The sequence below is a fragment of the Deltaproteobacteria bacterium genome, from assembly GCA_026712905.1.
Classification (GTDB): Bacteria; Desulfobacterota; Binatia; order UBA9968; family JAJDTQ01; genus JAJDTQ01.
The window spans coordinates 1-55,987 of sequence record JAPOPM010000223.1 but is presented as its reverse complement, the minus strand read 5'-3'; the positions used below and the strand labels follow the sequence as shown (position 1 = coordinate 55,987).

Annotated in this window: 56 protein-coding genes, 2 tRNA genes and 1 pseudogene (1 of these 59 cut by a window edge); 32 read left to right on the top strand and 27 right to left on the bottom strand. The window is 64.6% G+C overall.

Features of this window, described 5'->3' with window-relative positions; genetic code table 11:
• A protein-coding gene (locus OXF11_18750) for a BMP family ABC transporter substrate-binding protein (protein MCY4489135.1) crosses the window boundary here: on the top strand, positions 1 to 1,043 show its 3' portion. The gene continues 25 nt to the left of window position 1, outside the view; the window shows 1,043 of its 1,068 coding nt (coding positions 26–1,068); the start codon falls outside the window, past its left edge; its stop codon occupies positions 1,041 to 1,043.
• A gap of 81 nt (positions 1,044 to 1,124) precedes the next feature.
• Here the strand turns inward: OXF11_18750 and OXF11_18745 are convergent.
• Positions 1,125 to 1,199: transfer RNA gene (locus OXF11_18745), tRNA-Arg, on the bottom strand.
• 120 nt (positions 1,200 to 1,319) lie between these two features.
• Positions 1,320 to 2,270: a P1 family peptidase gene (locus tag OXF11_18740; GenBank protein ID MCY4489134.1), complete on the bottom strand. Its 951-nt coding sequence runs from the start codon at positions 2,268 to 2,270 to the stop codon at positions 1,320 to 1,322.
• A 382-nt stretch (positions 2,271 to 2,652) separates the two neighbouring features.
• On the opposite strand from OXF11_18740, the gene OXF11_18735 reads away from it, so the two are divergent.
• Positions 2,653 to 3,069: a type II toxin-antitoxin system VapC family toxin gene (locus OXF11_18735; GenBank protein MCY4489133.1), complete on the top strand. Its 417-nt coding sequence runs from the start codon at positions 2,653 to 2,655 to the stop codon at positions 3,067 to 3,069.
• A gap of 125 nt (positions 3,070 to 3,194) precedes the next feature.
• On the top strand, positions 3,195 to 4,427 hold the full coding sequence (amrB, locus tag OXF11_18730; protein MCY4489132.1) for an AmmeMemoRadiSam system protein B: 1,233 nt from the start codon (positions 3,195 to 3,197) through the stop codon (positions 4,425 to 4,427).
• Between the two features lie 84 nt (positions 4,428 to 4,511).
• Here the strand turns inward: amrB and OXF11_18725 are convergent, their stop codons facing one another.
• On the bottom strand, positions 4,512 to 4,727 hold the full coding sequence (locus OXF11_18725; protein ID MCY4489131.1) for a ferredoxin: 216 nt from the start codon (positions 4,725 to 4,727) through the stop codon (positions 4,512 to 4,514).
• Positions 4,728 to 4,854: 127 nt separating this feature from the next.
• On the opposite strand from OXF11_18725, the gene OXF11_18720 reads away from it, so the two are divergent.
• Positions 4,855 to 6,678 carry a VWA domain-containing protein gene (locus OXF11_18720; GenBank protein ID MCY4489130.1) on the top strand — a complete coding sequence of 608 codons (1,824 nt, stop codon included), beginning with the start codon at positions 4,855 to 4,857 and terminating at the stop codon, positions 6,676 to 6,678.
• Between the two features lie 342 nt (positions 6,679 to 7,020).
• Here the strand turns inward: OXF11_18720 and OXF11_18715 are convergent, their stop codons facing one another.
• Complete coding sequence (locus OXF11_18715) at positions 7,021 to 8,193, bottom strand: FIST C-terminal domain-containing protein (GenBank protein ID MCY4489129.1); 1,173 nt, start codon at positions 8,191 to 8,193, stop codon at positions 7,021 to 7,023.
• A gap of 156 nt (positions 8,194 to 8,349) precedes the next feature.
• Here OXF11_18715 and gloB point away from each other — a divergent pair, with 156 nt between their 5' ends.
• The 3 genes from gloB to OXF11_18700 all read left to right on the top strand — a co-directional run bounded on the left by gloB (position 8,350) and on the right by OXF11_18700 (position 10,627).
• Positions 8,350 to 9,120, top strand: a complete 771-nt coding sequence (gene gloB / locus OXF11_18710; protein MCY4489128.1) for a hydroxyacylglutathione hydrolase — start codon at positions 8,350 to 8,352, stop codon at positions 9,118 to 9,120.
• Positions 9,121 to 9,234: 114 nt separating this feature from the next.
• Positions 9,235 to 10,101 (top strand): fumarylacetoacetate hydrolase family protein, encoded by an 867-nt coding sequence (locus tag OXF11_18705; protein MCY4489127.1) that lies wholly within the window; start codon positions 9,235 to 9,237, stop codon positions 10,099 to 10,101.
• A 46-nt stretch (positions 10,102 to 10,147) separates the two neighbouring features.
• Positions 10,148 to 10,627 carry a PaaI family thioesterase gene (locus OXF11_18700; protein MCY4489126.1) on the top strand — a complete coding sequence of 160 codons (480 nt, stop codon included), beginning with the start codon at positions 10,148 to 10,150 and terminating at the stop codon, positions 10,625 to 10,627.
• A gap of 273 nt (positions 10,628 to 10,900) precedes the next feature.
• Here the strand turns inward: OXF11_18700 and OXF11_18695 are convergent, their stop codons facing one another.
• The 3 genes from OXF11_18695 to OXF11_18685 form a co-directional block, all read right to left on the bottom strand.
• Entirely contained in the window at positions 10,901 to 11,602 is a 702-nt protein-coding gene (locus OXF11_18695; protein ID MCY4489125.1) for a CDP-diacylglycerol O-phosphatidyltransferase, read from the bottom strand.
• Positions 11,603 to 11,641: 39 nt separating this feature from the next.
• Positions 11,642 to 12,244: a glutathione S-transferase family protein gene (locus tag OXF11_18690; protein MCY4489124.1), complete on the bottom strand. Its 603-nt coding sequence runs from the start codon at positions 12,242 to 12,244 to the stop codon at positions 11,642 to 11,644.
• Positions 12,245 to 12,332: 88 nt separating this feature from the next.
• The gene (locus tag OXF11_18685; protein MCY4489123.1) at positions 12,333 to 13,301 is read right to left on the bottom strand and encodes an NAD(P)-dependent oxidoreductase; all 969 of its coding nucleotides are present in this window, start codon (positions 13,299 to 13,301) and stop codon (positions 12,333 to 12,335) included.
• Between the two features lie 52 nt (positions 13,302 to 13,353).
• On the opposite strand from OXF11_18685, the gene OXF11_18680 reads away from it, so the two are divergent.
• Positions 13,354 to 14,094: a rhomboid family intramembrane serine protease gene (locus OXF11_18680; protein ID MCY4489122.1), complete on the top strand. Its 741-nt coding sequence runs from the start codon at positions 13,354 to 13,356 to the stop codon at positions 14,092 to 14,094.
• Between the two features lie 46 nt (positions 14,095 to 14,140).
• Here OXF11_18680 and arfB read toward each other — a convergent pair whose 3' ends face one another.
• Entirely contained in the window at positions 14,141 to 14,560 is a 420-nt protein-coding gene (gene arfB / locus OXF11_18675) for an alternative ribosome rescue aminoacyl-tRNA hydrolase ArfB (protein MCY4489121.1), read from the bottom strand.
• 95 nt (positions 14,561 to 14,655) lie between these two features.
• Here arfB and sppA point away from each other — a divergent pair, with 95 nt between their 5' ends.
• The 9 genes from sppA to OXF11_18630 all read left to right on the top strand — a co-directional run bounded on the left by sppA (position 14,656) and on the right by OXF11_18630 (position 27,347).
• Positions 14,656 to 16,431 carry a signal peptide peptidase SppA gene (sppA, locus tag OXF11_18670; GenBank protein MCY4489120.1) on the top strand — a complete coding sequence of 592 codons (1,776 nt, stop codon included), beginning with the start codon at positions 14,656 to 14,658 and terminating at the stop codon, positions 16,429 to 16,431.
• Between the two features lie 289 nt (positions 16,432 to 16,720).
• Positions 16,721 to 17,704, top strand: coding sequence for a hypothetical protein (locus OXF11_18665; protein ID MCY4489119.1), 984 nt, complete (start codon positions 16,721 to 16,723; stop codon positions 17,702 to 17,704).
• Positions 17,705 to 17,782: 78 nt separating this feature from the next.
• Positions 17,783 to 18,955 (top strand): CaiB/BaiF CoA-transferase family protein, encoded by a 1,173-nt coding sequence (locus OXF11_18660; GenBank protein ID MCY4489118.1) that lies wholly within the window; start codon positions 17,783 to 17,785, stop codon positions 18,953 to 18,955.
• A 140-nt stretch (positions 18,956 to 19,095) separates the two neighbouring features.
• Positions 19,096 to 20,214 carry a MaoC family dehydratase N-terminal domain-containing protein gene (locus OXF11_18655; protein MCY4489117.1) on the top strand — a complete coding sequence of 373 codons (1,119 nt, stop codon included), beginning with the start codon at positions 19,096 to 19,098 and terminating at the stop codon, positions 20,212 to 20,214.
• Between the two features lie 80 nt (positions 20,215 to 20,294).
• The gene (locus tag OXF11_18650; GenBank protein ID MCY4489116.1) at positions 20,295 to 21,803 is read left to right on the top strand and encodes an FAD-dependent oxidoreductase; all 1,509 of its coding nucleotides are present in this window, start codon (positions 20,295 to 20,297) and stop codon (positions 21,801 to 21,803) included.
• A gap of 135 nt (positions 21,804 to 21,938) precedes the next feature.
• Entirely contained in the window at positions 21,939 to 24,014 is a 2,076-nt protein-coding gene (locus OXF11_18645) for a tripartite tricarboxylate transporter permease (GenBank protein ID MCY4489115.1), read from the top strand.
• Between the two features lie 25 nt (positions 24,015 to 24,039).
• On the top strand, positions 24,040 to 25,581 hold the full coding sequence (locus OXF11_18640) for an FAD-binding protein (GenBank protein ID MCY4489114.1): 1,542 nt from the start codon (positions 24,040 to 24,042) through the stop codon (positions 25,579 to 25,581).
• Between the two features lie 109 nt (positions 25,582 to 25,690).
• Complete coding sequence (locus OXF11_18635; protein ID MCY4489113.1) at positions 25,691 to 26,659, top strand: NAD(P)-dependent oxidoreductase; 969 nt, start codon at positions 25,691 to 25,693, stop codon at positions 26,657 to 26,659.
• Positions 26,660 to 26,675: 16 nt separating this feature from the next.
• On the top strand, positions 26,676 to 27,347 hold the full coding sequence (locus tag OXF11_18630; GenBank protein MCY4489112.1) for a cyclase family protein: 672 nt from the start codon (positions 26,676 to 26,678) through the stop codon (positions 27,345 to 27,347).
• An 81-nt stretch (positions 27,348 to 27,428) separates the two neighbouring features.
• On the opposite strand, the gene OXF11_18625 is transcribed toward OXF11_18630, so the two are convergent.
• Both OXF11_18625 and OXF11_18620 read right to left on the bottom strand, forming a co-directional pair.
• Positions 27,429 to 28,466, bottom strand: coding sequence for a tripartite tricarboxylate transporter substrate-binding protein (locus OXF11_18625; protein ID MCY4489111.1), 1,038 nt, complete (start codon positions 28,464 to 28,466; stop codon positions 27,429 to 27,431).
• A gap of 31 nt (positions 28,467 to 28,497) precedes the next feature.
• Complete coding sequence (locus tag OXF11_18620) at positions 28,498 to 29,526, bottom strand: tripartite tricarboxylate transporter substrate-binding protein (GenBank protein MCY4489110.1); 1,029 nt, start codon at positions 29,524 to 29,526, stop codon at positions 28,498 to 28,500.
• A gap of 174 nt (positions 29,527 to 29,700) precedes the next feature.
• Here OXF11_18620 and OXF11_18615 point away from each other — a divergent pair, with 174 nt between their 5' ends.
• A complete protein-coding gene (locus tag OXF11_18615; protein MCY4489109.1) occupies positions 29,701 to 30,624 on the top strand; it encodes a fumarate hydratase in 924 nt (307 codons plus the stop codon).
• 199 nt (positions 30,625 to 30,823) lie between these two features.
• Complete coding sequence (locus tag OXF11_18610; protein ID MCY4489108.1) at positions 30,824 to 31,435, top strand: fumarate hydratase C-terminal domain-containing protein; 612 nt, start codon at positions 30,824 to 30,826, stop codon at positions 31,433 to 31,435.
• A 36-nt stretch (positions 31,436 to 31,471) separates the two neighbouring features.
• On the opposite strand, the gene OXF11_18605 is transcribed toward OXF11_18610, so the two are convergent.
• The 5 genes from OXF11_18605 to OXF11_18585 all read right to left on the bottom strand — a co-directional run bounded on the left by OXF11_18605 (position 31,472) and on the right by OXF11_18585 (position 36,206).
• On the bottom strand, positions 31,472 to 32,125 hold the full coding sequence (locus tag OXF11_18605; GenBank protein MCY4489107.1) for a cysteine hydrolase: 654 nt from the start codon (positions 32,123 to 32,125) through the stop codon (positions 31,472 to 31,474).
• Between the two features lie 94 nt (positions 32,126 to 32,219).
• A complete protein-coding gene (gene nthA, locus OXF11_18600) occupies positions 32,220 to 33,032 on the bottom strand; it encodes a nitrile hydratase subunit alpha (GenBank protein MCY4489106.1) in 813 nt (270 codons plus the stop codon).
• Between the two features lie 31 nt (positions 33,033 to 33,063).
• The gene (locus OXF11_18595; GenBank protein ID MCY4489105.1) at positions 33,064 to 33,390 is read right to left on the bottom strand and encodes a nitrile hydratase subunit beta; all 327 of its coding nucleotides are present in this window, start codon (positions 33,388 to 33,390) and stop codon (positions 33,064 to 33,066) included.
• Positions 33,391 to 33,412: 22 nt separating this feature from the next.
• The gene (locus OXF11_18590) at positions 33,413 to 35,137 is read right to left on the bottom strand and encodes a TRAP transporter fused permease subunit (GenBank protein MCY4489104.1); all 1,725 of its coding nucleotides are present in this window, start codon (positions 35,135 to 35,137) and stop codon (positions 33,413 to 33,415) included.
• Between the two features lie 97 nt (positions 35,138 to 35,234).
• Positions 35,235 to 36,206, bottom strand: coding sequence for a TAXI family TRAP transporter solute-binding subunit (locus tag OXF11_18585; GenBank protein ID MCY4489103.1), 972 nt, complete (start codon positions 36,204 to 36,206; stop codon positions 35,235 to 35,237).
• 170 nt (positions 36,207 to 36,376) lie between these two features.
• Between OXF11_18585 and OXF11_18580 the strand changes: the two genes are divergently transcribed.
• From OXF11_18580 to OXF11_18540, 9 genes are all read left to right on the top strand, one after another.
• On the top strand, positions 36,377 to 37,552 hold the full coding sequence (locus OXF11_18580; GenBank protein ID MCY4489102.1) for a hypothetical protein: 1,176 nt from the start codon (positions 36,377 to 36,379) through the stop codon (positions 37,550 to 37,552).
• Between the two features lie 24 nt (positions 37,553 to 37,576).
• Positions 37,577 to 38,698, top strand: coding sequence for an amidohydrolase family protein (locus OXF11_18575; protein MCY4489101.1), 1,122 nt, complete (start codon positions 37,577 to 37,579; stop codon positions 38,696 to 38,698).
• Positions 38,699 to 38,719: 21 nt separating this feature from the next.
• Positions 38,720 to 39,130 carry a VOC family protein gene (locus OXF11_18570; GenBank protein MCY4489100.1) on the top strand — a complete coding sequence of 137 codons (411 nt, stop codon included), beginning with the start codon at positions 38,720 to 38,722 and terminating at the stop codon, positions 39,128 to 39,130.
• Positions 39,131 to 39,147: 17 nt separating this feature from the next.
• A complete protein-coding gene (locus OXF11_18565) occupies positions 39,148 to 39,924 on the top strand; it encodes an SDR family NAD(P)-dependent oxidoreductase (GenBank protein ID MCY4489099.1) in 777 nt (258 codons plus the stop codon).
• The gene (locus OXF11_18560; protein ID MCY4489098.1) at positions 39,921 to 41,537 is read left to right on the top strand and encodes an ABC transporter substrate-binding protein; all 1,617 of its coding nucleotides are present in this window, start codon (positions 39,921 to 39,923) and stop codon (positions 41,535 to 41,537) included. The genes OXF11_18565 and OXF11_18560 overlap by 4 nt, the downstream gene beginning before the upstream one ends.
• A 71-nt stretch (positions 41,538 to 41,608) precedes the next feature.
• On the top strand, positions 41,609 to 42,598 hold the full coding sequence (locus OXF11_18555) for an ABC transporter permease (GenBank protein ID MCY4489097.1): 990 nt from the start codon (positions 41,609 to 41,611) through the stop codon (positions 42,596 to 42,598).
• Between the two features lie 60 nt (positions 42,599 to 42,658).
• Positions 42,659 to 43,564, top strand: a complete 906-nt coding sequence (locus OXF11_18550; protein ID MCY4489096.1) for an ABC transporter permease — start codon at positions 42,659 to 42,661, stop codon at positions 43,562 to 43,564.
• A complete protein-coding gene (locus OXF11_18545) occupies positions 43,564 to 44,571 on the top strand; it encodes an ABC transporter ATP-binding protein (GenBank protein ID MCY4489095.1) in 1,008 nt (335 codons plus the stop codon). Before OXF11_18550 ends, OXF11_18545 begins: the two co-directional genes overlap by 1 nt.
• Positions 44,568 to 45,563, top strand: a complete 996-nt coding sequence (locus tag OXF11_18540) for an ABC transporter ATP-binding protein (GenBank protein MCY4489094.1) — start codon at positions 44,568 to 44,570, stop codon at positions 45,561 to 45,563. Before OXF11_18545 ends, OXF11_18540 begins: the two co-directional genes overlap by 4 nt.
• A 14-nt stretch (positions 45,564 to 45,577) precedes the next feature.
• Here OXF11_18540 and OXF11_18535 read toward each other — a convergent pair whose 3' ends face one another.
• Positions 45,578 to 45,823, bottom strand: a complete 246-nt coding sequence (locus tag OXF11_18535; GenBank protein MCY4489093.1) for a type II toxin-antitoxin system HicA family toxin — start codon at positions 45,821 to 45,823, stop codon at positions 45,578 to 45,580.
• A complete protein-coding gene (locus OXF11_18530) occupies positions 45,820 to 46,038 on the bottom strand; it encodes a type II toxin-antitoxin system HicB family antitoxin (protein MCY4489092.1) in 219 nt (72 codons plus the stop codon). Before OXF11_18530 ends, OXF11_18535 begins: the two co-directional genes overlap by 4 nt.
• A 296-nt stretch (positions 46,039 to 46,334) precedes the next feature.
• On the opposite strand from OXF11_18530, the gene OXF11_18525 reads away from it, so the two are divergent.
• Complete coding sequence (locus OXF11_18525) at positions 46,335 to 46,958, top strand: glutathione S-transferase N-terminal domain-containing protein (GenBank protein MCY4489091.1); 624 nt, start codon at positions 46,335 to 46,337, stop codon at positions 46,956 to 46,958.
• 131 nt (positions 46,959 to 47,089) lie between these two features.
• A tRNA-Arg gene (locus OXF11_18520) sits at positions 47,090 to 47,163 on the top strand.
• A 24-nt stretch (positions 47,164 to 47,187) separates the two neighbouring features.
• On the opposite strand, the gene OXF11_18515 is transcribed toward OXF11_18520, so the two are convergent.
• From OXF11_18515 to OXF11_18490, 6 genes and pseudogenes are all read right to left on the bottom strand, one after another.
• Entirely contained in the window at positions 47,188 to 47,556 is a 369-nt protein-coding gene (locus OXF11_18515; GenBank protein ID MCY4489090.1) for a VapC toxin family PIN domain ribonuclease, read from the bottom strand.
• A 179-nt stretch (positions 47,557 to 47,735) separates the two neighbouring features.
• Positions 47,736 to 47,846 (bottom strand): annotated as a pseudogene (locus OXF11_18510) (type II toxin-antitoxin system RelE/ParE family toxin).
• Between the two features lie 64 nt (positions 47,847 to 47,910).
• On the bottom strand, positions 47,911 to 48,654 hold the full coding sequence (locus tag OXF11_18505) for a hypothetical protein (GenBank protein ID MCY4489089.1): 744 nt from the start codon (positions 48,652 to 48,654) through the stop codon (positions 47,911 to 47,913).
• A gap of 43 nt (positions 48,655 to 48,697) precedes the next feature.
• Complete coding sequence (locus OXF11_18500) at positions 48,698 to 49,174, bottom strand: hypothetical protein (GenBank protein MCY4489088.1); 477 nt, start codon at positions 49,172 to 49,174, stop codon at positions 48,698 to 48,700.
• 218 nt (positions 49,175 to 49,392) lie between these two features.
• Positions 49,393 to 49,731: a helix-turn-helix transcriptional regulator gene (locus tag OXF11_18495; GenBank protein ID MCY4489087.1), complete on the bottom strand. Its 339-nt coding sequence runs from the start codon at positions 49,729 to 49,731 to the stop codon at positions 49,393 to 49,395.
• 32 nt (positions 49,732 to 49,763) lie between these two features.
• Positions 49,764 to 51,773: an alpha/beta hydrolase domain-containing protein gene (locus OXF11_18490; protein ID MCY4489086.1), complete on the bottom strand. Its 2,010-nt coding sequence runs from the start codon at positions 51,771 to 51,773 to the stop codon at positions 49,764 to 49,766.
• A gap of 309 nt (positions 51,774 to 52,082) precedes the next feature.
• On the opposite strand from OXF11_18490, the gene OXF11_18485 reads away from it, so the two are divergent.
• Complete coding sequence (locus OXF11_18485) at positions 52,083 to 52,919, top strand: VOC family protein (GenBank protein ID MCY4489085.1); 837 nt, start codon at positions 52,083 to 52,085, stop codon at positions 52,917 to 52,919.
• Between the two features lie 34 nt (positions 52,920 to 52,953).
• On the top strand, positions 52,954 to 53,265 hold the full coding sequence (locus tag OXF11_18480; GenBank protein ID MCY4489084.1) for a YciI family protein: 312 nt from the start codon (positions 52,954 to 52,956) through the stop codon (positions 53,263 to 53,265).
• A 26-nt stretch (positions 53,266 to 53,291) separates the two neighbouring features.
• On the opposite strand, the gene OXF11_18475 is transcribed toward OXF11_18480, so the two are convergent.
• From OXF11_18475 to OXF11_18460, 4 genes are all read right to left on the bottom strand, one after another.
• Positions 53,292 to 54,071: an ABC transporter permease subunit gene (locus OXF11_18475; protein ID MCY4489083.1), complete on the bottom strand. Its 780-nt coding sequence runs from the start codon at positions 54,069 to 54,071 to the stop codon at positions 53,292 to 53,294.
• A complete protein-coding gene (locus OXF11_18470; protein MCY4489082.1) occupies positions 54,068 to 54,817 on the bottom strand; it encodes an ABC transporter ATP-binding protein in 750 nt (249 codons plus the stop codon). Before OXF11_18470 ends, OXF11_18475 begins: the two co-directional genes overlap by 4 nt.
• 81 nt (positions 54,818 to 54,898) lie before the next feature.
• The gene (locus tag OXF11_18465; protein MCY4489081.1) at positions 54,899 to 55,663 is read right to left on the bottom strand and encodes an ABC transporter permease; all 765 of its coding nucleotides are present in this window, start codon (positions 55,661 to 55,663) and stop codon (positions 54,899 to 54,901) included.
• Positions 55,664 to 55,752: 89 nt separating this feature from the next.
• Positions 55,753 to 55,987, bottom strand: a 235-nt coding sequence (locus OXF11_18460; GenBank protein MCY4489080.1) for a hypothetical protein, incomplete at its 5' end; no start/stop codon positions are given.

The window sequence follows — 55,987 nt, the reverse complement described above, 5'->3', positions numbered from 1 at the left end:
CCGTTCTTGCCCTGTCCCTCGTTACCGCATCCGCGTTCGGGGCGGACCCCTTGAAGGTCGGCTTCATCTACGTCGGCCCCATCGGCCATCACGGCTGGAGCTACCAGCACGACCAGGGCCGCCTCGCGGTCGAGAAGGCCCTGGGCAAGCAGGTGAAGACCCTCTACATCGAGAAGGTCGCCGAGGGTCCGGACACCGAGCGCGCCATCACTCGATTGGCCCGCGAGGGCGCCGGCCTGATCTTCACCACCTCCTTCGGGTTCATGGACCCCACCATCAAGGTGGCCAAGCGCTTCCCGAAGGTCATGTTCGAGCACGCCACCGGTTTCAAGCGCGCCAAGAACGTCGCGACCTACTCGTCGCGCTTCTACGAGGGCCGCTACGTTATCGGGCAGATCGCCGCCAGGCTTTCAAAGAACGGCGTCGCCGGTTACATCGCGTCGTTCCCGATCCCGGAGGTGGTGCGCGGCATCAACGCCTTCATGCTCGGCGCCCAGTCCATCAACCCCGACTTCAAGGTCAAGACGGTGTGGGTGAACTCCTGGTTCGATCCCGGCAAGGAGGCCGACGCCGCCAAGGTGCTCATCGGCCAGGGCGCGGACATCCTTTCCCAGCACACCGACTCCACGGCCCCCATGCAGATCGCCGGCGAAAAGGGCATCAAGGCGTTCGGCCAGGCGTCCGACATGATCAAGTTCGGCCCCAAGACCCAGCTCACATCGATCATCGACGACTGGAACCCCTACTACGTCCGGCGTACCAAGGCCGTGCTCGAAGGGACCTGGAAGTCCACCGACACCTGGGGCGGCATGGACACCGGCATGGTCGGCATGGCTCCCTACACCAACATGCCCGCCGACGTCGCCGCCATGGCCAAGGCCACCGAGGAGAAGATCCGCTCCGGCAAGATGCACGTCTTCGCCGGCCCCATCCACAAGCAGGACGGCTCCCTGGCCGTCGCCAAGGGCAAGAACCTCGACGACGGCACGCTGCTGGGCATGAACTGGTACGTCAAGGGGATCGACGACAAGCTGCCGAAGTAGAGGAGATCGGATACGCACCGGCCGGTCGCGAGGTGGTTTTCGTGCCCGCCCAAGGACAACGTGGCGGCTGAAAGGGTGGGGTGGTGCGCCCGCCAGGAATCGAACCTGGACTTAGGGTTCCGGAGACCCTCGTGATGTCCTTTTCACTACGGGCGCGTGTCTTCTGTTTACCAGACAGGGCGGCTGCCTCTCAAGTCTCTGGGGTGCCGTATCCGGTTTCCGGGCCGTTTACCTTGTAAATCTTCCACTTATTGGATGATTTGCAAGGTATTTCCTTTATTTCCCTACAGAGTCGAGGATGGCCCGCGCCACGACTTCCGCGGCCAGGATGCCGACTTCATTGACGTCGGCTTTACGTTTGCCGGTGGATAGGGCGAAGAGGGTGTCGCCGTCGTGAAGGGTGTGGGCGGGGTGGATGGCGCGGGCGATGCCGTCGTGGGCCATGGATGCGACGATGTTGGCTTCGACCGACGAGAGGGCGGCGTCGGTGGCGACCACGCCGATGGTGGTGTTGGTGCCGGGCGTAGCGGGGCGGCGCGCGCGAGGCGCGTCCGGCGCTGCGTCGGCCGTGCGGCGGGTGTCCTCGTCCGCAGCGCCGGCGACCATCTCGCCGGTGGCGGGATCGACGATGCCGCCCACGGCGTTTACGACCACCAGGGCGCCTACCGTGACACCGTTGGGAAGTTTGGCGCGGGCCGAGCCGATGCCGCCGTCGGTGCGGCGCAGGCCGGGGGCTTTGCCGACGGTGGCACCGGTGCCGGCACCGACGCGGCCGGTGGGCACGGCCTTGTCGCTGGCGGCCTTGCAGGCGCGGTAGCCCATGGCCTTGTCCGGGCGTACGCGCGGGTCGCCGACGCGGAGGTCGTAGATCACGGCGGCGGGGACGATGGGGACGACACCGTGAGCCGTGGGGAAGCCGGCGCCGTGCTCTTCGAGAAAACGCATGATTCCCGCGGCGGCATCGAGCCCGAAGGCGCTGCCGCCGGTCAAGAGAATGGCGTGGGCCTGTCCCACCAACCGTCCCGGGCGGATGGCGTCGGTCTCGCGCGTGCCGGGGGCGAATCCGCGCACGTCGACGCCGCTGGCGGCGCCTGCCGGGCAGAGCACCACCGTGCAGCCGGTGCGTGCGCGCCGGTTGGTGGCATGACCCACCTGAATACCCCGCACCGCGGTAATGGTGTTGTTCTCCATGGTTGCTGCGTCGCGTCCGCCCAACGGCTTGTTCACCTCACGCTTGCGCGGCTCCGACTCTACCAGAGTTGACGGTGGGTCGCACCTGACTGGGGCGTGACCGAAATAGAGGTGGGACGCTCGTCGGTCTGAGGCGGAGCTTCGCTGGGAAATGATTTGACATGTGCAAAACATGCAAGCATGTTTGTTTCATGTCCAAGATGATCCAGCTACGAAATGTTCCCGATGAGCTACACCGGATTCTCAAGTCGAGGGCTGCGTTGGCCGGGACGTCGCTTTCGGACTATTTGATCGCGGAACTCGGACGTCATGCCGAGCATCCGACCCTGGAAGAGTTGTTCCGAAGGCTCCGGAGTCGAGCGCCTTTTCGTCCAACCCTCACCCCAGCGCAAATTATCCGAGAAGAACGGGACAAGCCTTGATCGTCGTTGACGCCTCGGCCCTCTTGGCCCTACTCCTGAACACGCCCGGGGCGTCGGACATCGAGAAACGGCTCGTGGAGGCTTCCGAGTCCCTGCATGCGCCGCACCTCATCGATCTTGAGGTAACCCACGTCCTTCGGCGGTACGTGTCCATCGGCGAGTTGACAGCGCAACAAGGAGATGAAGCGTTGACGGAGGTCAGTGATTTCCGGATTACCCGTTATCCGCACTACCCCTTTTTGCCACGCATTTGGGCACTTCGTCACAACGTCACTGCCTATGATGCTGTTTACCTGGCTCTCGCAGAGTCCCTCCCCGCACCCTTGATTACCTGTGATGCCCGGTTGGCCGCAGCTCCCGGTCACCAAGCCACTATCGAGACGTTCGACACCTACGGCACTGAAGTGACGTAGTGCCCTGACTCACTCTGAGCGAAGGCTGTCCTTAGCGTGACTTGTTCGCGCAACACTTCCGCTACGGTTTGTGGTAGGCTCTCGTCGGTCCGAGGCGGAGCCTCGCTAGCCTGTAACCTGTTCCCATGAGCGACGACAACCCCACTCTGCGTCCGTGTCTTCGTTATGTCGACGTTTTCCCTGTTCCCGCGGAGCAGGGAAGGCAGGACTTCGGCATCCGTGACCCTCAGCACTTCAGCGACATGATCCTGCGTCTGCGCCCCGAGGCGGCGTACGCGCTGCGGTTCTTCGACGGCGAGCATACGCTGCCGGAGATCCAGGCGGCGTACCGCGAGGCTTACAACGTGGAGTTTCCGCTGGAGCTGCTGGAGCAGCTTTGCGAGACCCTGGACGAAGGCTACTTCCTGGCCAGCGACAACTTCAGGCGCCACTACCAGCGATTGGTTGACGCATTCGACGGGTCCCCGGTCCGGGAGGCGTTTCACGCGGGCATCAGCTACGACGAGAGCCCGGTGTCGCTGAAAGAGGGACTGGACCGGTTGTTCGAGCCGCCGGAAGGGCCGGGGTTGCCGGGCGAGCGGAGCGCGGCGCGGAACGTGCCTGGAATCGTCGTGCCGCACATCGATCTGCGGCTGGGGGGCCACGCCTACGCCTGGGCGTACAAGGAACTGGCCGAGGCGGAGCCGCCGGAGCTGTTCGTCATCCTGGGAACGGGTCACAACGCGTTGCGGAACCCCTACGCGTTGACCTGCAAGAGGTTCGCCACGCCGCTGGGAGAGGCCCCGGTGGACGCCGACTTCGTCGCCCGCCTGAGTGAGCTTCACGACGGCGATCTCTTCGCGGACGAGTTGGCGCACCGGTCCGAGCACACCATCGAGTTCCAGGTGCTGTTCATTCAGCAACTCTTCGGCAACGCGGTCCCCATCGTGCCGGTGCTGTGCTCGTTTTCGTACGCCGAGCCGGGGAACGGGCCGGCGGGCGAGTCCATCGAGCGCTTCACCGAGGGGCTGCGGGAAATCATGGCGGACGACGGCCGCCGCATCTGCCTTGTCGCCAGCGCGGACCTGGCCCACGTAGGGCCGCGTTACGGCGACCCCGACGGTTTCAGGGCCGATGAGTTGGAGGAGGTCAAGCGCAGGGACGTGGAAATGCTGCGCCACGTGGAGAAGGTGGATCCGGAAGGGTTCCGCGACTATCTGGCGCAGGAAGACGACCGGCGCCGGATCTGCGGTTTCTCGCCCATCTACACGATGCTCATGGCGATGGAGGCCGAACGCGGCCGCCTCGTGGCCCACGACCACGGCGAGATGGACCCGGTAGGATCGATCTGCAGCTTTGCCAGCGTCGTGTTCGAGTGAGCGGGCGCGCGTGCTTCGCCGGGCAGACGGTTCCGGCGCGGCAGCCAGCGGATCCGGCTCCGGGCGGGACGCTGCACAGTGACGCTACGACTCGGGAAAGAGCGTGTTGCCGTCGTCGTCCTCCACCGTGATGGCCTTGGTGGGGCAGATCCGGGCCGCGAAGACGATCTTGTCCTGGGTGTCGCCGTCGGGGTCCGCCACCTCCGCGATAAAGCGCTCGTTCATCTTGAAGACCTTGGGCGCTGCCTGGACGCATTTCTCGTGACCGTCGCACTTCGTGTTGTCCACCGTAACCTTCATGTTCCCTCCGGGATGAGTCTGGATGTCCCTTCTATAACGAACTCGGCGGCGCCGTTCCACCGGCCCTGCCCCCGGTGCGTTTTCGTTGTTGCAGTGCCGGAAGCGCCTGCGATATAGTGAACGTGGCATGCGGATCCATCGCTACACGCCCTGGGACGGCTCCCAGGTGGTTCGTTTCCCCACCGCCAACGACCTGCTCAAGCAGCTCTCGGATACGTTTCTGGAAGAAGAGGGCGTGCGCCGTGCGCTCCGGAGCCTGATGCGCCGGGGCTTCGAGTCCGAGGACGGCGAGCGTTCGGTGCAGGGGCTGCGCGACCTGCTGCAGCAGGCGGAGGAACAGAAGCAGGAACTCCTCAACAAGTACTCTCCCGATTCCTTCAAACTCTCGCCCGAGGAAAGCGAGGCCCTGAGCCGAAAACTAAACGAGCTGGCGGAGAAGCTGGAAGCGTATCAAGAGCAGATGCGCAACTTCATGGAGCGGCTGTCCGGGCGCTACGCCGACAACATGGACGAGCTGGCCGAGAGGATGCGCCAGGCCCAGGAACGCTACCAGCAGCTCAAGGAGCGCCTGGGCGAACAGATCGAGCAGCGCTCCATGCAGCAGCCGCAGAATCTCACGGGGCCGGGCGCGCCGGACCTGTCACAGATGCTGGACCGGCTCAGCCGGCTGCTGGAGGACGAGAACTTCCTCAAGAACCTGCCCAACATGCTCGACGCCGCGGTGGAGGACCTCGACAACCTTCTGGAGAACCTCGATTCCCTGAGCCAGCAGGAGTTGCAGCAGCTAAGCGACGCCATGTCCCAGATGGAGCAGCTCGAGCAACTGATGAACCAGTACCCCTTCCAGGGAAGCCAGCGCATGGGTATGGGGGAGGCCGGGCAGGTCCTGGGGCAGCTCCGCGGCCTGGAGCAGTTTCTGCGCTGGGGCCGCCGCGGGCTCGGCGACGTCTCGGACCTCGACCTGGAAGCCATGCGCGAGCTGCTGGGCGAGGAAGCCTACGAACAACTCAAGTACCTCCAGGGCGTCGAGCAGATGATGGTGGAGGCGGGCTACCTCGTGCGCACGGGAAGCGGCGTGCGCCTGAGCCCGAAGGGCATGCGCCAGCTCGGCGACAAGGCCCTGAAAGAGATCTTCCAGCTCATGAACAAGAACCGCTGGGGGCAGCACGCCAGCGCCAAGATCGGCAACCAGGGCATGCGGCTGGAGGACACGCAGCGCTACGAGTACGGCAACCCGCTCAACATCGACATCCGCAAGACCCTCATGCAGTCGCTGGAGGAAGGCCGCACCGGAGTTCCGGTACGGATCGAGCCCAGGGACTTTCAGGTGTACCAGCACGAGTTCTCCACCGACACCGAGACCGTGCTGCTCATCGACGTCAGCTACTCCATGCTGATGAACGATGCGCTGCACGCGGGCAAGAAGGTGGCGCTGGCGCTGAACCGGCTCATCGAGACCAAGTTCCCGCAGGATGTGCTTCACCTGGTGGCGTTCCGTTCCAACGCCAAGATCATCCGCACCGAGGACCTGCCCTCCATCGTCGCCATCACGTACTTCATGGAGCACGGTACCGATATCAAGGAGGCCTTGAGGTTCTCGCGGCAACTGCTTGGAAACAATCGCGCCACCAACCGTCAGATCATCCTCATCACCGACGGGGAGCCGACCGCCTGCAACGTCGATCGGGGCGGCCGCCTGCACAGCGGCTGGGGCTCGGCACTGCTGCACGAGCGCATCGTGCGCGAGACTCTCAAGGAGGTGCGGCGCTGCACCCAGAGCGGCATCCGCATCAACACCTTCATGCTCGGCATGGACTACTACCGCATGGGCTTCGTGGACCGCCTCACCCGGATGAACACGGGCCGCGTCTTCTACACCTCGCCGGACGAGATCGGCAACTACATCGTCGTCGACTACCTCGCCAACAAGCGCAAGCGCCTGCGAAGCTGACCCCGCTCCACCCCTGGATTCCCGCTTCCCAGGCTGTGTCAAAACGTCGTCCGGACAAGAATTGGCGCCACTCCCCCAAGTCGTCATTCCCGCGAAGCAGGCTGTGTCAAAACTCCATCTGAGAGAGGCAACAACCCCCTGAATCGTCATTCCCGCGAAAGCGGGAATCCAGGGGTGGGGAGGCGGGGAAACGCCGCTGTGCGCCCCACCACCACCCCTGGATTCCCGCTTTCGCGGGAATGACGACTCGGGGGGGTGGCGCCAATTCTTGCCCGGACGACGTTTTGACACAGCCTGCTTCGCGGGAATGACCGTATCGGGGGGTGACGGGCAGACAGGAGGTCAGTCGGTCACCAGCGCGAGCACGCCGGTGTAGGTGAGCAGGTGGTTGCCGCCGGCCATGGGGCCGATCTCGTAGTTGCCGAAGAAGCCGATGACCGGCACATCGGCCAGCGCGTGCTTGATGTAGGCCGTGTCGATGCCGGGCACGCCGTACAGGCCGCTGCCGCGCGCGCAGCAGTTGAAGTAGAGCCCGAGCCGCGGCGTCCTTCCTTCCAGCCGCGCCGTCTGCCGTTCCAGCATCTGCCGGAGGTCCTCCCGCGCGCGCTGCCCGTCCCGCAGCGTAAAGATCAGCGCCTGCCCGGCTTCCACGGGTTGGGCTACCGCCAGGATGCCCCTCTGCGCGTCCAGGCCGATAATGTTGCGCACGAGATACTGTCCGGGTTCGATCTCGGTCTGCAGCGGGTCCGGCGAGAGTCCCACGAACACGAACGCCAGCGCGCGGCGGAGGTCCTGCTGAAAAGGTTTCCCGATGAGGTCCACGAACACCTCGAAGGCGGGGCGGTCGTTGATCTCGAAGATGAGGTTCTCGTGGGCCTTCGTGATGACCATGGGCTCGCCCACGGGTTGGCAGCCTTGGGTCAGCTCGACCGCGGTGGTACCGGCACCCGACAGCGCGAAGCCTACCACGCTGTTGCTGGTCACCCGGTCCTCGTAGAACTGGTAGGTGCGGCCGTGGCTGCCGTTCTCCGACGCGCCCGCGCCCACCACGGGACTCGCATGGCCGGCGCTGGCCATGCCCTCCAGCAGGGTGTCGGGGCGGCTTCGGTAACCGTCGGCCAGCAGCACGGTCAGGGAAGGGGAATCGGCTCCCACGGCGTTGGCGATGTCCTGGCCCGCCGCCGCGTCATTGCCCTTGAGGGCATCCCGGATGAAGGGGCGCGCCCGCAGGGTGTCGGAAGCCAGCGCCATCACGGCCACGCCGGAGTCCCCCTCGATCTCGCCGCTGTCCGTCAGGATGCCCAGGCCGCTGCAACCCACGACGTTGCGGGTGCCGGTGATGCGCTGGAGCGCGGCCAGCTCCTGCTCCAGCCCTCCGGCGTGGTCGACCGTGGCGTAGAGCACCGCCAGGTCGGCGTTACGGTCCGGAAGGCCGGCCATGGCGCCTCTGGCGGCCTCCTCGATGGCTGCATGGGTCTCGGATTGCGACGACTGTCCGACTCCGGCTTTGAGCATGAGTTCAGGGTAGGCAAACCCGTGCCGCAGGTCAATCGTGGCGCCACGGTCGACCCGCGGGCGGTTGGTCGGCGAAGTCTCGGCCGGGCTTTCGCCCGAAAGGCGGCAAGGTCCCGCCTATGGTCCGGGCCTCCCCGTTTTGCTATAAAGGCGCGCATGAGAATCGTTCAGATACCGCTGCTAAGGGACAACTACGGTTACCTCCTGGTGTGCGAGAAGACCAACAAGGCGAGCATCGTGGACCCCTCCGAGGGCGAGCCTGTCTGGCGTACGGTGCAGGAGGAAGGGGTCGATCTCGTGGCGATCCTCAACACCCACCACCACCGGGACCACACCGGCGGAAACGAGTATCTCCTCCGGCAGAAGCCCGATCTGAAGGTGTTCGGCGCCAAGGTGGACGAGCACCGCATCCCGGGCATCACGCATCGGCTCATGGAGGGGGACGATATCGAGGTTGGGGAAGAGGGCGGGAACGTTCTGTTCATTCCGGGCCATACCATCGGGCACCTGGGCTTCGTGTTCCCGGGAAGGCTCTTCAGCGGAGATGCCTTGTTCGCCGGCGGCTGCGGCCGGGTCTTCGAGGGAACCGCCGAGCAGATGACCTCCTCCCTGGGGAAGCTTCGCGACCTTTCCGGTGACACCTTCGTCTACTGCGGCCACGAGTACACCGAAAAGAACCTCCAGTTCGCGCTGACGGTGGAACCCGGCAACGAGGATGTCCGCCGGCGGCTGGAGGCGGTGCAGGCACTCCGGTCCAAGGATCAGTTCACGGTTCCCTCCCGCCTGGACGACGAACTCGCGACCAATCCCTTCCTCCGCTGCGAAAGCGACGAGATCAAGAAGGGGTTGGCCGACCGCTTCCCGGGAGTCGGGACGGACCCGGTTTCCGTGTTCGCCAAGGTACGGGAACTCAAGGACGCCTACTAGGATCCGAGTTCCCCCCTCGCCCCGCCTGGATTCCCGCTTCCGCGGGAATGACGAATCGGGGGGAGGGGGTAGATTTCGGGCTCAAGCGACGCCCCGAACCCAGGGAGGTATTGGATGCGGTTTGCGACTCTCAAGGACGGTACCGTGGCCGCGGTCAAATCAGACGATGGGTTGGTGTCATTGGACGGCGTCTGTGGCTCGATGCTCGAGCTGGCGGCCTCCTATGAAGAGAGCCGTGAGGCCATCGAGCGCGCCGTCGCGGAAGGGACTCCGGTCACCCTCGACGCCACGCAGCTCGCCGCCCCGGTGCCGGCGCCTTCCAAGATCTGGGCCGCGGCCGGCAACTACCACCGCGGCAGCGCGAACCTCGCAAACGCCGGCGGACGCGGTCAGGCGGGCCAGAGATCCCCGGACGAGTTGCTGGAACACATCTTCCTCAAGCCGCCGTCCGCGGTCGTCGGTCCGGGCGACGACATCGTCATCCCGGCCAACGCCGAAACCATCTTCCCGGAGCTGGAGTTGTGCGTCGTCATCGGCCGGGAGTGCCGGGATCTTTCCGAGGACGAGGCACTGGACGCCGTATTCGGTTACAGCGTCATCCTGGACGTTACCGCACGGGGATACGGGTCAGGCAAGAATCTCATGGGCACCCGCTGCGTGCGCAAGGGTTTCGACACCTTCGCGCCGGTGGGACCGTGGATCGTGACCCGCGACGAGATACCCGATCCGCAAGCCCTGGAGATGCGCCTGTGGGTCAACGACGACCTGCGGCAGTCCGCCGGCACCGGCGGCATGATCAACGGCGTGGCGCGGCTGGTGAGCTACCTGTCGCAAGTGGGAACCCTCAAGCCCGGCGACCTCATCGCCAGCGGCAACCCGGACTCCCCGGACTTCCAGCAGCAACTGGCGGCGGGCGACGAGCTGGTGGCGGAGATCGCAGGAGTCGGGCAGCTCCGGCTGGGAGTGGCGCGCGCCGGATAGTCGGTGCGGCGCCGGCGGCGACCCGGCCCACCAAGGGGGAGGATGGATGACCGAGGACTTGCCCTTCCAGGATCAGGGCGCGACGACCCTGTGTTACGGCTGCGGACCGGCCAACGAGCAGGGGCTCCAGGTCAAGAGCCACTGGGACGGCGATGACGCCGTGTGCACGTGGACCGCGCAGCCGCACCACTCCGGCGGCACGCGCGAGGTGGTGAACGGCGGTGTCATCGCGACCCTCCTTGACTGCCACAGCCTCAACCTCGCCATCGCCCGTGCCTACCGGGACGAGCAGCGTCCCATCGGCAGCGCGCCGCGGGTGTTCTTCGTCACCGCCAGCATGAATATCAACTACCGCCGCCCGACCCCTCTCGGGAAACCCCTGGAGTTGCGCGCCACCCTCGGCAAGGTCGAGGGGCGCAAGACCGTCGTGCGTTGTACGTTGAGCTGCGAACAGCAGTTGTGCGCCGAAGCGGATGTGCTTGCCATCCGCATCCACCGCGACGAGTCGGTGGAGCCCACGCGTTAGCGCAACCCCGATCCATCCGCTTCGCCCTGAGCCTGGTGTGATGTCTGGCTAGTGTCGTGTCCCGTAAATACCTGGCATAAGTTGCGCAGGATTTTTCGTCGTCGGCAAGGCGCGATGACGAGCAGTGGCGGGCACCACGCGAGGAAGACCCCGGGTCAAGGCCCGGGGTGACGTAACGCAGCCGACGGCGAAAAAGACCAGCAAATTATGCCAGGTATTTACGGGACACGACACTAGTTCGCATATTCAATATGCGAATCAACCAGCGCCGGGTCAGTGGCGCGAAATCGAAGGGCCGTGCCGCCAGTGCGACCAGAACGACAATCCGAGGTAATAGGCCGGGAAGAACAGCGAGGCCCAGGCCACGCCCGGCGGTGGGGTGGGCAGGTAGAATACGACCACGAAACAGAGCACTCCCCAAACAGCCCCCAACGTGATGGTCAGACCCTGGAGGAAGGCGTTCCGGCTCGGATAGATGTATCGGATGGGTACGAATACCATCACCGACAAGGAGATGACCAGGAACGCGTTGAACCAGGGGCTCAACTCCAGCACGAAGCAGTAGAACGCTACCACGTTCCAGTACGAGGGAAACCCCAGGAAGAAATGGTCCGGGGTCTTGGCGTCGGCCTGCGAGAAGCCGTACGCGCTCGCCAGGAGGGGCAGACACACGATCCACCACCCGTGGCCGGCGGGCAACAGCCCGGCCCAGAGGAATAGGAAGCAGGGGACGAAGACGTAGTTGAGGTAGTCGACGATGTCGTCCAGACGGGCGCCATCGACCCGTGGAACCAGTTCCTTGACCCGCGCCGCGCGAGCGAGAGTGCCGTCGGTCGCGTCGAGAACCAGCGCCAGCCCCATGAGCGCCAGTGCCTCGCGATAGCGGCCGCCGGCCACCAGCGCAACCGTGAACACCGCCACCGCCGCCCCGAGGGCCGTGTAGAGGTGCACCAGCCAGGCTAGCAACAATCGCAAGGGCAAGTGGGCAGGGAGAGCGCGGCTCCAGGGACGGCACTAGTTCTGTGTGGCGGAATAGCTTGCGCGGGTGCGCAACCGTCCGATCCAGCCGGTTACGTTCTTGAAGTCCGGATCCAAGGACACCTGGAAGCGTTCCAGCAGGGCGACATTGGGCATGTAGGCGATGTCGGCGAGGCTGAAGGAGCCCGCAAGATACTCCCGCCCCTGGAGTTGTGTGTCGAGCGCGGCGAACGCCCCCACGATATTCGCCTGCGTCTGGCGGATGAGCCCGCCGTCACGCTCCTCCTCGGGCTTTCGGTATTCGTGAATCAGGGTCACGAAGTGGGGATTGACGTGGTTGTCGCGGTAGTCTTCCAACAGGCGTGCGGCGGCGCGGTCTTCGGAGTCCGCGGGCAGGAGAGGCGGGTGCGGATACTCGTCCTCCAGGTATTCGTTGATGACGGTGGAGTCGTAAACCACGAAGCCGTCGTCATCGAGGGCGGGCACTTGCCCGAAGGGATGGATCTTGAGATACTCCGGGTCTTTCTGTTCCCGTTTCGTCAGGTCGATCACGACGCTTTCGAATTCCAACCCCTTCTCCAGCAAGGCGATCCGCACCTTCAAGGAGTTCGTCGAAGGTGGAAAATGGTAGAGTTTCATGCCGCAACCTCCTGATCGTCATCACCCCAGTCCCTTGTCGCGACGATAGCACAAACCGGGGGGCAGGACTACCGATGCCCGCCCGTCCTCAAACTTCCAACCCAAGCCTCCGGACGCTCTCGATATAGTCCGCGACGCCCCGCTCCAGGTCGTACCGCGGCGCGTACCCCAGTTGCTCTTTGGCCTTGGTAATATCGAACTTGCAGTAGCTCTGTTTGTAGCCCTCGCGGAAGTCGAGGCCGGGACCGATGTCGAGCCTGGCGTCCGGGAAGTGGCGTTTCAACTCGGCGGCGAAGTCCTTGAGGGTGACGCCCTGGGCGGTGCCGATGTTGAAGATCCATTGGGTCAGGTTCTCGGCGTTCAGCGCCAGCACGATGGAGTGCGCCACGTCGCCGACGTAAACGACATCGTTGCGCTGGTCGCCGCCGCGCGGGATCGTAAACCCGCGTCCGGCGATGGCGTCCTCGATGATCTTGCCGTAGAGAGCCAGGACACCGTGGCGCGCGAGCTTGCCCGGGCCGTAAATGGAGGGGTAGCGCAGGGCCACGAACTCGACGCCGTAGCGCTTGCGGTAGTAGTTGCCCAACGTCTCGGAGCAGACCTTGGTGACGCCGTAGATGTCGGCGGGGTTGGGCGGATGGGTTTCGTCCAGGGGGACGAAATCGGGGTCGCCGTGCTTGCCGCGGATCTCGCCGACGAAGGCGTTGGAGCTGGTATAGACCACGCGCCGAACGTCGCACGCGCGGGCCGCCTCCAGCACGTTCAGGGTCCCGTCCACGCCGATGGCGATGCCCAGGGAAGGGTTGGCCTCGGCCGGGCCGGGCATCAGCGCCGCCATGTGCACGATGTGGGTGATTCCGTGGGCCGACACCGTCTCGCGCAGCGCGGCACCATCGAGAATGTCGCCGGTGACCACGTCCACGTCGTCCGCGATGTCCGCGATCAGTGACGGGTCCACGCGGCTGTCCAGCAGCACGGGCCGCTGCCCCTGGGACACGAGAAGGCGAGCGGTGGCCGCGCCGTTCACGCCGGTTCCGCCGGTAATGAGAATCTTCATGCCCCACGCTTAGCGGCTTACGGCGCCCCATGCAATACGGTATATTGAAGGCATGATGTACCGGAACCAGCCCTCCTACGGCTCGTTCAGCTTCGGAGGTCCGGTAACGCCGGCGGTCAAGTGGCTGCTGATCGTCAACATCACCGTCTTCGTCTTTCAGCTTCCCTTCCTCGGCGGGCCCCCGCTCCTGTGGATCTTCGGTCTGGTCCCGCAGCTCGTGTGGAACCAGTTGCACATCTGGCAACTCTTCACCTACCAGTTCCTGCACTTCGGCCTGTTCCACATCCTGTTCAACATGCTCGCTCTGTGGATGTTCGGGTGCGACCTGGAACGGGCCTGGGGCACGCGGTTCTTCCTCAGGTACTACTGGGTCAGCGCGGTCGGAGGCGGTCTGTGCGTGCTGTTCCTGGAGCCGAACCAGGGCATTCCCACCATCGGGGCTTCCGCGGCCATCTACGGCGTGCTGCTGGCGTACGGGCGGCTCTACCCGAACAACGTCATCTACCTCTATCTGCTGTTCCCCATCCGCATGAAGTACTTCGTGCTCATCATCGGCGCCATCGCTTTCTTCTCGTCCATCAGCCCGGGCAACTCGGGTATTTCCCACCTCGGCCACCTGGGAGGCATGGCGTTCGGCTACGTCTACCTGAAATGGGGCCACATGCTGAACCCGAGGCGTTCATGGGCTCGGGCGCGGCACGAGTACTATCGCTTCAGGCTCGCGCGCCTGAAGCGGCGTTTCCGCGTCGTCGAGGGAAAGAAAAGAAACGACGAACCGCCAACGCTGCATTGAATCGGGGCGCCCGGACCGGCGGCGGAGCGTTCCCGCGAGGAGGGCGTCACTCCGCGATGTCGGGACGGCGCGACTTCTTGGTCTCGCCCCGCTTGCGCTTGTCGTCGAGGCGGCGCCGGCGCGATGCGGCGGTGGGCTTGGTGGGGCGGCGTGGAGGCGGCGGCTCCGCGGCCTTGCGGATCAGCGCGGCCAGACGTTCCAGCGCATCCTCGCGGTTGCGCGACTGGTCGCGGTAGCGCTTGGCCTCGATGGTCAACACCCCGCGCTTGTCCACCCGCGTGCCGGCGATCCGCCGCAGGCGTTCCCGCACGGCTTCCGGCAGCGACGGCGAATCGACGATGCTGAACCGGAGCTGGACCGCGCTGGCCACCTTGTTGACGTTCTGACCGCCGGGCCCCGAGGCGCGGATGAACCGCTCCTCGATCTCGTCTTCGTCCAGACTGATGCGGCTCGTAATGCGCAGCATCGGTGGTCTTGCCTCCGCTTTCGGAAATCCCGGCGCCGCTTCAGGCGCCATGTCCTTGTGTAACAGATCCCGGATAGAACATTCGAGGTGTGCCCATGCGAATCATTCGAATCCTTCTCATGTTCGTCGGAGCCTTGACCATGCTGGCCGCCGTTGGCGTGGTCGCGGTTGTGTTCTTCTTGTCCACGCGGACCGCGGCGGTGCCGGAGAAGACGGTCCTTACCCTGGATCTGGACCGCAACGTCAGCGAGCTGGGGAGCGGCGGACTCACGCCCTGGACGCGGATCGGGAAGACACCGCCGACTCTCTGGGAGACCGTCGCCGCCATCGAGAGGGCCGCGCGGGATGAGCGCGTGGTGGGCCTGGTGGCGCGGGTCGGCGCCTCCGGCATGGGTCTGGCGCGGATACAGGAACTGCGCGACGCGGTGCGGGGTTTCCGGCGATCGGGCAAGGCAGCCTACGCCGTTGCCGAGTCCTTTGGTGACTTCGGACCCGGCAACGGCGCCTTCTATCTGGCCGCGGCGTTCGAGAAGATCTATCTGCAACCGTCCGGCGACGTCGGGCTCACCGGCCTGCTGGCGGAGAGCTATTTCCTGAAGGGAACGCTGGAGAAGCTCGATGTGAAGCCTCGGCTGAATCAGCGCGAGGAGTACAAGGGGATCACGGATCTCTTCACCGAGAGCGGCTACACGGGTCCTCAGAGGGAAGCCGTCGGCCGCATCCTGGAGTCCTTGACGGAGCAGTTGATCGCTGGAATTTCCGTGGGTCGTGGCCTCTCCCGCGCCGCGGTCAGGGACCTGATGCAGCAGGCGCCGATTCCCGGCCCGGAAGCTCTGGAAGCGAACCTGGTGGACGGCCTGCGGTACCGCGACGAGGTGGATGCACTGGTGCGTGAAGCGTTGGGGGATGACATCGAGTTTCTGCCCGTGACGGAGTATGGCCGCCGTGCCCAGGACAGCGAAGACGACACGGCCACGGTGGCGCTGATCCACGGTTTGGGTCAGATCCACCGCGGACGCAGCCGCCACCCGGCCTTCGCCGGGGCGCATTCCATGGGCTCGGACAGCGTGGCGCGCGCCTTCCGCCGGGCCGCGGACGACAAGGACGTGCGCGCCATCATTTTCCGCATCGACAGCCCGGGCGGCTCCTACGTGGCGTCGGACGCGATCTGGCGCGCGGTGGTGCGCGCCCGGCGCCGCGGCAAGCCGGTGGTCGTCTCCATGGGCAACGTCGCCGGCTCCGGCGGCTATCTCGCGGCGGCTCCCGCGAACCGCATCGTGGCCCAGCCCGCGACCCTCACCGGTTCCATCGGTGTGGCCGCGGGGAAGGTGGTGATCGAGGGGCTGTGGGAGAAGCTCGGGGTGTCCTGGGACCATGCGGCGGGCAACACCAACGCGACCTTCTGGAGCGCCGTACGGGACTATGACCCCGCCCAGAGGCAACGCCTGGAGCATCTCCTGGACGTCGTTTACGACGATTTCGTCTCCAAGGTGGCGGAGGGGCGGAAACTGTCCAGGGAAGAGGTGCTGGCGGCCGCCAAGGGCCGCGTCTGGACCGGCGCCGATGCCAAGGAGCGCGGCCTGGTGGACGAGCTTGGCGGTTACGAGGCCACGATACGGGCGGTGCGCGAAGCGGCGGGTATCGCGCCGGACGCCGCCATCCGTCTGCGGCCGTTCCCGCGCCGCAAATCCACTCTCCGATTGCTGGCCGACGAGTTGATGGCGGATGAAGATGCGCATATCCGGACGTCGGCGACCGGCTTGTTTCGCGGGGTGGCGGAGCGTCTTGCGCTGTTGCCTGCCCGGCCTTGGGGGAATCCGGCCGGACGGCGGGGGATTCTAGAGATGAGGCTGCCGGACCGGCTCCGTTGACCTCGTCGGTCCCCTCTGGTCAGACGCGCAAAATTTGACTATATAGTATAGAAAATAGCCCTTCCGATGACGGAGAGTCTGTATTTCCGCTTCGTATTCCGTGGGTTTGCTCCAGTCAGGCCGTGAGGTTCCCTGACGGGGTTTTTCATCAGGAGGAAAATCAATGCGCGCTCCAGTGGATCTGTTTGTACGGCCGGCGGTCATTGCTCTGTGCGTGGCAGCACTGTCTGCGTGTGGCGGCGGCGGTGGCGGTGCGATGCCCATGGTGGTCCATCCTCCGGCAGAGCGGATGGCCGAAGCCTTGAACGCCGCTTCGGCGACCGCACGCCGCCACGTGTCGGTAAGGTTGGCAGGGACCGCCATCACCGGCGTCGCCTCCAGTACCGCCTCCACGACCGCTCTGCGGCCCCTCGCCGGAGGGGACTGGAACACCGGCGTGACACAGGCCCCGCTCAACTCGGACCCCGATGCTCCGCGCGACAACCTGGTCATTAACGCATGGTATGTCGACGGCGGTGTGCTCTTCGAGAGGATGGAGCTCGAGCAGGGATTCAGGCAACACACGAGCGCGGAACCCGCACCTCCAGGTTACCTTGCCTCGGTAGCCCCACCGTCCGGGGCGTCTCAGTGGCGCGGAGTAGAACACTTCTTCGTTACCCGCGACGGAGGGAGACACTACTCCGTTTTCTACGCGGATATCGAGGACGGCGACGACTCCGATCCGGACTACCTGGCTCTCGGGTACTGGGCGTGGATGCCCGGCCCCGGCATTGACCGCATGCCTTTCGTCGGCGCCGCCGCCAGCGGCAACGATCCGTTCCTTGCCAGTCACCTCACCGGCGTCGGAGGGCGGGCAACGTACCAAGGTGCGGCCACCGGACTGTACGCGAGCCGCGGCGTGCCTCCGGTGTTTCACGCCTTCGATGCGACCGTCCGGTTGACGGCCGACTTCGACGCAAGCCGGATATCCGGAGCGATTACCGCCGCCACGGACCCCTCCACGGGCGCGGCGCTGTTCGACAACCTGACGTTGGAAGCGGCCGCGTTGCGGGCCGACGCCGCGTTCTTCAGGGGACGCGTGTCCGCCATGCTCGACGGCCAAGCCGCGGTGGGCCGGTGGGGTGGTCAGTTCTACGGCAACGGTTTGGCCACCACGGACATTCCGGTCTCATACGCCGAGGCTCCGAGGTCCGTCGGCGGGACGTTCGGTGCACGCGTGCATGACGGTGATCGCCTCATCGGGGCCTTTGGCGCCTACCGGGAGGAGGAATAGCAGGCAGGCCACCGGTTGACACGGGGAAGGGGGCTTCGTTAGGAACCTGTCCGAGTAGCCGGAGTGCGCTCGGACACCATGATTGACGGAATCAGAGTCCTTGAACTCGGCCACATCGTGGCCGGCCCCACGGCGGGCCTCATCCTGGCGGCGTTGGGGGCCGACGTCATCAAGGTGGAGCGCCCGGGCAGCGGCGACCAGGCGCGTTTCAGCCGCGGCAATCAGGGCTACTTCCTGGCCTTCAACGGCGGCAAGCGCAGCATCACCCTCGATCTCAAGGAACCGCGCGGGCGCGAGGCGTTCGAGCGCCTGCTGCGCACCGCCGACGTTCTCATCGACAACTACGGCCCCGGCGTGCTGGAGCGCATGGGGCTGGACCACGAGACGCTGCAGCGCATCAAGCCCGGCCTGCTGCACTGCGGCATCAAGGGTTTCCTGTCCGGACCCTACGAGAACCGCAACCTGCTGGACGAACCCGCGCAGATGATGGGCGGGCTGGCGTACATGACCGGACCGCCGGGGATGCCGCTCCGGGCGGGGGCGTCGGTGGTGGACCTGACCGGCGCGCTGTTCAGCGTCATCGGCATCCTGGCGGCGCTGCTCAAGCGCGGACGCGACGGCCAGGGGAACGACCTGCGCGTGGGGCTGTTCGAGACCGCGGTCTTCCTGGTGTCCCAACACATTGCCAAGGCGGGCATTTCCGGCGAGGTGCCGGCGCCCATGACCGAGCGCGGCGTGGGCCAGGACCTGGGTTGGGGCATCTACCGGGTCTTCGAGACGCGGGACCGGCGCCACGTGTTCATCGGCGTCACCAGCGACGTGCAATGGGAAGCATACTGCCGTGAGTTCGCTCTCGACGACCTCTGGGCGGAGGAGGCGTTGCGCGACAACGCCGGCCGGCGGGCGGAGTTCAGGAGGCTGACGCGCCGCACCGAGGAGATGGTGTGCACGCTCGAGTTCAGCGACATCGTCGCCCGGCTGGAATCGGCCAACATTCCCCACGCTCCCATCAACACGCCCATGGACCTGTTCGATCATCCACACCTCAAGGAACGCGAGCATTGGACCGCCGTGACCGCGCCCGACGGGACCTCGTCCCCCTTGCCCGCGCTACCGGTGGACTTCCGGGAAGCGGAACTGCCGCGCCGCACGGATCCGCCCCTGTTGGGGGAGCATACGGTTTCCTTGTTGCGGGAATTGGGTTATTCGGATCAGGAGATTTCCGACATCACGCGTGCCGATGGTGGATGAATCGGTACGAGAAGCGCACGCACGCCCCGAATTGGCATACCCGCGGAAGCGGGAATCCAGGAGGGGCAGGGCGGGAAACATGTAAATGTAACGGTAGCGCCCCCACCGGGGACGTAGAGCCTTGAATTCGGGGAGAACGGATGAATTCGGACCAGCAGGTGGATTTGGCACAGGTGGATGCGGCCATCGACGCGTGGAAGGCCGTGACGGAGGAGATGACCGGAAAGATCGTCGAGGAACGGCAACCTTGGGTCAGCTCCGTCACCGAGGACGCCATCAAGCACTTCGCCTACGGCACGGACGACGACAATCCCCTGTGGACCGACCCCGACTACGCCGCCAAGGTGGGGCAAGGGAGGACACAGGCGCCCCCGGCGTTCGTGATCGTGAACCGCTACCCGATCCTGCACGGCGCGCCCATGAAGGCGCCGCTGGCGTCCCTCATCGGCGGCGTGGAGGTGGAGTGGTTCGGCCGCGTGCTCGCCGGCGACACGCTGAGTTCCGAACCGCGCCAGAAGGAGTTCTACGAGAAGCGCAACAAGGACGGGCGGCGGCTGAACTTCGTCATCTCCGGGATCGACTACCGCAATCAGGAAAACGCCTTGGTGGCGCAGGCTACCGGCACCATGATCATGGCCACCCAGATAGGCCTCCAGACCATGATGGAGCACGAGGTGCCGCACTACGACGAGGGCGCGCTGGAGCGGCTTGAGACCACCTGGCGGCGCGAATACCGCCGCGGCGCGGACACGCTCCATTACGAAGACGTGGCGGCCGGCGGCAAGATCCCTTCCATCGTGCGCGGCCCCCTCACCATCGGCGACATGGTGGCGTGGAACGCGGCCATCGGCCCGTCGTACAAGGCCGGGCGCTGGGGCTACCTGGACCTCAGCAAGGCCATGCACACCGCCATGTTCAATCCGGTGACGGGCTTCCCGGTGAAGTACTCGCAGCAGCACGAGGACGGCAACATGGCCGCCGGCCGCGGCATGCCCGCGCCGTTCGACAACGGCGTGATGCGCTTCGCCTGGGTGGCGCCCCTGGTGACCAACTGGATGGGCGACGACGGTTTCCTGAAACGGCTGAAGGTCCAGGTGGCCCGCCCCGGCCTCTACGGCGACCTGACCACGTATTCGGCCCGTGTGACCGCGAAGGACGACGCCACCAAGACGGTGACCCTGGAGATCACCGGGACCCGGCAGGACGGCATGGTGAACACGCGCGGCGAAGCCGAGGTGGTGCTGACCGGCCGTGCCTAGCGCGCTCGTTGCCTGGAAGCCGGGTGAAGTCGAAAGCGCCGATCTGAAATTGCAATACCGCATTCGAAAGGAGAGCTGCCTTGGACAGTTATGAGAATGGGCTTCCCGCCCGCTGGGACGTCGAAACGGATGTGATCGTGGTGGGCTTCGGCTTCGCCGGAGGCGTGGCCGCCGTGGCCGCGGCCGATACCGGCGCCGAGGTGACCATCGTGGAGAAGATGCCCAACCCCGGCGGCATCTCGATCCTCGCGGGCGGCGGCATCGCCACCGCCTTGGACGAGAACCAGGCGTTCGAGTATCTCCAGCATACCAACGCCGGGCGCACCCCGGACGACGTGCTGCGCGCGCTCGCCAAGGGCATGACCGAGATGAAGGAGTTCGTCAAGGACCTGGTGAAGGAGACGCCCTTCGAGCTGGAAGAGCAGCGCAACGGCGGCACCTACCCGTTCCCGGGCGGCGCCGGGCTGGACGGCTTCAAGATCGCGCCCATGGAAGGCTACGAGGGTTTCCAGTACGCCAAGGGCCTGCGCGGCGGCGCGCGCCTGTTCAAGGTGCTGCTGGACAACGTCGAGGCGCGCCGGAACATCTCCGTGCGGCTCGCGACCCCGGCCCAGCGCCTGATCCGCCATCCGGAGCAGGGCATCGTCGGGCTGCTGGCGGAGCACGAGGGCGAGGAGATCGCCATCAAGGCGCGCAAGGGCGTGATCCTGGCGTGCGGCGGCTTCGAGAACAACGAGGAGATGAAGCGCAACTACTTCGAGGCCATGCCCGTGTACACGCTCTTCACCGGCAACACGGGCGACGGCATCAAGATGGCCCAGGACGTGGGCGCGTCGATGTGGCACATGTGGCACTTCCACGGCAGCTACGGCTTCAAGTACCCCGAGTTCCCGCTGGCCTTCCGCCACTGCTTCCGCGGTCCGCGCAAGGACGACTGGGTCATGCCCTGGATCGCGGTGGACAAGTACGGCCGCCGCTTCATGAACGAGTATCCGCCGGCGGTGCAGGACACCGGCCATAGGGCGCTGGAGTTCTACGACGCCGACAAGCAGGAGTTCCCGCGCATTCCCGCCTACCTTGTGTTCGATGAAAAGGGTCGCAAGCTCGGCCCGGTGGGACAGCCCACGGTGCACGACGAGCACGTCTCCTACGACTGGAGCGAAGACAACCTCGCCGAAGTGGAGCGCGGCTGGATCAAGAAGGCGGATGACCTCGATTCCATCGCCGCGATGATTCCCGCCACCGACGCGGCCACGCTCAAGGCCACGGTGGCGCAATGGAACGAGGTGTGCACGAGCGGCGGCGAGGACCGTTATCACCGCGTCCCCGGAACGCGCCTGACCATCGACACAGCGCCGTTCTACCTCATGGAGGTGTGGCCCATCGTCTCCAACACCCAGGGCGGCCCGGTGCACGACGCCGAGCAACACGTGATGGACACGCGCGACGAGCCCATTTCCCGGCTCTTCTCGGCGGGCGAGTGCGGCTCGTCCTTCGGCCACCTCTACCTGGAAGCGGGCAACATCACGGAGTGCTTCGTCACCGGCCGCATCGCCGGCCGCAACGCGGCGGCACTGGAAGACTGGTGAGCCTGTCTTCGTACGGAGGATTTGCGGCACCGCCCCGAAACGCCATTCCCGTGGAAGCGGGAATCCAGGGGTAGGGCCGGGCACACGGGAATGGTTCGGGGTGGTTTGCAACTGAAGAAAAAAGGCCGTTGACCCATGTTTGACTACTTCGGCTCCCTGTTCGCCGGCCTCGGGGCCGTGCTGCCCTTCACGGCGGCGGGGCAGGACCCCTTCATCTTCATGATGATCGGGATCGCCATCGGCTTCGCGGTGGGGATCCTGCCGGGGCTGGGCGGGGCCACGACGCTGGCCCTGATGCTGCCGTTCATCTACAAGATGGACCCCACCACGGCATTCGCGTTCCTTCTAGGGAGCCACGCGGTGACCGCCACCACCGGCGATATCACGTCGGTTCTTTTCGGAGTGCCGGGCGAGGGCATCACCGCGGCCACCATCGTCGACGGCCACGCCATGGCCAAGAACGGGGAGGCGGGCCGCGCCCTGGGCGCGGCCCTCATGAGCTCCTTGGTAGGCGCTATTTTCGGTGCGTTCGCGCTCGCGCTGGCCATTCCCATCGTCCAGCCCCTGGTGTTGTCAATCGGCGCGCCCGAGTTTCTGATGCTTAGCCTCCTCGGCATCACCTTCCTCGCCTCCCTGAGCGGCGGCAATATTGCCAAGGGCCTTACCGCCGGCGGTTTCGGCCTGGTGCTGGCCATGGTGGGGCTCGACGCCATCACGAGTGTGTCGCGCTACACCCTGGAACCCATCCTCGGAAGTGAAAACGTCCTGTTCCTATGGGACGGCCTCTCCCTGGTGGCCGTGACCGTGGGGCTCTTCGCCATCCCGGAGATCATCGAGCTGGGGACTCAGGGAAGCAGCATCGCCCGGGACACGCCGGGCGCGCTGGGCGGAGTGATGCAGGGCGTTCGCGACACCTTCCGGCAGTGGAAGCTGGTGCTCCGCTGCAGCGCCATCGGCACCTACATCGGGCTGATACCGGGTCTGGGCGGCGGCCCCGCCCAGTGGGTGGCCTACGCCCACGCGGTCCAGAGCGGCTCCTCGGAGCAGACCCCTTTCGGTCAGGGAGCGGTGGAAGGAGTGTTGGGGCCCGGCGCCGCCAACAACTCGAAGGAAGGCGGGTCGCTGGTTCCCACCATCGCCTTCGGCGTACCGGGAAGCGTGGGCATGGCCATCCTGCTGGGGGCGTTCATCATCCAGGGCATCGTGCCCGGACCGGATTTGCTGAATCCGCAGAAACACCTCACCCTGACCTTCTCCTTTGTCTGGATCATCGTGCTTTCCAACATCGTTACGGTGGCGGTCTGCTTTCTCTTCCTCAAGCAGCTGGCCAGGATCACCTTCGTCAAGGGCACCCTCCTCATCCCGTTCCTGCTGTTGCTCATCTTCCTGGGCGGCTTCGCGGTCAAGAACAGCTTCGGCGACATGATCGTGGTGCTTCTGTTCGGCGCGTTGGGCTGGCTGATGATGCGCAATGACTGGCAACGTCCTCCGTTGCTGCTGGGGCTCGTGCTGGGGGGCATCGCCGACAACAACCTGTTCCTCACCTCCAAGATCTACGGCATGAGCTGGGTGACACGGCCCGGGGTGATCGTCATCGGGCTCTTGATCGCCGGAGCGCTGCTCTACCCGCTGTGGCAGGGGTACAGGCAGCGCCGGCGGGTGGAAGCGGAAAGGGGAGGAACGCTCGTCGAGGGTTACGAGGGCGCCGGTCCGGAGGAAGCGGGAGAGGCGTCCAAGTCGGAGCGGACTCTCTTCGCCGGTTTCTTCGTCGCCCTGTTCGTCTACGTGGTGTATGAGGCCCTCTACGGCTTCGGCGCCATCGAAACGCAGGCCGCGCTGTTCCCCCTGGCCGTGGGCATCCCAAGCCTGGCACTGGCGACCGTGGCGCTGATACAGGAGTTTCGCGTGCCGGCGCGCGCGGTGGCAGCGGAGACCGCCGCGGCGGCGGCCGAGCGCGCCACACTGCGCCGTCGGACCCTGGCCATTGCGGGCTGGACGGTGGGCTTCTTCCTCATGATCTGGTTTCTCGGGTTCATCACCGCATCGGCGGTGGCGACCCTCGCCTACCTCAAGCTGGGGACGGGCGAGAAGTGGGGCATCAGTGTCGCGCTGGCCGCGGTGGCGTGGGTCTTCTTCTTCGGCCTGTTCGACTACGGGCTTCACCTGCCGTTCCCGCCGGGAGAACTGTTCGTCTGGCTCGGAATCGCCTGAGCGTCTCGCTCAACAGGATTGGAACATGAGTGCAACGTGGGATCAGGAGACGGACGTTGTCGTGGTGGGCTACGGTTATTCCGGCGGCGTGGCGGCCATCGTGGCGCATGATCGCGGTGCCCGCGTGCAGCTTCTGGAGAAGATGGAGCATCCGGGCGGCAATTCCATCCTGTCCGGAGGCTTCTTCAGGATCACGGACGACGTCGACAAGGCGTTCGCCTACCTGAAGCGCATGTGCCTCAACACCGTGCCGGATCCGGTGATCTACGCGTTCGCCAGGGAGCTGCGCACGCTCTCCGGCTTCATGAAGGAGCTCACCGACGACACCGCCATCGAGGTGCAGGAGCGGCACGGCACCGGCGGCACGTACCGCTTCGACGGTGGACCGCCGGGCGACGCCATCGGGCTACTGGCGGTCAAGAGCGAGGAGGCCCAGTGCTATCCCTGGCTCCAGGTCCACGGCACCGGGTGGATCGCTTTCAAGGTAGTGGACGACAACGTGAACAAGCGGGACATCGCCGTTTCCCTGTCCACGCCGGTGCGGGAGCTTGTCTCGGACGAGCAGGGCAGGGTGACCGGAGTCGTCGCGGAGCGCGAAGGCGAGCGCGTGCGCATCCGGGCGCGCAACGGCGTCGTGCTGGCCGCGGGCGGATTCGAACACAACGAGCAACTCCGGCTCCAGTATCTCCAGGCGCAGCCCTTCTATCCCATCTGCGCCCTGGGTAACACCGGCGACGGCCTCCTCATGGGGCAGAAGGCCGGCGCCGGGCTTTGGCACATGTGGCACGTCCACGGCGGCTACGGCTTCAAGACGCCGGAGTACCCCATCGCTTTCCGCCACCGTATCCAGGGGCGTCACGGCGCCAACCACCTGCCCAAGCCCGGCGAGGAGTTCTCGCTCAAGAGCGGCGACGAGGGGCCCAAGATGATGCCCTGGATCGTCGTCGACAAGTTCGGCAAGCGCTACATGGACGAGTACCCGCCGGCGCCCCAGGACAGCCCCTGGCGCGACATGAGCCTGTACGACGTGCACGTCAAGGACTTCCCGCGCATCCCGTCGTACATGATCTTCGACGAGAACGGGCGCATTACCGGACCCATGTTCACGCCCATCAGCGACCACCGGTCGCGGCGCTACGAATGGAGCGAGGACAACTCCGTGGAGTTGGCCAAGGGCTGGATCAAGCAGGCGCCCACCGTCGAGGAGCTGGCGCGGACCATCGGTGTTCCCGAGGACAATCTGCCGGCCACGGTGGCACGCTGGAACGAAATCTGCGACCGCGAGGAAGACACGGATTTCCGGCGCTTCGCCGGCAGTCTCTTCCCCATCTTCAAGCCGCCCTTCTATGCGGTGGAGGTGTGGCCCATCATCACCAACACCCAGGGCGCGCTGGCCCACGACAAGGACCAGCGCGTGCTGGATGCCCACGACAACCCCATCCGGGGCCTCTACTGCGCCGGCGAGATGGGCGGCGTGTTCGGGCACCTGTACCTCAACTCGGGCAACAACTCGGAGGCGTTTATCACCGGCATGGTGGCGGGGCGGAACGTCGCGGGGGAGCGGTGACGTCACACGCCGTGTCAAGGTTCTACTCCCAAAGGAAACGGCACGGTCGCCCCATGCCGTCATTCCCGACGGAGGGGCAGGAATGCGTTGAAGCCTGCCCGAAGATGACATGAGCGTTCTGGTGACCGGCGGAACGGGCTTCGTAGGGATTCATATCGTCGCCCAGTTGGCGTCGCTGGGCGAGAGTGTGGTGGCGCTGTCGGCCGAAGGCGAATTGGACGAAGCGGCGCGAGCCTTGCTTGGCCAAGCGGCGGCGAAAGTGACCTGCGTGAAGGCCGATGTCCTGGACTTGGCCGCCATGTGTGAGGCCTTGAAGAATCATGCCGTGGACCGGGTCATCCACGGTGCCGCTGTGACCGCCATTGGCGATCTCGAGCCCGAGGCGGCCCGGTCGGCCGCACTGGTGAACGTCGGCGGCACCGCCACCGTGCTCGAAGCCGCTCGACTCAATGGGGTGAGGCGTTTCGTCCACCTGAGCTCGGCGAGCGTGTACGGCGCCACGGAGCCGTCCGCACCACTGGAAGAGGACGCCCCGTTGGCGCCAACCGGAATTTACGGCATCACCAAAAGGGCCGCCGAAGAGATCGTGCGCCGCTGCTTCGTTTTGTTCAGCATCAATGGTGTCATACTGCGCCTCTCGGCTCCCTATGGCCCGCTGGAACGTCCCAACCCCTTGCGCACCGTCATGTCGCCGGTGTTCGACTGGTGCCGGGCCGCGCTCGACGGGGAGGAGGTGGAACTCGCGGACGATCTGGAGCGGGATCTCACCTATGTCGCGGATGCCGCGCGCTGCGTCGTGTTGGCATTGCGCAAACAACACTTGAGTTATCCGGTGTACAACGCCAGTTGTGGTGAAAATATTCGCTTCTCCGACGTTCTGGCGGCCTTGGCGCGAGTGCGGCCTGGATTCCGCTTCCACCGGAAGGAAGGCGGATCGCTGTCGCCGTTCTTTCGCGCCAGCCTGCGCGGCCCCTTGTCCATGAAACGGGCACGGGAGGAACTCGGTTTCGAGCCGCGATACGACATCGAGCGAGGGCTCGGCCGGTACCTGGAATGGCTGGAGCACCACCGGCTCTAGCCGCTGGAGGGAGAGTATGCCGAAGCTGATCGACCTGAGCCTGCCGCTGACCACCAACGTGACCGTGGTCCCGGGCCATCCGACCTTGTCGTTTCACCCGATCCACACGCACGAGACCCACGGGCGCTCCAACACCGAGATGCACGCGAGCATCCACACAGGCACCCACTGCGACCCGCCGTATCACTTCGTGCCCGGCGGCAAGACCATCGACCAGATGCCGCTGGAGCGCTTCATGGGGCCCGCGGTCAAGATCGATCTGCGCCGAAGGGCCAGACCCAGGACCGGCCTCACCATCGACGACGTCCGCACCTCGCCGGGCTTCCGAGAGAGGGATCTCAAGGGGAGGATCGTGGTGTTCCACACCGGCTGGAACCGCAAGATGTTCGGCAACCCCAACTACTACTTCGACAATCCCTTCATCACCCCGGAGCTGGCACGCTGGCTGGTATCGAAGCGCATCAAGGCGCTGGCCCTGGACTCGCCCCAGGACCAGGTGCAGGGAAAAGGGGAGCCCCGGCCGGGCGATTTCCCGGTGCACCGGACCTTCCTCGGCAAGGGTATCCCGTTCATCGAGCACTTGGCCAACCTGCACAAGGTCCCGAAGCGCACCTTTACGCTGATCGCGTTCCCGATCAAGATCGAGGGCGGCGACGGCGCGCCGTGCCGCGCCGTCGCCGTGGTTTAGAACCCGAACGCAAAACGCCCCTTTCCGCTTCAGCGAAAAGGGGCGTTTTGCGGCGTCAGCCGCAAGCGGATGCGAAGACCTTCACTTGGGCAACATCCACTTGAGGCGCTCCTTGGTCTCCGGAGACATGGACAGGATCGTCTCCGTGTGCTTCTCGGCATCTTCGCCGGACACGTACACCACGTTCAGCTTGGACTTCTTGGCGTCGGCCAGGAAGGCCGGATCCTCGAGGGTCGCGGCATAGGCCTTGCGCCAGGCCGCCACCCGGGCCTTGGGGGTGCCCGGCGGCAGCGTTACCGGCCGCTGGAAGTTGTATTGCACCGCCCAGGCATTGAGCATGGCCACGTTGTCCTTGCCCTGGACTAGGTCCGTCACCCGCGGCAGGTCCTTCACTTCCTTGTCCGGCGGATTCCCATGGACCAGGATGGGGACCAGCTTGTCGTCGCCCTTGGCGTCGAGCATGGAACGCGCCGTCACCCGCATGGACTCGAACGCCATGCAGACCCCGCCCAGCTCCCTCGCCTGCAAGGCCAGCCTCACGATCGCCGTACCCTTGTAACCGGGAACGATGTCGAAGAGCTTCTTGCCGGAGGCGATGTTGAGGATCGTGGGAAGGGTGGTGCCGGTGCCGCCGGACGACCCCACCTTGAGGGGCTTCCCCGACTTGACCAGATCGTCCCAGCTCTTGAGGCCGGTGAATCCCATCACCGCGCAGCTCGGCCAGCCGGTCACGGGCGCGCCCACCCAGCCGAACTTCCGTGCCTTGAAGTTGACACGCCGGGAGCCCAGCGCCTCGTGCAGCAGGAACACGTTGTTCCAGACGCCCACTGTCAGCCCGTCGGGCTTGACCTTGTTGTAGAGGTAGTTGGCGACGATGAGGCCGCCGGCGCCGGTCAGGTTCTGCACCACCGGCGTCGGGTTTCCGGGAAAATGCTTGCTGATGTGGCGCGCGGCGGTGCGTGTGTAGGTGTCGTATCCGCCACCCGGCGAGGCTCCGACGATGAAGCGGAGGGTCTTGCCCTTGAAGAAGTCCTCGACGCTCCAGGCGGTGCCCGAGAAGCCCGCGACGAACGCCAAGGCAAAGCTCAGGCCGACTATTCCGACAACGGCTCGCTTCATTTCCAGACTCCCTTCGGTTTCGTCAAATCCCTTACTTGGGCAGCATCCACTTGAGCCGTTCCTTGGTCTCTGCCGACATGTTCAGCATGATCTCCACGTATTTGTCGATCTGTTCTCCGGACACGTACTCGACGTTCAGGCGCGACTTCTTCGCGTCCGCCAGGAAAGCCGGATCCTTGAGAGTCGCGGCATAGGCCTTGCGCCAGGCCGCGACGCGCTCCTTGGGGGTACCCGGAGGGAGCGTTAGCGGCCGCTGGAAGTTGTACTGCAACGCCCAGGCGTTCAGCATCGCCACGTTGTTCTTGCCCTTGACGAGATCCTGCACGCGCGGGATGTTCTGGACTTCGGGATCCGGCGGATTTCCATGGACCAGAATCGGAATCAGCTTGTCGCCGCCCTTGGCGTCGAGCATCGACCGGGCGGTCACCCGCATGGACTCGAACGACATGCAAACCCCGCCCAGCTCTCTCGCCTGCATGGCCAGCCGCACCGGTGCGGTGCCTCGGTACCCGGGAATGATTTCGAACAGCTCCTTGCCGGTGGCGATGTTCAGGATCGTCGGCAGAGTGGTGCCGGTGCCGCCGGCCGATCCCACCTTGAGGGGCTTGCCGTACTTCACCAAGTCGTCCCAGCTCTTGAGGCCGGTGAATGCCATCACCGCGCAGCTCGGCCAGCCGGTGACGGGGGCGCCGATCCAACCGAACTTCCGCGCCTTGAAGTGCACGCGTCTGCTGCCGAGCGCCTCATGCACCACGAACTGGTTGTTCCACACGCCCACGGTCAGGCCGTCGGGCTTGCTCTTGTTGTAGATGTAGTTGCCGGCGATGAGGCCCCCGGCACCGGTGAGGTTCTGGACCACCGGGTTGGGCTTTCCCGGAAAGTGCTTGGTGATGTGGCGGGCGGTGGTCCGGGTGTAGGTATCGTAGCCGCCGCCGGGGGCGTGCCCCACGATGAACCGGATGGTCTTGCCCTTGTAGAAATCCGCTACGCTCCACGCCGGTCCCGACGTAAACGCCAACGCGATACCTGTAGTCAATACGGCAGCGAGTCTCCGTACCATGGTAGGTCCTCCAGTGTTGATGGACTTGACTGATGCTTGAAGCCACACACAATGCAAGACGGCATGAGGATTGTCAAGAACGACCGCGGACTGGGGGGACAGGGCTGTTGCCTATTCAAAGCTCATGTTGTAGGTGCAAGTGGCCTGTCGCATGCAGGCGGAAAGGGACGAACGATGCTGAGCCAGGAAGCCATCGCGCGCACCGTCACCGCGTTGTGGAAGAGCAATCAGTACGACCTGCCCGAGGATTTCAAGTCTTTTCTGCAGGAGCAGCACGACAAGGAGACCAGCGAGTTCGGAAAGGCGCACCTCAAGGCGAACCTGGACGCGGTGGCCACCGCCTCGGCACGAAACATGCCGTTTTGCGCGGACACGGGCCTGCTGACCTACTACGTCGGCCTGGGTACGGACATGATCGGCGAGATCGAAGGCGGCTACCAGGCTCTGGAGCGGACGCTTCGCGAGGTGAGCGCCGGGGTGACATCGGAAATTCCGCTGCGGCCCAACGCGGTCCACCCCATCACGCGCCACAACCCCAATACCAACCAGGGTCCCGGCTGCCCGGACATCAAGGTGCGCGTGGTGCCCGACGCCGACTACCTGGAGATCACCAACGTGGCCGTGGGCGGCGGCCCCGAGCTGGTGGGCAGCAAGTTCACGGTGCTGCCGCCCACGGCGGGCGAAAAGGGCGTGCGCAAGTTCGTGGTGGAGTCCACCATCAACCTCGTGCGCCTGGGCGCAACCTGCTCGCCCAACCTCGTGGGCGTGGGACTCGGCGGCACCTTCGAGACCTGCACGCGCATGGCCAAGGAGGCCGCGATCCTGCGCCCCGTGGGGGACCGCAACCCCGACCCCGAGCTGGCGCGACTGGAAAACCAGCTCATGGACGACGTCCTGAGGCTCAAGCTGGGCCCCATGGGCATGGGCGGCGCCACCTCGGCCTTCGACGTGCACCTGGAGATGGCCTACTGCCACATGGCGACGCTGCCCGTGGCGGTCTACCTCCAGTGCGCCGCCATGCGCCGCACCACCGTCCGCATGTACGCCGACGGCCGGGTCGAGAGCCGGCCCCTGTCGAGCTGGATGGAGCGGCAGTGATGCGCGGAATCGTCATGCCCGTGCGACAGGCCGAATGACAATTCCGTGACGCAGGAACCCTTCGAATCGTCATTCCCGCGGAAGCGGAAATCCAGGGGTGGGGAGGGGCAAATGGGCGTGGTCCCCGCGTCACCCCGCCTGGATTCCCGCTTCCGCGGGAATGACGTTCTGTGACGTGGTTGGTACTACAGGAGACACCATGAAGACTGTCCACCTGACGAGTCCTGTGAGCGAAGAAGCCCTGCGCGACCTGGACGCGGGCGACTCGGTCACCATCAGCGGACGGGTGTTCACCTGCAGGTCGCTGACCTACGACCGCCTGATCGATCCCGAGGGAGGGGAGACGGTCCGCAAGCGCCTGAAGGAACTCGGCGCCGAGACCGTGTTCCACAGCGGCCCCTTGGTGAAGGAAGGACCGGACCGCGCCGAGATGGTCGCCCTGGTGCCCATGCCGAGCTGGCTCGCGGGACGGGAGAAGATCGAGAAGGCCGTCGGTCTGCTGGACCTCAAGCTGATCATCGGCAAGGGCATGCTCGAAGGCCTGGAAGCGTTCTGCAAGCAGGCCGGCTGCGTGCACCTGGTGTGCGCTGGCAACTACAACGAGTACGCCGCGCGGGTCACACGTGTCATCGATTGCGCCTGGCCCGAGCTGGGCCGGCCCGAGGCCATGTGGATCATGGAGGTGGACGGTCTGGGGCCCCTCATCGTCGACGCGGACACCAAGGGCAGGAGCCTGTATCAGGACATCGACGAGGGCTTCAAGTCGGACGCGGCGGCGTTGCTGGAAGAACTCGACATCAAGCTGGACTAGCGTGCAGTCTGACTCGTCTCCACGCCAATTCGCACATTAGAACCCTGGAGCGGCCTTCTTTCGCTCCAACCCCTCCCACGTATCGATGACCTCCTCGTGGGACGCCACCAGGCCGAACTGGCGGCGGGTGTTCTCGAGCGTGCCCTCGTGGAGCACCGGGTTGGATGTGGCCATGCAGTCGTGCACCATGGTGACGTAGTAGTCCAGCATGAAGGCGTCGCGCATGGTGCTTTCCACGCACACGTTGGTGGCCACGCCGGTCAGCAGCACGCTCTCGATGCCCTTGGCCTTGAGGATGGTGTCGAGGTCGGTGTTGATGAAGGCGCTGTAGCGGTGCTTGATCACCACGCGCTCGTCCGCCCGGGGCTCGATGCCGTCGAAGAAATCGGCGCCCCAGGAGCCCTCGCGGCAGGTCTCCTTGTCCGCGCCCTCGGGCTTGCGGTAGATCCAGGGGTCGGTGTCGGTCCACTCGCTGTGGAGGGTCTGGATGTAGATGATGGGCAGGTTCACCTCCCGCGCCTCCTCGATGAGCTTGTAGAGGTTGGGCATCATCTCGAGACCGGACGCGATGTCCACGCCGCGCTTGGCGCAGGCGCCCTCGGGGCTGCAAAAATCGTTCTGGACGTCCACCACGATGAGCCCCGCCAGGGACGGATCGCAACGCTCCGTGAGACTCCGTAATATGCTCATGCCGGTCTCCTTCCGCTGGGCGACCGCGGGTCGCCCCTACACGTGGCTTCAATCGGCCATCATTTCTGACCGCGGGTCGCCCCTACCCGTGGCCTCAGTCGGCCATCATCTCTTTCTGCATCGGGGTGAGAGCGTTGGAACAGCCCACCATGCTGTTGCGCGTCGCCAGCCCGGCCAGTTGCTCCTCGCTCCAGCCCTCGGTCCCCTCCGGACGCCGGGGCACCACCAGGTAGCGGGTCTCCGCGGTGCTGTCCACGACGCGCACCTCCGTGGACTCCGGCAGCTCCAACCCCATCTCTTTCAGGACCCGGCGCGGGTCCACCACCACGCGGGTACGGTAGTTGGTGCTCTTGTACCAGTCGGGCGGCTGGCCCAGCAGTTGCCGCGGGTAGCACGAGCACAGCGTGCACACGACCACATGATGCACGTCGTCGGTGTTCTCCACGGCGATAAGCTGGTTGGCCGTGGACATGTCGACGCCCAATTCCTCGGCCGCGGCGATGCCGTCCTCGAACAGGCGCTTCTTGTACTCGGGGTCCATCCAGGCCCGGGCCACCACTTTCGATCCCTGATGCGGAGACACGCCTTCGTTCTCGTCGATCTTGCGTCGCACCTCGTCGGTGCTGATGATGCCCTTCTCACGCAGAAGGTTGCCGAGGGCGAGCATCTGCTTCTCGAAGAGAGTGTGCTCGTGCTCCGTGGTGTCGATGGGGTTGTTGGAATGGAGCTGCTCGAACACGTCGTCGTGGCTGTGGTCGTGCCCGTGCTTGACCCGGCGCGCCTCGTCGGTGTCCAGGACGCCCTTCTCCTTCAACAGGTCCGCGGTAGCGCGGGCGCGCCGCTCGAAATAGCTCGGCTCGCCGCTGGGGGCCGGCTCCACGTTCACATCCTGTCTTTCCTTGGCCATGAGGTCCTCCCGTGAATTATTCCGGAACCGTTCAGCGCGGCTCCAGCCACTGCTCGAAGATGTCCGCGTAGATCTTGTTGACACCGTTGGGTGCGGGCCGGTCGTCCCACACGTGGGCGAGTTCGAACTCGATGGAGTAGAGGTTGGCCATGGGCAGGCCGTCCTTGCCGAAGGAGAGCAGCTCGGGGTCCTTGAAGCTGCCTCGGATGTCCGCCACCACGCCGTCCTTGCCCCGGAGATACTGGGGCGAGCGGATGTGATGTCCCAGCGTCAGCGTTTCCTTCACCCGGACGCGATCACCTTGCTTGTAACGAAAGCTCATGGGCGCAAGTCTCAACGTTTGCACGGCCGTTGTCAACTTGTGCCCCGAGACTTGGTGGTCAGTTCTTGGCCGTCCCCCTGGCGAACCAATTGAGCCAGATCCCGCTCAACACCCAGGAATAGCCCCACGTTCCAAGAATGATCAGGACGAACGCGACGGCGATGTCGGAAGTGCTTCCGTTGAGCGAGAAAGCCGGCACATAGCCGAAGAGGAAGGGCGCCAGATAGAGGAACTTGGCGAACTTGAACGCGCTGAAGGCGGTCTTCCACATGTCGGCCTGGGCGATGGTGGCGCCGGTGAAGGCGGCGATGCAGACCGGCGGCGTGATGTTGGAGTCCTGGGACAGCCAGTAGACGATCATGTGTGCGGCGATGGGGTTGACGCCCAGCTCCGTCAGAGGCGGCACGGCCACCACGGCGGTGATCAGGTAGGCAGCGGTGACCGGCACTCCCATGCCGAGGATCAGGGACGCCAGGGCGATGAGCAGGATCGTCAGCCAGAGCCTGCCGTCCGCCAACTCGATCACGATGTCGGCGAAGGTGAGCACCAGGCCGCTGTACGTCAGTACGCCGATAATGATGCCGATGACGCCCAGGGTGGCGCCGATCTTGAGGCTGTTCTCGGCCCCCGCGCGCGACGCCTCCAGAAAGCGCCACGCCCCGATCCTCGTGTCCTTGCGCACCCAGCTCACGGCGATGCAGGTCAGCATCCCCAGTATCGCCGAGTAGGCGGGCGAGTACCCCATCAGCATCAGAATGGTGATGACCGCGAGCGGCAGCACGTAGTACCAGCCGCGCCGAAAGATCTCTCCGGCGCTGGTCTCCGCTCTGTCGCCGCGGATGTCGTGCTGCTTGGCCTCGTAGTGGACCATGACGTAGACGCTGAAGAAGTACATCAGGGCCGGGAAGATGGCCACGAGCATGATGGTGGAGTAGGGCACGCCGGTGAGCTCCGACATGATGAAGCCGCCGGCGCCCATGATGGGGGGCATGAACATGCCGCCGATGGAAGCGGCGGGCTCGATCGCGCCGGCCACGTGCGGCTTGAAGCCGGCCTTCTTCATCATGGGGATGGTGAAGTTGCCGGTGGATACGGTATTGGCGATGGCGCTGCCGGAGATGGAGCCGAACAGGCCGCTGGCGATGACCGCGACCTTGGCCGGGCCGCCGATCCGGTGGCCCACCGCCGCGAGCGGGAAGTCGACGAAAAACCGCTGCGCTCCGCTTGCTTCAAGGAACGCGCCGAAGATGACGAACAGGATCACGTAGGTGGCCAGAACGTTGGCCATGATCCCGAAGACCCCGTCGCTCTTGTAGAAGATGCTGGTGCAGAGGGCCGGAAAGGTGTCTCCCGCGTGGGAGACGAGGTCCGGCATGAGATTGCCGTAGACCCCGTAGAGCAGCATGACCGCGCCGAGGACGACGAAGACGTTGCCCACCACCCGGCGCGCCAGCTCGACGCCGATCAGTACGCCCGCCACCGCGATCCACTGATCCAGGACGGTTTCGGCGCCGACCCGGTAATTGATGGCCTCGAAGTTCCACATCCAGTAGCCGATGCACACCACCGACACGGCCATCAGGAGGTAGTCGACGATCCTCCCCGCCAAGCTCCGGGAGCGGTAGAGGAGGAACACGAGCACATAGGTGATGATGACGTAGATGCCGCGGTGGTACTGGGTGGCCGCGGGAACGAGCACCGCGGAGTAGGAGTAGAAGATCACCAGGACGAGCGAGAGGATGTCGAACAGCCATCGCTCCGCGGTGTTCAGTTGCTTGAACATGCGCCTCGTGTCCGTTCATCGCGGGCGGCGGAGCCATTCACTTCGCCGCCCGCGTGTTTGTTTCCGTTCGAATAGCGAAACCAGGGCCGGCGCCCGCTTACATCACGCCTTTTTCCTTCCAGAAGCGCTCTGCTCCGGGATGCAGCGGGGTGACGATGCCCTTGGTGCCGTCCTTGACGTTCATTTCCTTGAACGTCTTCTTCTGGTTGCGCATGTAGGCCAGACCTTCGTCGGTGTAGATCTTGGAGAGCAGATCGTAGACGATGTCCGCGGACACCTTGGAGTTGGCGACCCAGAGCGTCGAGTCCTGGAACGAGGGGGCCGTCTTGTCGACGCCGCGGTAGGTGCCGGCGGGCACCGCCAGCTTGGCGAAGTAGGGGTACTTCTCGAAGAAGCCGCTCTCCTCGGCGTCCTTGGCGAGATCGACCAGTTCGATGTCGTTGGTCTGCGCGGCCATGATCACGGCGCCGCTGGGAAACGCGGTAAACAGCCAGAAGGCATCGAGCTGGTTGTTGCCGAAGGCGGCGGCCGCGTCGTTGTAGCCCATGGCGTTGCGCTTGATCTTGTCCCAGACGCCCATGTGGGTGAAGAACAGCTCGCAGTTGGCAAAGGCGCCCGAGCCCGCGTTGCCCACGCCGACCCGCTTGCCCACCAGGTCCTTGACGCTGCGGATGCCCGACCCCTTGCGCACCACCAGTTGCGCCGGTGCGCCGTACAGGTACGAGACCGCGAGCACGTCCCTGTACTTGCGCGTGTCGTTCTTCATTCGGCCGTTGTGTCCAAGATACACGTGGCCCGAGTAGACCACGCCGAACTGCATCCGGCCCGCGTTGACCTTGCGCAGGTTCTCCACCGAGCCGGCCGAGGACTGGGCCCTGACCCGGTAGTCCTTGGACTTCTTCACCGGGCCGTAGGTCTGAATGGAGTTGGCCACGACCTGGAAGGTGCCCCCGGCCGGTCCGCCTCCGAACACGATGCGGTCGGCGGCTGAAACGGTCGAGGTAAGGGTGAACGCACAGGCCGCCAACGCGGCCCCTGCAACGACAATGGTCCTACGGCTCAGGTTCATGGATCATCTCCTTCCTGGGTTCCTGACTCTTCCCGAATCGTACGTGCTTCACCGTTCAATAATGAACCAGTCATGCGCCAAGTCAATACTCTCAATCGCTGAAACCGTGCTTGTACGGCACCAGGCGTTGATGTATCGTCCGGGCCAAAGCCGCAAGAAGGGAGAGCATTTTGGGAGATTTCCGGCCCATACCGACCGCGGCAGCTCAGGCCATCGACAACCTTCTCGACGGTTGCGCGGCCGTCCAACGCGACCAGCACGTGGTCATCCTGGCGGCCGTGGACGGGCTCTACGGCGGCGTCAACGTCGTGGACGAGACCGCCATCGCCTGGGTCCAGCAGGGCGTGGAGTCCCGCGGCGCCCACGCCACGGTGATGTGGGTCGACCTGCCGGTCCGCCGTAGCGTCATATGGCCGGACATTCCGACACGGGATACCGTGTGGCGCGTCCCAGGGCCGGTGAAGTCGGTGATGCACGGCGCGGACCTGCTCATCAGCCACGTGCTCGATTTCTCCACCGAGGAAGAACTGAAGGAGTGGCCGGACCTCCTCGCGGAGACCAAGGTCCACTTCGTGCGCAACATGGCGACGACGGCCGGCCTGCTGTCGACGGCCTGGGCGCGAACGCCTCACGAATACGTCGCCGAGCTTCGTCTGCGCACCGCCGAGTTGATCCATGCCGGCGATCGCTGGGAGCTTAGGAATCCCAACGGAACGCACCTGGAAGGGACGGTGGGACCGGCAACCTCCAACTGGGGAACCTATACGGCGCCGCGCGGCCGCAGGGGTTCCTTCCCGGAGGGCATTTACCCGGCCATCAACCCGGTGGGCATGCAGGGAGAGCTCGTGTTCGACCGGATGCTGCCGGTGTGGGCCCGTGACATCGGCGTTCCGCCGAGCTTCGACCGTCCCGTGACCGTGACGATCCGGGACAACCACATCGTGAAGTTCGAGGGCGGCGCGGAGGCGAGAACACTCGAAGCGTTCTATGTGGAGCTCGCGAAGGTGCTCGGAGAGGACCACGGCTACGAGATGCGCGCGCCGCACGGCGGCATCCACCCGGCGGCGCGGATTCGCCCGGTGCTGTGTCCTGACGAGGAATACCGCGAGTTCCTGCATTCCTTTCATCCGTCCAGCATCCACCTGCATTTGGGCAACCACCGGTACAACGATGACTTCCCCTATTGCCTCCACGCCGCACCGGAGCTCCGGGGCTCCACGTTGAAAGTGGACGGGAAGGTGCTGCACGATGGAGACCGGCTCGGAGTCATGGAGCACCCCGGCGTGACGGCCATGGCGGCGAAGTATCCGGACCGTCCGGCCAGGGACGCGGAACGATGGATCTGATCTCCGCGGAAGGAGAGATCGGGCATGCCTGACTGGAAACTGTTCTCGGCGGATGATCACGTGGACCTCCCGTACCTGCCGGGAGATCTCTGGGAGAAACGGGTTCCGGCGGCGTATCGCGACCGCGCTCCGCGGCTGGTCGAGAGGGCCACCGACTGGCACTGGGAGCTGGACGGGCGTTTGCTGGGCACACCGCAGAAGAAGGACGCCGTGATCACCACGAGCTTCGGCCATTGGAGCACTCCGGTGGAACATGAAGGGGGCAGGTGGCGGCCCACGACCCCCGAGCTGCGCCTGGCCGACATGGACCGGGACGGGGTGGAGACACAGGTGTTGTACGGCGGGCTCACCAGGGGTTTCGGCGTCGAAGACCCCGATCTCAATACCGTGGTCACACGAGCCTATAACGAGTGGACCGCCGACTTCTGCGCGGCCGCGCCCGAGCGCCTGGTCGGCCTGGGATGGATACCGACCCACAGCGTGGAAGCCGCCATCGAAGAAATGCACAACTGCGCGAGGCTTGGGTTGAAGGGAGTGCAGTTCCAGGCGTTTTTCGCGGAAAAGCCGCACTGGGACGAGGTATGGGAGCCCTTGTGGGACGCGGGGGAGGAGACCGGGCTCCCGGTCTCCTTCCATGTCGGCGGCGGTCAGTGGAGCACCCAGGGAGAGAAGCCGCCCGGACGCGGCGTCCAAACGACCTCCACGACCGTGGCGCCGATACAGCTCGACGAGGTGCTCGTGTCGGTGGTCATGTCCGGGATCCTGCACCGCCATCCCGGGCTCAGAGTGGTGCTCGGGGAAAGTTCCATCGGATGGATTCCGTTCGTGCTTCACCGGATGGACTGGGAGTACGACGTTCGCATGAACAAGGGGAGAGGGGGTGACGCCGCGGTCCTGGACATGCGTCCGTCGGACTACTACCGGCGCCAGGTGTATGCCACCTTCCAGTCGGACCCCGTCGGCGTGAAGCTCCTGGAAGAGGTGGGTGTGGACAATGCCCTGTGGGCCTCGGACTACCCTCACGGCGACTCCGTGTGGCCGCGCTCCCAGGAAACCGTCGACGAAGAGTTCGCGGGGGTGGACGAGGCGGTGGCACGGAAGGTCACGCGGGACAACGGCATCAAGCTCTACCTTGGCGGGGAATAGCGATTCGGAAACGAGGCGATCATGGGCATCTCCGGCATCGACCATTGGGTCATCATCGTCAGGGACATGGATGCGTCGGTGGCCTTCTACCGCAAGCTGGGGCTCGAGGAGTCCTGGCAATCCAAGGCGGGAGGGGAGTCGTCGCGGCCCGTGTTCCGCATCAATGATGCGCAGCTCATCAAGTTCTACGCGGCCGACCGCTACGAGATAGAGAGTCCTTCAGGGGCGCCGAACTACGCCCCGGGCTCCATGGATTTCTGTCTCACATGGGACGGGACGGTGCAGGAGATCCTGGACTTCCTGAAGGAGAACGATATACCGGTGCGTTCGGGTCCGGCGGCGCGGTCGGGCGGACGAGGGCGCGCCACCAGCGTGTACATCCGGGATCCCGATGACAATCTCATCGAGATCATGTCCTACGAGACGGACTAACGGACGGGAGGACGGGTTTGGAGAACAGCCGGCAAGTCGCGGTGGTCACGGGCGGGGCGAGCGGTATCGGGCTCGGTATCGTGCGCCGGTTGTCCGAGCGGGGCATGGCGGTGGTGGCGGCCGACTGGAACGCCGCCGCGTGCGCGGACGCGGCGGCGAGCCTGGACGGTGACCGGGACCGCACCGCGGTGGTGGAGGCGGACGTCGGGACCGAAGCGGGCGCCGCCGAAGCCGTGGAAACCGCCGTCACACGCTTCGGCCGCATTGATCTCCTGTGCAACAACGCGGCCATCCACCCCATCGCCACCGTCGAAGAGATGGACGTCACGGCCTGGAACGAGGCCTTCCGGGTGAATGTGACGGGCGCCCTCCTGTGCAGCCGGCGGGTTTTGCCGCACATGAAGAAGCAAGGGGCCGGGAGCATCGTGAACATCGGATCGGTGAGCGGGGTTGCGCCGTACGTGGGCGGGGGCGCCTACGCGGTCACCAAGGCCGCGCTGGCGATGCTGACACGGGTGCTGGCGCTCGAGGCCGGACCGTCCGGAATCACGGTGAACTGCATCGCTCCGGGTTCGATCCAGCATCGTACCCCGGGCGGCGGAAACACGTCCCATATCCCCGTGGGCCGGGGCGGTACCATCGATGACGTGGCTTCACTCGTGCTCTATCTCGCATCCGCGGAAGCCAGGTACATGACAGGGGCGACTCTGGTGCTTGACGGAGGAGCTACCGCCGGCCGCAAGCGGGCCGGAGCCGCAGTCGAAAGGCTGCCGGACCAAGGAGGTGAAAGATGAACCTTCGCAAACGTTGCAACATCGTTTCCATGTTCGTGCTCGCGGTATGGCTCGCCGCCGTTGCCGCGTTAACCCTTGCCACCCCGGCTACGGGCGACGCCGCCTCGAAGCCGGAGGCATGGGAAAAGCGCCAGGGCGGAACCCTCGTCATCGGCAGCTCCAAGGACATGAACACCAAGCATCCCTTCACGCGGGTGACCTCGGTGGACGAGTTCATCAAGATGATGATGTGGGAACCCATCACCATGTACGACCTCGCCGGCAAACTGCACGGCATCCTGGCGGAGAGCTGGGAACCCAACGCCGACGCCAGCGAGTGGACCTTTAAGCTGAGGCGCGGCGTCAAGTTCCACAACGGAGCGGAGATGACCTCCGCCGACTGGGTCTGGTGCTACAACTACATACTGAATCCGGCCAACGGCGCCTACGCCAACACCGTGCTGTCCGACAACATCGCCAAGGTCGAGGCCGTGGACCCGTACACGGTCAAGTTCAAGATGGTGGGACCGCGGGCGCTCTTTCCCCACGTGCTCAGCTCCATCCAAAACGGCACGATCGTTCCGAAGAACTCCCTGGGCGGCAAGGTAGGGGAGATCGAGGGGAATCCTCCGCCGGGCACCGGCCCCTACCAGTTCGTGAACTGGACGCCGGGAACACAGGTGGAGTTCAAGCGGTTCGACGAATACTGGGACGGCACGCCCTACCTGGAAGGCCTCCGGTTCCGGATCATCACCAACAAGGCCGCCCGACAGAACGCATTGCGCGCCGGCGACGTGGACATGGCGGATCGCCTGAGGCCGTCGTTCGCCGAGCGGGTGAAGAAGGGCAAGATCACGGGCATCAAGACACGGGCCGTCGGCGGCGCCGGCTTTCGGCAGCTCTACTTCAACACCAAGGGGAAGTGGACCAGCGACAAGCGTGTCCGGGAAGCCTTCATCCTGTCGCTGGACCGGGAAGCCACTGTCGAGGAGGGCTTCCTCGGTGTGGGCGATCCCCTTCCGCTCGCCGTGCCTCCGGACTCGGACTGGCTCCGGGTGGGTACCGCCAACCTTCCGTCCTATGAACGGGACGTCAAGCGCGCGCGTCAGTTGCTCAAGGAGGCCGGCTACAACGGCGAGCCGTTGTCGCTCAACATGACCCTGGGGCAGGAGGTTGCCCTTGGCGAAGCCATCGTGCGCCAAGCGGCGGAGGCGGGCCTCAATATCAAGATGGCTCCGGTGGAGTCGACCATCTTCTATGAACGCCTGGGCAAGGGCGATTTCAGCCTGCTCATGTCGAGCGGCCGTTTCCGGGGCGAGCCGGGGCTGGAAGAGACCATCAATTACGTATGCGAGAAGGGGAAGGTGCGCCGTTCGCGCACGGGATACTGCAACCCGGACATGGACGCCTTGATCTCCTCGTATCCCACGGCCTCGGATCGGGCGGAGCGCGTGCGAATCTACGGCCAAATCGTCAAGGCCGTGTTCGCGGACGAGATGATGCAGTACGGGATAGGGTGGTCCAACAACCGCAACTTCGGCTGGCGGGACAAGGTCAAGGACTGGCAGCGGGGGCCGGGCCAGGAGTACCGGAACGCCCTGGGAGGCCTGCACCGGACCTGGATCGAGAAGTAGTCACCTTCAACACGAGAACGTAACGGTTGGCATTTCGTCATGAAAGTGGGAGCCGTCGCGACTGAAAGCGCGTGGCGGCTCCCACGAAGCGCATGATCCGCTACACGCTGCTCCGCGCTCTCCAGATGATTCCCACCGTGTTGCTGGTGACGGTGGCGGTCTTCGTCCTGATCATCATCATACCCGGTGATCCTGTCCTGAGCATGCTCGGCTACTATGCCGACGACGTCACCGCGGTGCCCCATGAGATCTACGACCGCATGTTCCGGGAGCTGCGCCTGGATCGTCCGATTCCGATTCAATACCTCTATTGGCTCGGCGATGCCTTGCAGGGAGACTTCGGCAAGTCCGTGGTCTTTCGGGTTCCGGTGATCGACGTCGTGCTGTCCAGGGTGCCCGCCACCCTGTACCTCGGGACCGCCTCCCTGTTCATCGCCATCGCCGTCGCCGTCCCCTTCGGCGTATGGGCGGCGGTGAAGAACGACACCTGGGTCGACCACCTGGCGTCCGGCTTCGTGCTGTTCGGGGTCGCCGTGCCGGGTTTCTGGTTCGGCATGATCGTGATCCTGGTGTTTGCCATCTACCTGGGGTGGCTGCCCTCCATCGGTTACGTGGCCCCCCAGGAGGACTTCCTGCGATTCCTCAGGCACCTGATCATGCCCGCGACCGTGCTGGGACTCGACGTGGCGGCCAACATCCTCAGGTTCCAGCGCACGGACTTTCTCGACCAACTGCATCAAGACTACGTGCGCACGGCCCGCGCCAAGGGATTGCCGGGCCAACTGGTGATCTGGAAGCACGTGCTGAAAAACTCACTGATAGCCACCGTGACCGTGGTCGGCCTGAATACCGCGCGGCTCTTGGGAGGCTCCACCGTCATCGAGACGCTCTTCAGCTACCCCGGCCTCTCCCGGCTGCTGATCGAAGCGATCTACGCCCGCGACTTCCCGGTCATCCAGGCGGTGGTCCTGTGGATGGTGGTGCTCGTGGTCGTCGTCAATTTCTTCGTGGACCTCATCTACGCGTACCTAAACCCGCGGATACGGTACGCGACGGCGTAGGACGGAGTACGAAGCGGCTGTTTTGCTCTCAGTCATGGCAAGGCGATGAACACGAACCCGATGGATGCCGCTTCCGGCGCCGAACCAACGGCGGCCCCGGCATGGCACCAGGAAACGCTGACTCAGCGCGTCAGCGGGTTCTTCCTGCGTGACCGGCGCGCCATGGTGGGCATGATCCTGCTCGTGGTCATGCTGTTCGCCGCGTTCGTGGGTCCGCGGCTCGTCCCCTACGAACCCGACCAGCCCAATGTCCGGAACCGGTTCGCGGCGCCGAGCTGGTCCCATTGGATGGGCACGGACCGCAGCGGAAGGGACCTGTTGTCGCGGGTCCTCGCCGGCGCCTCCATCAGTTTCAGGGTCGCCATCGGCGCCGCCTTGCTGGCGCTGTTGATCGGCGCGCCGCTCGGGGCGGTCACGAGCTACATCGGCGGCCTCGTGGATGACGTGACCCAGAGATGCATGGACGCTATCATCGCGTTCCCTGCCCGGCTCCTGGCCATCGTCCTGGTGGTTCTGATGGGACCATCGGTCGTGTCATTGTGGTTCGCCATCGCCTTCAGCTCGATACCACGCTACGCGCGCATCATCCGCGGCAGCGTGCTCGACCAGAAGGAGAGGGAATACGTCGAGGCCGCCCACGCCATCGGTGAAGGACGGCTGGCCATCCTGTTCCTCTACATCCTGCCCAACGTGCTTCCGCCCCTGGCGGTGCAGGTGACGCTGGACTTCGCCAGCGCCGTGTCGGTGGAGGCTTCCCTGAGCTTCCTGGGCTTGGGCCTGGTCCCGCCGACCATCAGTTGGGGCGGCCTGTTGAACGATGCGCAGCAATGGCTCGAGGAGGCCCCCTGGCTGGCGATCTTTCCCGGCGCGGCGCTGGCGCTGACCGTGCTGAGCTTCGTGCTGATCGGAGACGCGATCCGGGACCACCTGGATCCCCGCACCCGGCGCCGGGGAGGGATGCGCTGATGGCCTTGCTCGAGGTGCACAACCTGACCGTCGACTTCAACCTCGGCGTGGAGAGCCTGCGGGCGGTGGACGACGTTTCGTTCACCCTGGAGCCGGGCGAGGCCCTGGGCATCGTAGGGGAATCGGGATCGGGCAAGACCGTGACCGCGCTGTCCATCATGCGCCTGCTCGATCCGGCGGCCAGGATCACGCGCGGGCAGATCTGGTTCGGCGGCCAGGATCTCGTAACCCGGGACGAGTCCGCCATGGAGTCCATTCGCGGGCGCAGGATCGGCATGGTGTTCCAGGAGCCCATGACCAGCCTCAACCCGGGCTACACCGTGGGGGAGCAGGTGGCCGAGGTGTACCGCCATCACCTTCACTTGAGCCACGCGGAGGCACGGCGCCGCACCGTCGCGATGTTCGAGCGCGTCAAGCTGCCGGGGGCGCGGGAGATGTTCAACAAGTATCCGCACGAGTTCAGCGGCGGCATGCGCCAGCGCGTGACCATCGCCGCCGCGCTGGCGTGCGGACCGTCGCTCTTGATCGCCGACGAGCCCACGACGGCCGTGGACGTGACGATTCAGGCGCAAATCCTGTCGCTCCTCGGGGAGCTGCAACGGGATATGAACCTGGCGCTCCTGTTCATTTCACACGACCTGGCCGTGGTATCGGAGCTGTGCACGCGCGCCGCCGTTCTTTACGGGGCGAAATTGATGGAAGTAGGGAGCACCGACGCGATATTCACGGCCCCGAGACACCCTTACACGGCGGGGCTCATCAACTCCGTGCCCCAGCGGGGACAGCCGTTGCAGGGCGTCCCCGGCACGATCTTCGACCTGCGCGCGCCGCCCCCGGGCTGCCGCTTCCACCCGCGCTGCGTCCACGCCCAGCCGCGATGCAATCGGGACATCCCGGAGCTGACCCGTTCGCCGGCGAGCACGCCGGCGGAGCGCGGGCATGTCTACGCATGCCACTATCCGCTGGCTCGCGGGAACACGACCGACGTGAAGACGGGACCGGCATGATGGAAGTCGCCCGCACGGCCGGCAGCACGCCGCCTCTGCTTCACGTCCGTGACCTCGTCAAGTATTTCGACGTGAGCGGAGGGGCGTTTCGCCGTCTCCTGTACGGACGGCGCACCGTGCAGGCGGTCGACGGGGTTTCGTTCCAGGTTGCCCGGGGCGAGACCCTGGGCTTGGTGGGGGAAAGCGGTTCGGGCAAGTCCACCACGGCCAAGCTCATCGCGAGGCTGCTTCCGGTGATGTCCGGGGATGTGACCCTCGCCGGCCGCGACATCCTGAAGGCCTCGCCCGGCGAGATGAAGACGCTCCGCAAGGACATCCAATTTATCTTCCAGGACCCGTTCTCCTCGCTGAATCCACGCATGCGCACCGAGATGATCATCGGCCGGGCCCTGTCAATCCATTTTGGCCTCCACGGAAACGCGCGGCGCGAGCGTGTGGTGCAGTTGCTCGAGCAGGTGGGGTTGTCCGCCCAACATCTCGAACGTTACCCTCACGAGTTCAGTGGCGGGCAGCGGCAGCGCATCTCCCTCGCCAGAGCTCTGGCCACGGAGCCTTCGCTGATCCTGGCGGACGAGCCCGTCTCATCGCTGGACGTATCGATTCAGGCCCAGGTACTGGCCCTCCTGCAGGAGCTTCGCAGGCGCTTGCAGCTCACCATGGTCTTCATCACCCACGATCTCAACGTGGCCGAATACGTGTCGGACCGCATCGCGGTCATGTACGGCGGCAAGATTATGGAGGAGGGCGCCACGGACGACGTAATGCAGCGTCCCCTGCACCCCTATACCAAGGCGCTCCTCGAAACGCGTCCGCGCATCGGCCACCCGGGCCAACTGCGCCCCCTCGAAGGCGAGCCCGCCGTGCCGTTGAACCCCGGCCCGGGCTGTCGGTTCGCATCCCGCTGCCCGCTACGCATCGCGGAATGCACGGCGCAAGCCGTTCCCTTGGTGGAGAAGAGGAGGGGGCACAACGTGGCATGTATCAGAGCCTGACCGGACAGCCACGGCTATCGCAAGTCGAGCTCCCGCAATAGTTCCTCGACGCCGATGCCGTGATGCCGGGCGATGCTCTTCAGAATGCTCAACAGGGTCTTCGCCTTGATGGGTTCGTGCAACGGGATGACCTCGTGGTGTTCGCCGCCCCTCTGTGTCGTGACTCGCACGTGCGAGCCCCGCTGCCGCACCTTCTCGTAACCCATCCGACGAAGCGCGGCCAGGAGGACGGCGCCGCTTACGTCGCGCGGCAACTTCACGCCACCAACACCTCGTCCCTCACGTAGTGCAACCGAATAAGGCGCGGCCGAGTAGTTTGGTCATCGAAGTAGCAGTCCACCGCTTCCCTGACATTACGGCGGAGTTCGTCCAGGGTGTCGCCCTGCGTGTGGATGCCGAAACCAAGCGCACTGGCCGAGTATCCTCCGTCCAGTTCGTCCTCGCTCACTTCGAAAATGATCTCTGTTCCCGACATCGGTCGCTCCCATTCCTTCCGCCCTCGTATCGCGGGACTCGACGGGTATCCTCAGGCGGAGCGCCAAGGTTCATGGCGCGCATGAACATCCGTGGACATACTGTCAATCTCGGTATTTCCTGTCAAACGTGGAGCGGCCACGGCCGCGTGCAGCGCCTCGGATGCGGTTGCCGGACTCTGTGAGATGCCGGTCAGGTTCGGTGGCCAGAAAGGCGCGCGTCGAGTAACATGCTGCATTCCGGGCTTCCGTTGCATTGGGCCGGCGGGCAAGCCAAGATGGATACGAAGGAGGCATCATGATCGATCTGTATACCTGGAGAACACCCAACGGCCGCAAGGTGTCCGTCATGCTGGAAGAGCTGGAGATGCCCTACGCCGTGCATCCCGTCAACATCGGCAAGGACGAGCAGTTCGCGCCCGATTTTCTCGCCATCAGTCCCAACAACAAGATCCCGGCCATCGTCGATCAGGACGGTCCGGGCGGGAAACCCTACAGCCTGTTCGAGTCGGGTGCCATCCTCCTCTACCTCTCCGAGAAGTCCGGGGGCCGGTTTCTGCCCGAGGAATCCCGCGCTCGCCATGACGTCTTGCAGTGGCTCATGTTCCAGATGGGCGGGGTAGGGCCGATGTTCGGCCAGGCGCACCACTTCCTCGGCGCCAAGGAGCAGGTCCCCTACGCCATCAACCGCTACAAGAACGAGACCCGCCGCCTGTACGGTGTAATGGAGAAGCGTTTCTCAGAGCACGAGTATCTGGCCGGCGATTACTCGGTGGCGGACATCGCCACCTACCCGTGGGTCGGCCGGCATGAGAGACATGAGGTGGACCTGGCCGACTTTCCGAGCGTCAAGCGCTGGTTCGACATGATCGGTGCCCGCCCCGCGGTCCAGCGCGGCATGGAGGTGCCGCCGGACGGGTAGCGCGGGGCGCCCCAACGAACCGGGAGTCGTTTGACAAGCCGCGCGAGGGCGTGTCAGAAACGCACCTCACGGCTTCGGAACGGGTCCCCCGGCGTGCCGGGAGGCCAACGCCGTGTTAGACTTCCTCATACGCCCCCGTAGCTCAGTAGGATAGAGCACAGGATTCCTAATCCTGGTGTCGTGAGTTCGAGTCTCGCCGGGGGCACTTTCCCTCAGGATCCGAGAGGTCCTAACCAAGCAACGGATTGCGTGTCGGAACGCTCGGAAAGCGACTGAAGTCACGGTCGGCCGTCCAAAGCTCGGTGACGCCGTGGCTCACGCACATCGTGGCTATCCTGGCATCATGAACCATGGGGCCTTTCACTTGACCTGCCAGAACCTGCCGTTTCAGTAAGTCCCAGTGTTCAGCACTCTCGTGCAAGAACACGGCAACGGGGGATTCAAGCCAAACATCGACTTGATCCACGGCCTCGGTGATGCTCGATGGCGGATCGTAGATCCTGGGGTGCGTCGCAATGGTCATGAACTCGTGAACGCATGGCCAGGGTATGCCCCATGCCACGCGTCGTCCGGGATGCGGAGGATCGATCATCGCCATACTCATGCCTCCCATTTAGCAGGATGTTGAAAAACTCCGAACGGCACCCTTCGACTGCGCTACGCTCAGGGCGAATGGAATTTTCATCAGAACTCCTTGACTTGACCGTTCGCCCTGAGCGTAACGTAGCGAAGTCGAAGGGCGCCGACCCATGTCGTAGGGAGTTTTTCAACAATCTGTTAGTGGTAGTCGGGCCGGTCGACGTCGTAAGCGTCACCCTCTTCAATGCGAAATGCCACTCGCCAGTTCCCAGAGACCGAGATGCTCCAGCACCCCTTGGGATCGCCTTTCCGCCTGAGCCCTTGATGAGAAAGATTTCGCGGTGACGACCCCTCCGGCCCGGCCTGGAAGCCCTTAGCTCCTGAGCAGTATCTTCTCGACGTTGCGGAACGCCTCGTCGTTCCAGCCGTCGTTCCCATGGTTCATCGAATTCAGATTCTGCAGAAACTGCCCAATCTTTTCCAACACTTTACGAGCGTTGCAGTCGCGTTTTTGTTCAAGGTCTTTCAGAAATTCCACAAGACACCGAGCAATATCTTCGGCCCTGATGTTCTCGATGCGAGAAGTGTAGAATCGTAACGCGGCGCGCACGAACTCTCGATTGTAGCCCCATTTTCTGATGAAGTACCCGCCTATCTCGTCTTTCTCCCCGGCGCCAATTTCTCCGTCGGCGTTGGCGATGCTCAAGGCAAGTGGAGCCATCATCTCAAAAACCCCGAATGCCAGCGCGTCCAACGGGGTGTTCAGGTACTTCGGTATGCGTTCGGTCGATTCATCACTCAATTTGTCGTAGACGGTCTTGCCCGTCATCCATAAAGCTGCGGACAAAGCGCCGGCTCCGATGACCCACCCGATCGGTGTCACCGCCGTTCCCAAGCCGATCATGCCGAGTATTCCGCCCGCAGGGAAGAGAGTGCCTGCGACAACAGGCGTCGCTGCGGTTGCACCGCCAGCAACACCGGCAAGGGATCCGTGCAACAAAAGATCGGCGACCTTTCCCTTTCTCAGGAACCAGTAGGCGTCTTCTCCGATCTCCAACTGGGCCTTGAACTGAATGGCCTGGTCAACCACTCTCTCGATGTCGAGTTCCTGGACCAAGGCATTCCATTCTGATTCTGGTGTATTTGTCGTAATCATGGCTTCATGCCGTTTTCAGAACGTCGAAGGGTTTGAGGACATCAAGGGTCCTGGCCTTGAACGCCCGGAACTTGACATCGTTGATCAAGCCATATGTTGCGCCAAGAATTACAAGGAGCGTCGTAACCGGGCCGCCCAGCACGGCACCGATGACCGGAATCGCGGACACCAGGTAGCCCAGCACGGCGCCTGCTATGCCTCCGAAACTCGCATGTGGAAACTCGCCGAGCAGGAAAAAGATCGCCTTGAGAATGATTCTCCCAATCCAGACCACTGCGCCGCCGATGGTGATTGTAGCCTGTGCGATGCGGTCGAGTAGCACTTTTACATCGGCGCTGACGTTTAGGTTATCAATCATGTCCGTGACGCCCTGTCGCGTCAATTGCATCGACAACAGTTTCTCAAGGGTGCTCCCGTCAAGCTCTTTCGCCTCTTTCGAAAAGCGTTTTCCGGTTTCAGCGTCGTTAGCCTCAATCAGCATGATCCATCCTCCTGTTTACACGTAGTATTCCCGGTCCGCCTTCTCCACCATTGGCTTTTGACGCGCATAGACAAATTCTCCGACAAGACATCCTCCTCGCGTAGCGCGTACACAACGTCCCACTGGGATTACCGTCTCAATACATTCCGATGTCTTTCGAACCATTCGTGTGCGATCTGTTGATTCTCAGGAGGCCCTCGCAGGACTAACCAAGCATTTCAATCAACCTCGACCAATGCATCGATGGTCGTGCCAAATACCCCTGCGAGCCGGGACAGCACTGAGGCAGATCCGGGTTTGAGACCGCGCTCGATCTCGGAAAGGTAGCTCGCAGCGACCCCTGTCTTCTCGGAAAGGTCACGCAGTGTCATCCCATGATGTTTCCGAAAAGCGGCGCAAGGGCTCGTGCCGTTCATGACGGCAAGAGCCGCGTCATGAGGGATCCGGCTGCCGTCGTCTGCATCACGAGCGGCCAGCAGGTCCTCGAGTTCCTCATTCCTGATCACCAGGGCATCATAGTCGGCGCGTTTCAGAGTGATGGTTTCTGCTCTAGCCATATGCTTCCCTTCGATGCCTGACGAACAAGTTGTCAAGTCCCTTGGTCTGGATCATCGGTCACGCCGTTCAGAAACGCTTGACGACAATCGGTCACCAGCGCGTCCGTGTCCTCGGCAAGCATGAGACTGGCCTGGACCAGGGACTCGATTTCCGTTCTTATCTGCTGGAGATAGTCGTCCACGTCGCGGTAGCGCTCCTCCAGGGACAACCGCGGGTCGCCGCCCGCCTCGCGTTCGGCGCGGGTCCGGGGGAAGGGGATGGAAGAGCCCAGCAGGCCCGACAGTTCGCCTTCGGCCAGCTCCTCGGACTGGAGATTCCATCCGGTGTAGGTGGCGAGCGGGACCGTGATCCAGGGGAGGCGGATCCCGGGGACGTCGTTGCCGTCGGCGTCCACCGCGGGCACGAGGACGGTGTAGCCGGCGCCGTCGGGCGGCGGCTTCGGGCGGGCGTCGATAACGCCGCGGGCGAGGCCTTCGCCGTAGTCCAGGAAGAGCTGACGGTTGTGGAGCCCGGTGCAGCCCCCTCCGGGAATGGCCGGGAAGCCGTTGCGCAGGCTCTCGGGGTCGACCTGCGTGCCGTCGGCGTTGCGCGGGATATGGCTCGGGGGCGGGGCGGTGCCGTCGGTGGCCCAGCGGTCCATGGCGGCGATGAGGGCGCGCAGGGCCGGGCCGATGGGCAGGGGGTTGTTCGGATGCCGGGTCTTTCCCCTTGCAACCTGAGTGCCGTAGGGGGCGTTGTGCTGCGTGCTGGCCATCAGGTAAACGCGCACGCGGTCGGGCAGGGGGACATCGTTTCCCCGTCCGTCGGTGTGCGCCAGTGACCCGCGCTTCTGCCAGTATTCGGTGGATGTCTGGGTATGGATCACCAGCGGGTCCGTGGCCGGCCGTTTCAGGATACCGTCCTTCCGGCCCGTTTGCGGGTCCTCCATGACGTTGTAGGCGAACGGGAACAGTTCGGGCTCGAGCTGGTTGGTGTGCTGCTGGCACGAGGTGACCGGCCGCGCGAATTCGTAGTTGAGGAACATGCGTCCGCCGCCCGCGGCGTGGGGGGCGATGGCGTCGAACACCGGCTGCCCCTCCTCGTCCTCGTTGAAACCCTGGTAGACCAGGTCGCGCAGGAAGCGGCCGCTCTGGGAACGGCCCCAGGCATACGTCTTCTCGACACCGGTTCCTTCGGCCAGCGGATTGGGATTCCCGGCGCCGTCGTCCTTCCGGTAGCGCAGGAACGAGACCAGATCGCGCACCGCGGCGAACCCCAGGCCCAGCACCAGCGGGTCCCGGGCAGTGTACACGAGTTCGTAGATCGCCCCTGGGGTGAAGCCTCCCGGCAGGTGTAAATGTGACGCGCTCGGCGTAACCGCCGGCGCTCCGCCGCGATCCGCGTTCTCCTCCGTTGCAAACGCCCAGTCGGAGGAGGGTATGACGTGGCGCTCCCCGTAGGACTGCATCCTCACGGTCAGTTCGGCGTGGGCGTTATCCAGGGTGGCGGCGGCGTAGCTGCGGACGCGCGGATCGCCGCTCAAGGGCTGACTGCGCACTCCCGGGCGGTTCACGCAGATCTCGGTGCGCACCCGTCGCTGGATCGGCTGTCCGTGGTCGGTGGCGACGGGGACGGCCAGCGCCATGCCGTCCTTCCAGGGTACGAGGTCTCCCTGCCAGCCGGAGGTGACCCAGGTATAACCGTGACGCATCAGGAAGCCGTTGCCGGCGTGTTCCAGGGACACCGGGTCGTTGCACTCGGGGGCGTCGTTCAGGAACATCAACCCGCGTTTGCTGCCCCGGTTGGGTGCCTCGTACAGAATCCGCCGGTTGCCCTTGTCCAAGTCCTTCGGCCGCAGGATGTGGATGTCGCAACGGTACTCCACGGCGCCACGCTCGTTCCGGGGCGCATTGGCGAGATTCACGATACAGGCGTTACGGGGGTCGTTCGGGGTGACCTCGCCGCGGACCTCGCCCGCCACGATCTCGTAGGCGCACGCAGCCCCGAATTCGTGATTATCGGCAAACGACTGCCTGCGACGGATGAGGAAATGGGTCAGCATGAATGGAACCTTCCTCGGAAAACCTTCGTCAAATCCACGGCCAAGCCCGGGAACAAGGGTGTGGTGAAACATGCCGTATGGCTGGGTTCGGTCGTCATCATGGGTCTCCCGCGTGCCTCGATACGGCCGCCGGGCACATGTCGATGGAAACAGGGAGAGGAGCGAAACGCAAGCATGATGGCAGTCAGACAAGGCAACACTTCATCAACCCCGGAAAATGCGTTAAGTTGGCACCGTAGCCCGTCCAATCCGCCGCGGGCTGCTTACGCGGAACACTCCGGGCGAGAATCTTTCACGGAGGAAGTCGACATGATCAAGCCCACCGCACTCAAGCGCGGCCACTACGAATGCAAGTCCCTGGACGACACGTTGCCGGTGCTGACGGATCTGCTGGCATTCGACGTCGTGCGGCGGGGAGACGGACAGGCGACGGTGAAGCATCCCAATACGGACTGGGAGCTGGTCGTTCACGAGGGTTCGCCGGAGGCGGTGGACAAGCCGCACCTGCACCATTACGGCGTGCGGGTGGAGACCCTGGACGAAGTCAACGCGGCCTACGACTACATCCAGTCGCAGAAGGAGCGCTACAAGCTCATGCGCGTCAGCCGTCCCCACGAGAACCACTTCGCCCACTCCGTCTATTTCCGTGAGCCCGGCGGCAACGACTGGGAGATCGAGTACTACGACCACGAGGCGGTGGTGCGCGGCCAGCGGAATGCCATCAACCCGTGGGGGGAGAAGATGTCGGAGGAGCGGTTTCCGGGCCGCGGCTACTTGCCCCAGGCGCTGAGCCACGGCACCCGTGAATGCGACGACAAGGCGGTCAGCTCGAAGTTCTACAGCGAGGTGCTGGGTCTGGAGATTCTCGGCGGTGGGAGGATGTCGGTGTACATCAAGCACTTCGACACGCCCTGGTACGTGGTGGTGCTGCCTGGGCGGAAGCGCCACTACGTGTCGTCGTTGAACCGGTTCACGCTGGAGGTGGAGACCGAGCAGGAGGTGGTGGACGCGCACCGGGCGTTCGGTACGTCTGGAAAGGACGTTGGCATCGGCGAGGTGGGCGACCTGCAAGAGGACAACGGAGAGGTCTCGTTCGTGTTCAGTGACCTCGACCAGAACTGGTGGGACATTTGCGCCGCCCGGTAGGCGCCGAACGCGGACGTCAAAGGAGAAGACGAGCATGTGGTTCATCGGACTGAGGAGCACCGCCAAGCCCAGGGAAGAGTGGACCGTGACGCTGGACGATCATCTGTCCTGGATGAAGCGCCAGCATGAGGCGGGGAAGATCGTCATGTCCGGACCGACACCGGACCGCAGGCTCGGCATCTACCTCATACGCGCGGACTCACGGCCGGAAGCGGAGGAGATCGCCGGCAGCGATCCCTACACCGCGGCCGGATTCTGTACGTTCGAGTTGATCGAGTGGGAGCTGCACCAGGTGATGGGGGCCGGGCCGTTCTCCATGGCGGAGATCAAGGCGCACAGCCAATAACGCCCCCACCGGCGTGGTCGGTCAGGCTACAGGGCGGCGGCCGAGAACGTGCGGCGCCAGGCGAAGGCGCGCCGCTCGAAGCGGGCGATGACGCCGTATTCGATGATCAGCATCAGGATCACGAACAGCAGCACCCACGCCAGCACCTGCTCCATGTCGAAATTCTCGAACCAGAAGAAAAACATGTAGCCGATGCCGAACTTGATGCCGAAGGTTTCGGCCAGGGCGACGATCTTCCAGGTCATGCCGAAGGAGTAGCGGAACGCGGACATGAGGTAGGGCATGAGCTGGGGGATGTAGACCTTCCGTATCATCATCCGCCTGTTGGCCTTGAAGGACTTGGCCATGTCCATCAGGCTCTTATCCATGGCCTTGGTGCCTTCCGCCATGTTCACGGTCACGAAAGGCGTCACCACCGCCATCACCGCCACGAGGCTCCCGGTCTCGCTGAAACCGAACCAAAGCACCGCCAGAAACACCATCAGTATGGTTGGGATGGTGAGAAACAGCGGGATCAGGCTCATGAGGGCGTACTCCACGGTCTTGCGGAGTCCCATGGCCAGTCCGATGCCGATGCCTGCGAGCATCGCCACCACGAACGCGATGACGATACGGAACATCGTGATGCCGATGTGGAAGTAGGCCGAGTGGCCCTCGGGACCGAGCTCCACCAGGATGCGTCCCATGGTCATGAGGATCCGGAACGGGCTGGGCAGGACCTCCGGCAGCGTGAACAGCGAGCCGATCCACCAAACCATTACGAGCGCCACCATGGACGCCGCACGCATGTAGAAACGCATGCTCATTGGGACTGATGCTCCAGAACGGCGAAGAACTCCTGCACCAGCTCCTTCTCCATGTCGAACAGACGCGGATCCTCGGGCTGCCGCGGCCGCGGCAGGTCCACGGGGACGTGCCGGAAGATCCGCGCCGGCTTGGTGCTCATCATGTACACGTTATCGGACAGGTAGACCGCCTCGCGAAGGTCGTGGGTCACGAACAGGATCGTGGTTTTTGCGCGTTCGAGGATCTCCATCAGGTCGATGCGCATCTTGCGCGCGGTGATCTCGTCCAGATGGCTGAAGGGTTCGTCCATGAGCAGGACGTCGGGCTCTATGGCCAGGGCGCGGGCGATGGCCACCCGCTGCTGCATCCCGCCCGACAGGTTGAGGGGGTAGTTGGGCTCCTGGCCCGCAAGACCCACCATGTCGAGGTACTTGGTCACACGGTCGCGCCACAACTCGCGGGGCACGGCCTGGGCCTCCAGCGCAAAGCGGATGTTGTCGTCCACCGTGAGCCAGTTGAGCAGGCGGGCGCTCTGGAAAACGTACCCCACGTGAATGGCGCCGTCGGGCGACTCGGTGGCTGGATGCACCGTCACGCTGCCGCCGGATTCCACCTCAATGCCCGCAATGACATTCAGGAGCGTGGATTTCCCGCAGCCGGAAGGACCCACGAGGCTGGCGAACTCGCCCTCCTTGACGTCCAGGCTCACGGCGTCGAGCACCACGAAATCTTCGCCGCCGCCGGGGGCGGGGAACTTTTTGGTCAACTTGTCTACATGAACGACGGTCGAAGCCATGAACGATACCTGTGTGGGACGATAAATAAGTTTGAACGTTGAGCGACGCGCCTACGTGGCCACCTGATGCCGCCACCGGAAGACCCGTCTCTCCCAGGACCGGAATATCAGCACATCCACCAGGACCATGAAGACCATGAAGCTCACGCCCCAGGCGAGCATCATGTCCACCCGCGTGTCCTGGAAGTGAAACACGAGCATCTGCCCGACTCCGCTGCCTACGGCGAAGGCCTCTCCCACCAGCACGATCTTCCAGGACAGGGAGAGCGCGATGCGCATGGACGAGAAGAGGTACGGCATGAGCTGCGGGATGATGACCTTGCGGACGATCAGGTGCCGGTTCGCCTTGTAGACCTTGGCCATGTCGATGACTTCCTTGTCGATGGCCTTGGTTCCTTCCCAGACGTTGAGGGCCACGAACGGGAAGACGATGAGCACCGTGGTGAAGACCGGTCCGATGTCCGAGAGGCCGAACCACAACACTCCCAGAAATGCCCAGCAGATGGCCGGGAACGTGAGCAGCACCATGATCCAGCCGTCGAGGAAGGCCTCCACGTGCCGGTGGAGCCCCATGATCACACCGGCAATGCCGCCGATGACCATGGAGAAGCCCAAGCCCAGAATGATCCGGCGGAGGGTATCCCAAACCACGGTGTAACTGCTGGGATCGGAATAGACAGTGACGAGCCGCTGAACGAGCTCCTGCGGTCCGGGCAGGAAAGCCGCCAGAAACAGCAACGATACCAATTGCCACAGCAGGACGAAGGCCAGCAAGGTGAGAACCCCGGCCACAAGACCGGGCCTGCTCTTGATCATGGGGAGAGCCTGTCAGAGATGGGTAATGAAGGGTCCGGGTCCTCGCGCCGGCCGAAACCGCCGCGAGGACCCGGACGCCGTGACCGCGACTAGTTGAGAATCAGCCCGTGCTTCTTCTTGTCCGGAACGAAGTCCAGGACGCCGCGCCGTTTGGCCATTTCGAGGAAGTTCCACTGGTGATCCACGGTTTCCTTGTCCCACTTGGCCAGGAAGACCTTGTTCTTCTGCAGCCAATCCCGGTAAACGCCGGCTTCGGCCTTGTTCTTGATGCCGGTCACCTTGGCGAACTTGGCCTCGGCCTGATCGAAGTTCTTGGGGTTCCGG

What these genes read in the sequence shown, in the direction of transcription:
- OXF11_18575 (MCY4489101.1), top strand. Translation starts at nt 37,577, where the DNA reads ATGCCTGACTGGAAACTGTTCTCGGCGGATGATCACGTGGACCTCCCG.
- OXF11_18550 (MCY4489096.1), top strand. Translation starts at nt 42,659, where the DNA reads ATGGATGCCGCTTCCGGCGCCGAACCAACGGCGGCCCCGGCATGGCAC.
- OXF11_18680 (MCY4489122.1), top strand. Translation starts at nt 13,354, where the DNA reads ATGATGTACCGGAACCAGCCCTCCTACGGCTCGTTCAGCTTCGGAGGT.
- OXF11_18560 (MCY4489098.1), top strand. Translation starts at nt 39,921, where the DNA reads ATGAACCTTCGCAAACGTTGCAACATCGTTTCCATGTTCGTGCTCGCG.
- OXF11_18615 (MCY4489109.1), top strand. Translation starts at nt 29,701, where the DNA reads ATGCTGAGCCAGGAAGCCATCGCGCGCACCGTCACCGCGTTGTGGAAG.
- nthA (MCY4489106.1), bottom strand. Translation starts at nt 33,032, where the DNA reads ATGGCCAAGGAAAGACAGGATGTGAACGTGGAGCCGGCCCCCAGCGGC.
- OXF11_18660 (MCY4489118.1), top strand. Translation starts at nt 17,783, where the DNA reads ATGATTGACGGAATCAGAGTCCTTGAACTCGGCCACATCGTGGCCGGC.
- amrB (MCY4489132.1), top strand. Translation starts at nt 3,195, where the DNA reads ATGAGCGACGACAACCCCACTCTGCGTCCGTGTCTTCGTTATGTCGAC.
- OXF11_18620 (MCY4489110.1), bottom strand. Translation starts at nt 29,526, where the DNA reads ATGGTACGGAGACTCGCTGCCGTATTGACTACAGGTATCGCGTTGGCG.
- OXF11_18465 (MCY4489081.1), bottom strand. Translation starts at nt 55,663, where the DNA reads ATGATCAAGAGCAGGCCCGGTCTTGTGGCCGGGGTTCTCACCTTGCTG.
- OXF11_18570 (MCY4489100.1), top strand. Translation starts at nt 38,720, where the DNA reads ATGGGCATCTCCGGCATCGACCATTGGGTCATCATCGTCAGGGACATG.
- OXF11_18725 (MCY4489131.1), bottom strand. Translation starts at nt 4,727, where the DNA reads ATGAAGGTTACGGTGGACAACACGAAGTGCGACGGTCACGAGAAATGC.
- OXF11_18475 (MCY4489083.1), bottom strand. Translation starts at nt 54,071, where the DNA reads ATGAGCATGCGTTTCTACATGCGTGCGGCGTCCATGGTGGCGCTCGTA.
- OXF11_18515 (MCY4489090.1), bottom strand. Translation starts at nt 47,556, where the DNA reads ATGGCGATGATCGATCCTCCGCATCCCGGACGACGCGTGGCATGGGGC.
- sppA (MCY4489120.1), top strand. Translation starts at nt 14,656, where the DNA reads ATGCGAATCATTCGAATCCTTCTCATGTTCGTCGGAGCCTTGACCATG.
- OXF11_18700 (MCY4489126.1), top strand. Translation starts at nt 10,148, where the DNA reads ATGACCGAGGACTTGCCCTTCCAGGATCAGGGCGCGACGACCCTGTGT.
- OXF11_18495 (MCY4489087.1), bottom strand. Translation starts at nt 49,731, where the DNA reads ATGGCTAGAGCAGAAACCATCACTCTGAAACGCGCCGACTATGATGCC.
- OXF11_18540 (MCY4489094.1), top strand. Translation starts at nt 44,568, where the DNA reads ATGATGGAAGTCGCCCGCACGGCCGGCAGCACGCCGCCTCTGCTTCAC.
- OXF11_18605 (MCY4489107.1), bottom strand. Translation starts at nt 32,125, where the DNA reads ATGAGCATATTACGGAGTCTCACGGAGCGTTGCGATCCGTCCCTGGCG.
- OXF11_18705 (MCY4489127.1), top strand. Translation starts at nt 9,235, where the DNA reads ATGCGGTTTGCGACTCTCAAGGACGGTACCGTGGCCGCGGTCAAATCA.
- OXF11_18585 (MCY4489103.1), bottom strand. Translation starts at nt 36,206, where the DNA reads ATGAACCTGAGCCGTAGGACCATTGTCGTTGCAGGGGCCGCGTTGGCG.
- OXF11_18480 (MCY4489084.1), top strand. Translation starts at nt 52,954, where the DNA reads ATGTGGTTCATCGGACTGAGGAGCACCGCCAAGCCCAGGGAAGAGTGG.
- OXF11_18625 (MCY4489111.1), bottom strand. Translation starts at nt 28,466, where the DNA reads ATGAAGCGAGCCGTTGTCGGAATAGTCGGCCTGAGCTTTGCCTTGGCG.
- OXF11_18485 (MCY4489085.1), top strand. Translation starts at nt 52,083, where the DNA reads ATGATCAAGCCCACCGCACTCAAGCGCGGCCACTACGAATGCAAGTCC.
- OXF11_18545 (MCY4489095.1), top strand. Translation starts at nt 43,564, where the DNA reads ATGGCCTTGCTCGAGGTGCACAACCTGACCGTCGACTTCAACCTCGGC.
- OXF11_18610 (MCY4489108.1), top strand. Translation starts at nt 30,824, where the DNA reads ATGAAGACTGTCCACCTGACGAGTCCTGTGAGCGAAGAAGCCCTGCGC.
- gloB (MCY4489128.1), top strand. Translation starts at nt 8,350, where the DNA reads ATGAGAATCGTTCAGATACCGCTGCTAAGGGACAACTACGGTTACCTC.
- OXF11_18690 (MCY4489124.1), bottom strand. Translation starts at nt 12,244, where the DNA reads ATGAAACTCTACCATTTTCCACCTTCGACGAACTCCTTGAAGGTGCGG.
- OXF11_18720 (MCY4489130.1), top strand. Translation starts at nt 4,855, where the DNA reads ATGCGGATCCATCGCTACACGCCCTGGGACGGCTCCCAGGTGGTTCGT.
- OXF11_18590 (MCY4489104.1), bottom strand. Translation starts at nt 35,137, where the DNA reads ATGTTCAAGCAACTGAACACCGCGGAGCGATGGCTGTTCGACATCCTC.
- arfB (MCY4489121.1), bottom strand. Translation starts at nt 14,560, where the DNA reads ATGCTGCGCATTACGAGCCGCATCAGTCTGGACGAAGACGAGATCGAG.
- OXF11_18665 (MCY4489119.1), top strand. Translation starts at nt 16,721, where the DNA reads ATGGCCGAAGCCTTGAACGCCGCTTCGGCGACCGCACGCCGCCACGTG.
- OXF11_18640 (MCY4489114.1), top strand. Translation starts at nt 24,040, where the DNA reads ATGAGTGCAACGTGGGATCAGGAGACGGACGTTGTCGTGGTGGGCTAC.
- OXF11_18500 (MCY4489088.1), bottom strand. Translation starts at nt 49,174, where the DNA reads ATGCTGATTGAGGCTAACGACGCTGAAACCGGAAAACGCTTTTCGAAA.
- OXF11_18715 (MCY4489129.1), bottom strand. Translation starts at nt 8,193, where the DNA reads ATGCTCAAAGCCGGAGTCGGACAGTCGTCGCAATCCGAGACCCATGCA.
- OXF11_18685 (MCY4489123.1), bottom strand. Translation starts at nt 13,301, where the DNA reads ATGAAGATTCTCATTACCGGCGGAACCGGCGTGAACGGCGCGGCCACC.
- OXF11_18655 (MCY4489117.1), top strand. Translation starts at nt 19,096, where the DNA reads ATGAATTCGGACCAGCAGGTGGATTTGGCACAGGTGGATGCGGCCATC.
- OXF11_18525 (MCY4489091.1), top strand. Translation starts at nt 46,335, where the DNA reads ATGATCGATCTGTATACCTGGAGAACACCCAACGGCCGCAAGGTGTCC.
- OXF11_18635 (MCY4489113.1), top strand. Translation starts at nt 25,691, where the DNA reads ATGAGCGTTCTGGTGACCGGCGGAACGGGCTTCGTAGGGATTCATATC.
- OXF11_18530 (MCY4489092.1), bottom strand. Translation starts at nt 46,038, where the DNA reads ATGTCGGGAACAGAGATCATTTTCGAAGTGAGCGAGGACGAACTGGAC.
- OXF11_18630 (MCY4489112.1), top strand. Translation starts at nt 26,676, where the DNA reads ATGCCGAAGCTGATCGACCTGAGCCTGCCGCTGACCACCAACGTGACC.
- OXF11_18645 (MCY4489115.1), top strand. Translation starts at nt 21,939, where the DNA reads ATGTTTGACTACTTCGGCTCCCTGTTCGCCGGCCTCGGGGCCGTGCTG.
- OXF11_18490 (MCY4489086.1), bottom strand. Translation starts at nt 51,773, where the DNA reads ATGCTGACCCATTTCCTCATCCGTCGCAGGCAGTCGTTTGCCGATAAT.